Here is a 57671-nt window from a genome sequence, read left to right as displayed (position 1 = left end):
AGGAGTTAGCCGACCTCATCGGCATGCGACGCGAGACAATTCTGCACTTGGAAAATAACCGTTACAATCCTTCGCTGGAAATGGCTCTTAAAATTGCTCAAGTTTTTAATCTGAAAATAGAAGACCTCTTTGAACTCAGACAAAAAGAGGAAGCATAATTCTTTTCGAGACCTAGTATTAAGTTCATTGATTAATTAGGAATTGAAGCCAAAGGAAAAATCCTTTGAAATAGAAGAAAATGGAGGTTCACAATGATAAAAGACGCTATCCTATCTGAAGATAGAAAATACCGTTACATACTTTCTCGTACTTGGGATGAGACAAAACCTACTGTTCTATTTATTGGATTAAATCCGTCTACGGCTGACGAAAAAACTGATGATCCTACAATTCGAAAGTGTATCAATTATGCTAAATGTTGGGGTTATGGAAAAATCCTAATGGCAAATCTTTTTGCTTTCAGAAGTACTGATCCAAACAAGCTTAACCACGAAGAGGATCCAGTTGGACCAGAAAATGATTCTTATATCCTAAAATCTGCATCTGGAGTAGATTTAATTATTGCATGCTGGGGAAATCCAGGAAGACTTTTTAGTCGTGATAAAGAAGTTATCTCATTGATACCTAACTTACATTGCTTAAAGAGAAATAAAAATGGAACCCCTAGTCATCCACTCTACTTATCCAAAGATATCAAACCTTCCTCATACAAAGGATAGTCCTTTAACTTTTCGAAAAATAAGTATTTTCCAGAAAGTTGTGTAATGTAAAAAGATGTGTATGAAAACTTTAATTTAAGATAAAAAAACCCAATTTGTCAAATTAAGTTAGACAAAAAACCTCTAGCCATTAGCTAGAGGTTTCGATTCAGTCAGGTTTATTGATTTGAAAGTTTACGTTTCAATAAGATAGCGCCTGATAGAACCACTGCTCCTAGGACAATGAATCCAGTAGCTGCGACGTCACCTGTACTTGGGAGAACTTTCTTACGACCTTTACCTTTGCCATCGCCTGTACCTTCAGTTGTTGAAGATGACGGAGTTGGTGTTGGAGTAGGAGTTGTCGTTGAAGATGTAGTCGGTTCTTCGCTTGTAGTCGTAGTTGTTGTTGTTTCGCCTGTCGTAGTTGTCGTTGTTGAATCTTCTTTGGTTGTTGTAGTAGTTGAAGATGTAGTCGGTTCTTCAGTTGTAGTCGTAGTTGTTGTTGTTTCACCTGTAGTGGTTGAAGTAGTAGTCGGCTCTTCAGTCGTCGTAGTCGTTGTGGTGGTTGTAGTCGTTGTAGTCGTGGTTGTTTCTTCCTTCGGATTGACGATCGTCTTGGTTACTGAGTGATCGGCTCCGAAATCTTCAGCATTGACTTCTGTATCTGCAGATTTAATGCTGTAGCCTGCAGGTGCTTCTGTTTCAGTTAAGATATACTTATCTTTTAGCAAAGCACTGACAGTAATGTTCCCGTTTTCGTCGGTTACATACTCACCGATGACTTGGTTGTTCGCTTGACGTACGACCTTGAATTTGGCACCTTGAAGAGGTTGGTTGGCATCATCTACTTTGTGGATATTGATAGTAAATACATAGCCAACACCAGAGCCACCAGCGATTTGTACAGCGGCAGCATTGGTTACTTCTTTCACTACTGTATTTTTTCCTTTTAAGATGGCATCATTTTTTAGGAGTTCGCCATCTACAGGCTCGTAGTTGAGCTCAACGTCGTAAGCAATACGATACTGGTCTTTTTCAGTGATATCGCCTAAGTCAACTACAAAGGATTGACCGTCTTCACTAATGGTCACCTTGTGTTGGTCAGTGACATCTGTTCGATCGCTAAATTGCCATTCACCTGCTACAAAGGCAAAGTTCCCTTTTATGATTTTAATGCTACCAGGCACATAAGAAGCGTTGGTAAATTTCATGTGATCTTCAATGGTCACGCTATTGATATTTTCTCTGGTCCGGTTGACAGAAATGGTATAGGATACCTTCTTGTGATTGTCTGAATTTACCCAGCTCGTCTTTGTCAAAACTTTGGGATTCCCGTCTCCAACTCCCTTGAAGGTTACTTTTCCGCCGACCTTAAGCTCGTTGTTAATGGTGATTTCAATTGGGATTTCTCCTTTTTCAGGGTGCTTCTGGAAATCAATCCGTGCATAGAAGAAGAAGGAGCCGTTAGTGTCAGAGTGTTTCTCAACATAGTCTGTATAGGTGAGGGAAATCGATTTTTTTGCAGCATCTACGGTTGCATGAGCGATGACCTCGTTGGTGTTAATATCTCGAATCTCGAAGCTGTCTGAAGAAATGATAAGGGCATCTGGCACAGTCACGACGGTGGTGTCCCCTGCTTTGACATTTTTTCCAGCTAAATCGTAGGTGGCATTAATTCGGAAAGTAGCCCATTGCTCCAACTCCCAAGTGAGATCTCCACCTTCGTTATTGGTGACGTTGACACTGGTAATCGTGTCCGCAAATCTTCCTGTTACCGAAACAGTCGATGTTTCAGCAGATAATCTATTCAACCCTAAAGTGAATAGGGTGGCTAGTAAACAAAGAACAAATGGGAAAATCCAAAATTTCTTTTTATCCATAAATTTCTTCCTTTTTCATAAAATGGGTGTTTAATAAACAATCCTACTCTTAGTTCAACTAAGACGATCAGTAGGTTTCCAAAAGATGGAGTTGCTATTAAACGACACGGTATTGCGACAGGTTACTCGGTTGTTAGTTACGGTGTTGTTAAGAATGAAATCCTCCCTTTGTTCAAACAATCACAAGATCGTCTTCTTAGATAGATTGTAGCACAAAAAGCACCTTATTTCAACAGTATAACTTTGATTGTTAAAATAAAAATGAGTATAAAATAGATAGGTTAAATAGCTGAAAGGAGAGGGTCTTGAAATAGCTTTCAAAACCCCTTTTTGAAGCAGTAGGTATTGCTTTTTCTCTAAAAAAGCGTATAATCAAAATCATACTATTTAAAGGGAGTCTCTATGAAGAAGAGTTTTATTCATCAGCAAGAAGAAATTTCATTTGTAAAAACAACATTTACTCAATATTTGAAAGACAAACTAGAAGTCGTTGAGGTTCAAGGTCCAATCTTGAGCAAGGTAGGAGATGGGATGCAGGACAACCTATCCGGTGTGGAAAACCCTGTCTCTGTAAAGGTCTTGCAAATTCCTAACGAGACCTATGAAGTCGTTCATTCCCTTGCAAAATGGAAGCGTCATACCTTAGCGCGATTTGGCTTTGGAGAAGGGGAAGGTCTCTTCGTCCATATGAAGGCTCTTCGTCCAGATGAAGATTCGTTGGATGCGACCCACTCAGTTTATGTTGACCAATGGGACTGGGAAAAGGTCATTCCAAATGGGAGCCGTAACCTAGCTTACTTGAAGGAAACGGTTGAAAAAATCTACAAGGCCATTCGTTTGACGGAGTTGGCAGTTGAAGCTCGCTATGATATTGAATCAATCCTGCCGAAGCAAATCACCTTTATCCACACAGAAGAGTTGGTAGAGCGTTATCCTGACTTGACGCCGAAAGAACGGGAAAATGCTATCACTAAAGAATATGGAGCCGTCTTTTTGATTGGGATCGGTGGCGTCTTATCAGATGGCAAGCCGCATGATGGACGGGCACCAGACTATGACGACTGGACAACGGAAACTGAAAATGGCTACAAGGGCTTAAACGGAGATATCCTTGTTTGGAATGATAACTTAGGGGCGGCATTCGAATTATCTTCTATGGGGATTCGGGTTGATGAAGACACCCTCAAGCGCCAGGTTGCTATTACAGGAGATCAAGATCGTTTAGAATTGGAATGGCACCGCGCGCTCTTGAATGGACTCTTTCCACTGACTATCGGAGGTGGGATTGGTCAATCACGGATGGCCATGTTCTTGCTTCGTAAGAAACATATCGGAGAAGTTCAAACCAGCGTCTGGCCTCAAGAAGTTCGCGAACAATATGAAAATATCTTATAAGATAGTTGAAAGTAAAGAAACGAAAAAAATCGAGCCTTGCATGTGATGCGGGCTCGATTTTTATGGGGCTGGAGAAGTTCCCTTTTTCTATTCCTGATGGGCTTGTAGGCTGATTTTATCGCTTGAGCGCTGTCACGGACTAGAAATTATGATAAAATAAATAGTACAAAGCAAGCAAAGGAGTGGTGTCTATGAAATTACAAAAACCAAAAGGAACCCAAGATATCCTGCCACAGGAATCCGCTAAGTGGCAATATGTAGAAGGATTTGCTCGCGAAACCTTTAAAAAATACAATTACGCAGAGATCCGCACACCTATTTTTGAACATTACGAGGTCATTAGTCGTTCGGTAGGGGATACAACGGATATCGTGACCAAGGAGATGTACGACTTCTATGATAAGGGTGATCGTCATATCACGTTGCGTCCGGAAGGGACAGCACCAGTGGTCCGCTCCTATGTTGAAAATAAACTCTTTGCACCAGAGGTTCAAAAACCAAGCAAGGTCTATTATATCGGTCCTATGTTCCGCTATGAGCGTCCTCAGGCTGGCCGTTTGCGTCAATTCCACCAGATTGGTGTAGAGTGTTTTGGATCTAGCAATCCAGCCACAGACGTTGAGACGATTGCCATGGCTGACCAATTCTTCAAAGAAATTGGCATTGAAAATGTCGTCCTCCACTTGAATACCCTTGGTAGCACAGCTAGTCGGGCAGCTTACCGCCAAGCTTTGATCGACTACCTCCTTCCAATGAAGGACCAACTTTCAAAAGATAGTCAACGTCGTCTAGAAGAAAATCCGCTCCGCGTCTTGGACTCAAAAGAAAAAGAAGACAAGCAAGCGGTTGAGAATGCTCCATCTATCCTAGACTACTTGGACGAAGAAAGCCAGGCACACTTTGATGCCGTACGGGCTATGCTAGACGGTCTCGGAATTGACTATGTCATCGATACCAATATGGTACGTGGCCTAGACTACTACAACCACACTATTTTTGAGTTCGTGACAGAAGTAGACGGGAATGAGTTGACCGTTTGTGCGGGAGGTCGTTACGATGGCTTGGTAGAATATTTTGGTGGGCCAGCAACGCCAGGTTTCGGTTTTGGGATGGGACTTGAGCGTCTCTTGTTGATCCTCGATAAACAAGGAGTTGAGCTTCCTGTTGAGACGTCATTGGATGTCTACATTGCTGTGTTGGGTTCAGAAGCAGAAGTAGCTGCCTTGGAATTGGTTCAGGCCCTTCGTCGTCAAGGCTTCATCGCAGAACGTGATTACCTAGGCCGGAAGTTGAAGGCTCAGTTCAAGTCAGCTGACGTCTTTGGGGCCAAAACTATCATTGCCTTAGGTGGTAGCGAGGTTGAAAGTGGGCAAATCACCGTCAAAAACAACCAGACTCGCCAGGAAGTGACCACGTCCATCGAAGAAGTAAAAAATGATTTTCAGACTATTTTGAATCAACTATAAAAAGAAAAGACGGATGCCGAGAAGGTGTCGGTCTTTTTGCATGTCCTCTACTTTCTCCTTGTGGAGAAAGCTGACAGCTGGGCCCATTTTTGATATACTAGTAGGGTATGCATGTGCCCTTTAGCACTTGCAATTCTAGTAAAGGAAAAAACACGGTATGAGTGAAAAAGAAAAAGAATCGCATAAACTTGGCTTGAGTGTCGGGTCCAATTTTCAAGATACTCAAGAGCTACGAAAGGTATTGGAACAATCAATTAGCCGGGAAGAAGAAGTTTTGACGGCTAGTCAACCGGTGGAATCGGAGCAGAACCAGGAAGAGAGCCAGGTTGCTGGAGAAGCGGTGGAAACAGAAGCTTCGACCGGAACTCTAAGTCGCCTATCACAATCTGGTCATCGTCGCAAAGAAAAGGTTGAAGCGAGATCGAAAGACCAAGAGGATGTAGAAGAGACATTAGAAGAGCAAGAAGATGAAAAGTCGTTGGGGCGCTATGCCATTAAGCGACCAGTTCCCTTGTCACTACCAATTGCTCTTAGTGTCCTACTTGGGCTGGTCCATGTAGCCCTTCCTTTTATCAACTTACTGGCGACCAACCAACAAACCCAGGACTTATATGCCGGTTGGGCAATGTCTCAAGGTCAAGTTCCCTATGGTCATTTCTTTGGGGTCAATGGCTTGCTCTACTACGGGATCAGCGCTTTAGGAAGTTTGCTAGGAGGTCAAGTTCTCCTGGTGGTCTTCCAGATTTTAGCTTACTTTTTTGCTGGGACGAGCCTGTATCGGATGGTCAGAAGCTTGGTTGCAAGTGAAAAAATTGCAGGACAAGTTCAGCTACTCTTCTACCTACTTGCTGGAGTGCTTGGATTTGGCGGCAATTACGCTGTCTTTTATGCCCTGCCCTTCCTATTTGGCTCTATGAATTTCATTCTCGCTTATCTAGAGGGTGAGAAAACAGATGAATCCTTTGTCGCCTATGGCGCAGGAGCCTGTTTGGCCTTTATGATGGTGCCATGGCTGAGTGTGATTTTTTATCTGCTTGCTTTTCTTGGATTGACAGCCTATCATGTGAAGCAAAAGAAATTTGCCCACGGCTTCTATCAATTCCTTGCTGCCCTCTTGGGATTCTCTCTTCTTTTCTATCCCTTAGGCTACATCACCGTGTGGAACGGCTCCTTTGGGTATGCAATCCATCAGACCTTGTATAGTCTCCGCTCCCTCCAGTTTGATGCGGGGCACCTATTTGCCAACCTAGTTTATTACTGTTTATTGCTGTTAACGCTTGGTTTCGCTTCAGCTTTCGTCATGTCCTTCCGAAAAGTATCGACAAGCGGTCAATGTGTGATTCGGTTTATGAGTTGGTTTGGTCTTCTGCTGGTTGCCACTGTTGTGGTTGGGACACCAGAGCAAGGGGCCTATCAGTTCCTTAGCCTCTTGCCTTTTGGTCTCCCCTTGTTCGCTCTTTGGTTTGCGGGAGAAGAGTCCACTTATCAGCGCCGAAAGATGAAGAACAATTCAATCTGGGACCTTTATTTCTCCAGTCAAGCCTTCCTACCGATTTTGGCAATGGCTTATTTAGTAGGCTATCCAGTTGTGAATCAATTGGTTCTCCAAAACAATCTAGCAAGTGAACGAAGCACCATTGCCCAGTATATCAAGAGTCATAGCGATTCCAAAGATACTATCTATGCTTGGGATCAGACGGCCCATCTCTATCAAGAAAGTGGTCGCTTAGCGGCTTCAGCCCTCCTAACTCCGACGGCCTATCTAAGTCCGAGGGAAAATCGAACCAATCTGATCAATCAGATTAAGCAAGCCAGGCCGAAGTTTATTGTGGTCAATAAGGACCTAGATGTAACGTCTGCTCTGCAGAAAGTTCTAACCAAAAATTATGAAAAAGTGAACCAGAAGGGTTCGCAGTACACCTTGTACCAATATAAATAGACTATCAATATCTTGTGGTTTTGAAATGAAATAACATTTTTTGCCACAAGATATTGATTTTTTATTTTTGAGTGATATAATATGGGGTGAATTGTATTTGTATAAAAAAGAAAGTGGGCGAGCGTATGATAACGTTACGAGAAGAGCATATCCAAAGTCTCCCCCAACTCTTTGTGGAAAAGAGAGATGGGCGGAAGGTCAAGTTTGATGTCGATAAAATATACCGTGCTTTGGTTAAGGCAACAGAAGAAGTGACAGGCCTCACTCCAGCCTTGGAAGCGAAATTAGAAACCGTTACAGACCGGATCGTGGCTGAAATTTTGGAACGCTTCCCTCGTGGCGTAAAAATCTACGAGATTCAAAATGTCGTTGAGCACGAGTTATTACAAGCCAATGAATATGCGATTGCAGAGAGCTATATTACCTATCGGACTCAGCGGGATTTTGAGCGCTCAAAAGCGACGGATATTAACTTTACCATTGGCAAACTCCTCAATAAGGACCAAGCAGTGGTGAATGAAAACGCCAATAAGGACAGCGATGTTTTCAACACCCAGCGTGATCTGACTGCGGGGATTGTCGGAAAATCTATTGGTCTCAAAATGTTACCCAAGCACGTGGCCAATGCCCACCAAAAAGGGGATATCCACTACCATGATTTGGATTATAGCCCTTATACTCCAATGACTAACTGTTGCTTGATCGATTTTGAAGGTATGTTAAAGAATGGCTTTAAGATTGGGAATGCAGAAGTAGAAAGTCCTAAATCCATCCAAACTGCAACGGCTCAAATCTCGCAAATTATTGCCAATGTGGCCTCTAGCCAGTATGGTGGTTGCTCGGCAGACCGGATCGATGAAGTTTTGGCCCCTTATGCAGAAAAGAATTATAAGAAGCACTTGAAGGATGCTGAGGAGTGGGTTCTCCCTGAAAAACGCGAGGACTATGCTTGGCAAAAAACGAAAAAAGATATCTATGATGCCATGCAATCGCTGGAATACGAGATCAATACCCTCTTTACCTCCAATGGACAAACTCCCTTCACCTCGCTAGGCTTCGGTCTCGGAACCAATCGTTTCGAACGGGAAATTCAAAAGGCCATTCTGGAAATTCGAATTAAGGGACTCGGTTCAGAACACCGGACCGCTATTTTTCCGAAGTTGATTTTCACCTTGAAGAGAGGCCTCAACTTAGAGCCGGGGAGTCCCAATTATGACATCAAACAGTTGGCCTTGGAATGTGCAACCAAACGCATGTATCCGGATGTCCTCTCATATGATAAGATTGTCGAATTGACGGGCTCCTTCAAGGTACCCATGGGCTGTCGTTCTTTCCTTCAAGGGTGGAAGGATGAAAATGGTGTCGAAGTCAATTCTGGCCGGATGAATCTGGGAGTTGTGACGGTTAATTTGCCCCGGATTGCCTTGGAATCTGGCGGAGACAAGGAAAAGTTCTGGGAAATCTTTAATGAGCGGATGAACATCGCGGAAGATGCTTTGGTCTATCGGGTAGAGCGGACCAAGGAAGCAACCCCAGCTAATGCACCGATTCTTTATCAATATGGCGCTTTTGGGAAACGCTTGGGCAAATACGACCAGGTAGACCAACTTTTCCGCAACCGTAGAGCGACGATTTCACTCGGCTATATTGGATTGTATGAAGTGGCGACGGTCTTTTATGGGCCTAATTGGGAAGAAAATCCAGAAGCCAAACAATTTACAATCGAGATTATTAAGGATATGAAGAAACGGGTCGAAGAATGGTCCGATCAGTATGACTACCACTTCTCCATCTATTCGACACCGTCAGAAAGCTTGACAGACCGCTTCTGTCGCTTGGACACGGAGAAATTTGGGAAGGTTCCGGATATCACAGACAAGGAATATTACACCAATAGTTTCCACTACGATGTCCGCAAGAACCCAACCCCGTTTGAGAAATTGGACTTTGAAAAAGTCTATCCAGAAGCTGGAGCGACGGGTGGCTTTATCCACTATTGTGAGTACCCAGTTCTCCAACAAAATCCAAAAGCCCTTGAAGCGGTTTGGGATTATGCCTATGACAGGGTCGGTTATCTCGGAACCAATACGCCAATCGACCGTTGCTACAAGTGTGATTTCGAAGGGGACTTCGCGCCAACCGAACGTGGTTTTACTTGCCCAAACTGTGGCAATAGTGACCCCAAGACAGTGGATGTCGTCAAACGGACCTGTGGCTATCTAGGAAATCCTCAAGCTCGCCCCATGGTCAATGGCCGCCATAAGGAAATCGCTGCGCGGGTTAAACACATGAACGGGTCTACTATCAAATCAGCTGGACACCAAGTGAAAGATTAGAAAAGGAAGATTATGGGAAAATACCAATTAGACGATAAGGGCAAGGCTCAGGTACAACGATTCCACGAAAAACATTCGACAGGCGGAATCAATAAAAAAGACCGGGTAGCCAGCCTGAGAGAGCAATTTTTAAAGAAAGCTAAGAAAAAATAAAAGTGAGAGTTCGCTCTCGCTTTTCTCGTATGGGGAGGTAAAGATGGAATTACGCAGACCAACTCTAGCAGATAAAGAAACTGTATTAGACATGATGACAGAGTTTGAAGAGACCCAATCAGCCCATGACGGTGGATTTTGGGATGCTGAAGCTTTTGTTTATGAAGACTGGTTGAAAAGCAACCGTGATATGGAAATGGGGCTAGGGATCCCTGATGGTTGGGTGCCTGCTGTTCAGTTAGTCGCTTTTGCTAGAGACGGTCAAGCGGTTGGCTTTCTCAACCTCCGATTGCGTCTGAGTGACTATCTCCTAGAGGAGGGTGGGCATATTGGTTATTCCATCCGTCCCTCTGAACAGGGCAAGGGCTATGCCAAGGAAGCTCTCCGTCAAGGTCTTCAAGTAGCTAAGGAGAAGAACATCCATCTTGCTCTGGTGACCTGCAGTATTGACAATCCGGCTAGTCGAGCTGTTATCTTAGCTAACGGTGGCCAGTTGGAGGATGTTCGAAATGGAACGGAGCGTTATTGGATAGAGGTGGAGTAGAAGGATGACATGGAATACACCAAAACCAGGCGAATGGAAAAGCGAGGAACTGAGTCAAGGTCGGATTATCGATTACAAGGCCTTTAACTTTGTCGATGGCGAAGGCGTGCGCAACTCCATTTATGTGGCAGGATGCATGTTTCACTGCGAGGGCTGTTACAATGTAGCCACCTGGTCTTTCAATGCAGGAATTCCCTACACCAAAGAGTTGGAAGAGCAGATCATGGAGGATTTGGCCCAACCCTATGTTCAGGGCTTGACCCTGCTTGGGGGTGAACCTTTTCTCAACACTGGCATCCTGCTGCCCTTGGTCAAGCGGGTGAAAAGAGAACTCCCTGACAAAGATATCTGGTCTTGGACCGGTTACACCTGGGAAGAAATGATGCTGGAGACACCGGACAAACTGGAGCTACTTTCTCTGATTGATATTCTGGTGGATGGTCGCTATGATAAGAGCAAGCGCAACCTGATGTTGCAGTTCCGAGGCTCTTCTAACCAGCGGATCATCGATGTCCAACAGTCCCTCAAAGAAGGAAAAGTCGTCATCTGGGACAAGCTCAATGATGGCAAGGAATCCTATGAACAAGTGAAAAGAGAGTAGCGAGAGTCGGGGGGCAGATAAATCGATGAAGAGAGGTTTTCGTTGATTTTCAGTTTGCAAGAAGGGAGCTCTTTTTCAGACAATTTCATTCTCACTGATAAAATTCAGAAGAATTCATGGTATAATGGAATAGATTGTACAAAAGCTAGAACAGTCTAGCCCGTACAGTGAAGGAACAGAATGAGGAAATTTACATGACATTAGTTTATCAATCAACGCGTGATGCGAAAAATACTGTTACAGCCAGCCAGGCGATTTTGCAAGGTTTGGCTACTGATGGTGGCTTGTTCACTCCAGTGAGCTATCCAAAGGTGGACTTGGACTTTGACATATTAAAAGACGCTTCTTACCAAGAAGTTGCGAAACTGGTCTTGTCAGCCTTCTTGGATGACTTTACAGCAGAAGAGTTAGACTACTGTATCACCAATGCCTATGACAGCAAGTTTGATACACCAGCTATTGCCCCTCTTGTCAAACTTGATGGCCAGTACAACTTGGAATTGTTCCACGGTTCAACCATCGCCTTTAAAGATATGGCCTTGTCTATCTTGCCATACTTTATGACAACTGCTGCCAAGAAGCACGGCTTGGAAAACAAGATTGTCATCTTGACAGCGACATCTGGAGATACTGGAAAAGCTGCTATGGCAGGTTTTGCGGATGTTCCAGGTACTGAGATTATCGTCTTTTATCCAAAGGACGGTGTCAGCAAGGTACAAGAGTTGCAAATGACCACACAAACTGGGGACAATACCCATGTGATCGCTATTGATGGAAACTTTGACAATGCCCAGACCAATGTGAAACACATGTTCAATGATGTAGCCCTTCGTGAGAAATTGGCAGCTAACAAGCTTCAGTTCTCATCAGCTAACTCTATGAATATCGGTCGTTTGGTCCCACAGATTGTCTATTATGTTTATGCCTACGCTCAGCTTGTTAAAACTGGTGAGATTAAGGCTGGTGACAAGGTTAACTTCACCGTACCGACAGGAAACTTCGGTAATATCTTGGCTGCCTTTTATGCTAAACAAATCGGCCTACCAGTTGGCAAGTTGATCTGTGCTTCAAATGATAACAATGTCTTGACAGACTTCTTTAAAACTCGTGTCTATGACAAGAAGCGTGAGTTTAAGGTAACTACCAGCCCATCTATGGATATCTTAGTCTCTTCAAACTTGGAGCGCTTGATTTTCCATCTTTTGGGAAATGATGCGGTTAAGACAGCTGAACTTATGAATGCTTTGAATAGCCAAGGTCAGTATGAGTTGACTGATTTTGATGCGGAGATTCTTGACCTTTTTGCGGCTGAATATGCGACTGAAGCAGAAACAGCTGCAGAAATCAAACGTGTTTACGAATCAGATTCTTATATTGAGGATCCTCATACAGCAGTTGCCTCAGCCGTATATAAAAAATACCAAGTAGCGACAGGTGATGCGACCAAGACCGTGATTGCATCAACTGCTAGTCCATACAAGTTCCCAGTAGTTGCAGTAGAAGCTGTAACTGGAAAATTAGGACTTAGCGACTTTGAAGCCTTGGCACAGTTGCATGAGATTTCAGGCGTTGCCTTGCCACCAGCAGTGGATGGTCTTGAAACAGCTCCAGTTCGTCACAAGACAACTGTTGCAGCAGCAGAGATGCAGTCTGCAGTAGAAACTTATCTAGGACTTTAAAAGAGAGGAAGTAAACTCGGTTGGGAAACTAACTGAGTTTCTTTTCATCAGGAGGAAAGTGTGTCTCGTCAACAACAAGTAGATCGACAAATTTTAAGGATTGCCCTTCCAGCCATCGGAGAAAATTTTCTCCAAATGCTCATGGGGATGGTAGATAGCTACTTGGTCGCTCAGTTGGGTTTAGTAGCCGTATCGGGTGTATCCGTTGCAGGTAATATCATCACGATTTACCAAGCTATTTTTATCGCCCTTGGAGCAGCGGTCGTGAGTCTCTTGTCCAAAAGTATGGGACAAAAAAATCGGCAGGCCATAGCTCGTCAAGCCACTGAGTCTATCAAAGTAACGGTTTTAATAAGTCTTGTTTTAGGGACTTTATCCCTCTGCTTTGGCAAGGAATTGATTGCCCTCTTGGGGGTTGAAGCAGCCGTTGCAGAAGCAGGAGGGATTTACTTATCTCTTGTCGGAGGAAGTATTTTGCTTTTGGGGCTGATGACGACTTTTGGAGCCCTAGTCCGTGTGGCCCACAATCCGCGAGTACCTATGTATGTCAGTTTGTTGACCAATGTTTTAAATGCTCTGCTATCGAGCATCTTGATATTTGTTTTTGGGCTAGGCATCGCTGGGGCTGCCTTAGGAACGGTTCTCTCTCGCCTATTAGGGACTTACTTGCTCTGGCGTCAGGTTCAACTTCCCTTCGCTTCTTTTCGTTGGGGATTGGATCGAGATTTGCTCTCCCTGGCCTTGCCTGCTGCTGGTGAACGCCTCATGATGCGAGCAGGGGATATTGTTATCATTGCTATGGTCGCTGTTTTTGGTACTAGAGCAGTAGCTGGGAATGCCATTGGGGAAGTCTTGACCCAGTTCAACTATATGCCGGCTTTTGGGATTGCGACAGCGACAGTCATGTTGGTCGCCAAAAGTTTGGGACAGAATGATTGGCAAGGGATCAAGCAAATCACCAATCGGAGTTTCTGGCTCTCCTTTCTCGCCATGTTTCCCCTCGCCCTTACTATTTTCTTATTTGGAAGTCCTTTAACAGCCCTTTACACCAAGGATTCAGGAGCTCTTGCCGCTTCCTTATCCGTCATTTTGTTTTCCTTGCTTGGAACACCTCTGACAGCTGGAACGGTCATCTATACGGCTGTCTGGCAAGGTCTGGGTAACGCCCGCCTTCCTTTTTATGCGACCACGATCGGCATGTGGGTGATTCGGATTGGCTCAGGTTATCTGATGGGAGTTATCCTCGGTTGGGGCTTGCCAGGTATTTGGGCAGGTACCCTCTTGGATAATGGTTTTCGCTGGATTTTCTTAAAAACACTCTATCATCGGACATGGAAGGAATAAAATGTATGACACGAGCTTTTATTTGGGATTTGGATGGGACTCTTTTGGATTCTTATGAAGCGATTTTAGATGGGATTGCTGAGACTTATGCCCATTACTCTCTGGACTTTGATCGAGAAGCGGTCCATGCTTTTATCCTTCAACAATCCGTCCAGGCACTTCTTGAAGAAGTGGCTAGAGAACATGGTTTGGATGCGGAGGAGATGAATAGTTATCGCGCGTCTAGCCTGCGTGAGAAAAACGCCCAAGTGCATCTGATGCCAGGAGCTAGAGACACTCTAGCTTGGGCTAAAGAGGAAGGGATTGCCCAATTTGTCTATACCCACAAGGGGAAAAATGCTTATCCAATTCTGGAAGATCTAGGGATCTTATCCTATTTTCAAGAGATTGTCACAACGGACAATGGCTTTAGGAGAAAACCAGACCCAGAAGGAGTCGATTATCTAGTGGATAAGTATCAACTGGATCGGAGCGAGACCTATTATATTGGAGATCGAACCTTGGATGTTGATCTGGCAGACAATGCAGGAATCGGGAGTATTAATTTTTTGAATTACAAGCCGGATGTCAATCATGCGATTCGTCATTTGGATGACATTCGCCTCTATTTTGAAGAAGAAAAAAGTTAACTTATTTAACAAAGCTAGGCTTCTTTGTTGCTGGAAAGGCGCTATGAAAAGAATCCGTAAACAATTTGTTTTGGAAATGAAATAATTCCTTAAGAAATCTTTAAGATAAATCCGATATAATAAAACCATAAACAAAGACCTCCTAACTTTGTTTATGAAATCCTAAAACTTTTCTTTTTCATAATAATCTCCCTAAAAGGCCACCAAATCCGGTGGTCTTTTACCTTGCTTTTCTTAGGAGGAAATCATTTCGTTTGAGGTGAGCAAATTTATTGCTTCGACTTTTTTTAAATGATATACTTGATAAATCAATTATTGATAAGTCAATAAAAAGATCGGAGAGAAGGAATGTCAGAAATGCATGACTTGCTTTATCAGTTGAAGCTAGCTGATCAGTCTTCAACCCAATTATTTGAAAAACAATTGGGCATTAGTCTGACTCGTTATCAGATGCTTCAGTTGTTAGTAGCAGAAGCGCCTTGTAGCCAAGCGGCCCTTCAGGAGAAACTAGCAATTGACCCTGCAGCCTTAACCCGCCACTTCAAAGTCTTAGAAGCTAGTGGCTATGTTACTCGTACTCGCAATCCAGAAAATCAACGGGAGATTGTGGTGGAACTTACGGAGCTTGCCAGAGATCGGTTGTTGGTCCATCCTCCAGCACATCATCTACAGGTAAAAGGCCAGATGGATCAGATTCTTTCTGAAAAAGAGCGGAATCAGTTGAGTCACCTACTCGAAAAGTTGGTGTCTGGCCTTGAGCAAATTACATTTTAAAAGGAGAATAATATGTCTGTCTTAACCATTGTTTTAGCAAGCCTTGCTGCTTTTGAGCATTTCTATATTTTTTATCTTGAGAGTTTAGCAACTCACTCGGCATCGACTAGTCGTGTCTTTAATATGGATCAGGAAGAATTGCATCGTCCATCTGTGACGGCTCTCTTCAAAAACCAAGGCATTTATAATGCTCTGATTGGTGTCTTCCTCCTTTACGGCCTCTTTATAGCTAGAAATAGTGAAATTGTCACGATCTTTCTGCTCTTTATTATTGGTGCAGCAGCTTATGGGGCTGTAACTTCTAATAAAAAAATTATCTTGACCCAAGGTGGTCCTGCAATTTTGGCTTTGTTTAGTATCCTCTTTTTGGGATAAAAAGGACGTGCCGCTAAGGCTCTTTGAGCTGATTTTATTAAATTAGTGTATAAAAAAAGACTAAAAATTTTATTGGCTTTCTAAGAAAAAGGGTTATAATGCTAGCAACAGAAAAGTAATGAGTCAGCTATTTTCAGGGAGCTTGTGGGAATTATGAACAAGCAATAGCGACTGATGAAAATTGGACTGTTATGATCAATGAATTCTAACCCATGTGAATTCGGTTGGCACCCCTTATCGTGCAACTCCTTGAGAGAGGAGATAGAGATGTAGGGAAAGACCAGCTATTTTTCCCTATAAAAGAGGTGGCACCGCGGACAACACGCCCTCACACAGTTTTTTGTGTGAGGGCTTTTCTATGTGCCTTAGCAAGCGGAGCGAGCTTAGGCACATAGATCCCAAAGAGAAAATAGAGTGTGGGATAACCTTGATCGCCTTAGCAAGCGAAGCAGGGTGCGGTTGAATTCATTAGAATATAAGAGTTCTAGAAGAGAGGTTTCTGATATGAAAAAAGTTTTATCTGCTGATGTGTTGAGTCCAATTTTGGCTTATATGCGTTTGGATGCGCCCCATAAAATGATCTTGGAGTCGATCCCTCGTGAAAAAGAGAATGCACATTTTTCAATTGTAGACTATCGGCCGGTCAGTGAAGTCAAGTTTGAACATGGCGTCCTCTATTACAATGATCAAATTGTTGAAGAGGATCCTTTGGACCTTTTGAATCAAGGTGTTACAATAATAAGGTGTAGATAGCTATATCGATTTTGAGTTGAAGCATAATCGTAAAGTTTGTTCTGCATAATGAGGCAATATACTGTCCAAATGAGACAACGTATAGAGGCAATCGCTTGTGGCTTAGTTGAAGCTATTGGTGATTGCCTTTTTCGTTTCTCGTAGAAGTAAGCGATAGGGCAAGGATTGGTAGGGCTAGCTAATGCACTTGAACAAGATTTTTCTAACACAGGGATTACCTTATTTAGTGGGTGTCCCTTGGTGAGAACGATCTCAAACTCTCACTCAGTTGAGGCAATTCCTTGTCAGAAGGGGAACTAACACGCCTTTCTCTAAGCAAATAACAGAACGATAACAAAAAAAGACGAAAGTGCAAGAATGTTAAAAAGTGAGAAATCCCTACAATTTTTTTCAAAAAATTGCCTTTTGTTGACTAAAAAGCTACAAAAATAGAAATATAAACAAACATTTAGTGTTATAAAAACGGATTTGAAACCCCAAGAGGGGAAAATATAAAAAAATTACATTCTCGAGAAAAAGGAATAATAAAAATATTACAAATATTACAAATATTTATTTGATCAATTAAACAAAAGAAAAGAAATAGCGCTTTGGAAATGGAAACAGACAATTGTCAGACGATTTAATGTATGTTAAGTTTCAAAATATAAAAAACTAAAAAATTCAACAAACATAATAGTTTATTTTTGTTGAAAAAATAACCATATAGTGGTAGAATATCAAAAAGTGTAATTGTCTTGTAATCCATGTAATATATTTGACTAATTATATCAATTATTACGAAGAAAGTAAGACAAGATAGATAAAAAATGAAACTCCAAGGAGAAAGGTACCTATGAGTATACTGGAGAACATTTTTTGCGAGAATAAAAAGGAGATTTTATGAAAAGGGATAGATGGTGGCTCCCCTTCCTAGCAGTGGGAGTCATAGCAGTGTCAGCAATAGGTTTGTTGTATTACAACAGTCCTATTCGGAACAAGAGTTCAGGTATATCGGATAGTGCAAAGACAACAGCGAGTAGTAGAGAGAATACAGCTCTTGAACTAGTTGGTCAACAACTACCAGAATTTAAAATGACGGATCAGAAGGATCAAGAACTGAAAAGTTCCAACCAGTATGAGAAACCGATGCTCGTTGTAGAGTGGGCTAGTTGGTGTCCGCACTGCCAAAGGCAACTTCCAATTGTTCAGCAGATGTATGAGAAGTATGGGAAGAGGATCGATTTTGTGATGCTGAATATGATGGAAAAGGGCAAGGAGACTAAAGAGTCCGCCGATCAGTATATAAAGGATAAAGGTTTTACCTTCCCTTACTATTACGATCGCGACCAATCTGCTGCAGATGCTCTGCAAGTCCAAACGATTCCTAGCATCTACTTCGTGGACAAGGATCAACAAGTCACCCGAGTGGCTGTCGATCACTTAGACCAAGAGGAGTTTGAGGAAGCGTTAGAAACATTACTAAACAATTAATTTCTATAGAAGAGAAAAATAAAAAAAGGAGGACGGAGCTCCGAAAAGCTCCAAGGAGATTATGAAAAATTTTTGTAAAAAGATTTTCATGTTGTTTGCAATCTTGTTTATGTCTTTGCCTGCAAACTTAACAAGTGCTCTTGTAACTCATGCCCGAGCGGAAGAGAACATTGTTACCACGCAAGGAAACAAGAACACCAAGATCACACAAAACGGATGTTCGCGCAAGATTGAAAAGACAGAAGAAATTCACTGGCGACTTCCAAGAAAACCAATTGACTTGGTCATCTTGCAGGATGCGAGTGGATCATTCGCTAACACCATTCCAGGTGTTAAAAAGGCCTTGAAGACCTTAACGACATTTGTCAGTGAAGAAGACTACGATGAGAACAATCCTCGTTTGGTCAAGACTGATGATCCGGATACATCAGACCGTGTCATGGTTGCTAGCTTCCAAGGTGTAGATGGATACAATTATTACAACAACGATACCTTTACAGGTAAACCAGATGTATATGGTGGTTGGGGTGCGAAATACGATTATCAATACAAATCTTCTGGTTTGACGACAGATCAAAACGCTATCCACAGCTTTATCGACAACATCAGTGTAGCAGGGGGAACTCCAACAGTTCCTGCCATCGAAGATGCTATCAAGCAATACAATGCTAACAAAGGTAGCATGGCCAACGAGCGTAAGACAGTCTTCCTTGTGATTACCGACGGTGTTGCCAACGGGAAACGTGACGCTGATGGTAAGGTTCGAATTGACTATAGTGGCACTCGAAATCGAAAACTTCAAAAAGCATGGAGCTATAACCAACTTTCTGAAGCTTCCCAAGACATCATGGGTCGTGTAAACGAAGTAAAAGATGCTGGGAACACTCTTAAAGGAGTGGTTGGGCCAAACGGAACTGTAGTTGTAGGTTTCTGGGAAGACGTAGCACTGTTTAACAATGATAAGGCTCAGTACTACGATGTCTACTTGAATGGTTTCGGTAATTACTTTAATATCGGAGACAACCGTTCTGTTCAGGAAATCTTCCATGAAGCCCTTCAAGGGATGGCTTCTCCAGATAAAGAAGTAAATGGCAAAAACGTTTCCTTCTATGTTAATGAACAAGACAATATCGACAAATTCTCAGCTCGCGTTTTGGAATCTGTTGGTGCTGCCTTGGTCAAGGAAGATATCAAGGGTGAATTTGATGTCACTCCAGGCTACAAGGTAGATGCTGTTCGAATCAATGGGAAGAAGATTGTTTCTGAGGTCAAAGATTCTACCAAGGAAATCCGTGGTAAGATTGAACAGAATGGTGACAAGGTTACCATCTCTGTTCCAGAAAGTGTCTTCAACCCTGGTAAGAACAACTTCGACTACGACTTGAGTAAAGAAGCTCATGCCGAACAAGTGGACGAAGATGATGAACAAGATCCTCCAGCGGGTTACCAACCAACTAAAGAACAAGTTCAAGTTCCTGAGTTGACTGGTAAGTTTAAGGTTGGTGACTTCGAAACTCAAACAATTGGGGGTCACAACGAAACAGTAGAAGTTCAAAAACTTGAATACTGTTACCCAAGTGCGACCAAGAAGATCGAAGACCAAGATCTTAGCAACGATACAGGTACCATTGAAGACCCACTTCAATTGACTAAAAAACCAGCTTATGCAGCTAACTTGTCTGATAAAGCTGAAGAATTTACGTATACAGTAAACTACAACTTCAACAACGTTCCTTATGAATTCAAGAAGAACGTTATGTTAACAGACCCATTGGACTACCGCTTGGAAGTGGTAGGTCACTCTGCGACTGGTCCTAATGGTCCTCTAACAACTCGTGTCGTGAAAGGTCAAGACAGTGCTGGGAACGAACGCAACATTGTCGTGGCAGATGTGCCAAGCGACGGGACAGACTACAACTATTTGGTCTTGAAACAAGCCGAACTTAAGATTACGGTTAAATTGAAAGAAGAATTCCGTAAGGACCAAGCAAGTAAGAATTACTTAGCTCTTCTTCAAGACAGCAACGGCTTTGGTTTGGTCAACCAAGGGAATATCATGTGGAATGGTGAAGATGATTCTCCAAACCCAGACCCTCACGCTAAGACAGCAGACAAGCCAAGTACCATCCGTCGTTCAAACCCTGTTTATGTAAAACCTCCATTGTCAACTGACATCGAGAAGAAAGTAAACGAAAAAGAACATGCGGACCTTGCGACAGAAGATGAACTCTTCGAATACAAGGTATCTGTTCCATGGCCAGGTACAGCTGACAAGTTCACTGTAACCGATACAGTCGTTCCAGAATTGGAAGTTCAAGAAAGCACCATCAAAGCAACTATTGATGGAAAAACTTATGCGGCCCTCACTAAGGCAACGACCCTAAAAGATCAAACTGTTGAAATCAGCTTGGATAAAGCTGATATGGATCGTTTGACACATTTGATTAACCGTCGTGGTGGCGATGAAGTTAAAAAACTTGACTTAGTCTTCCAGGCTAAGATCCGTCCAAATGCTGACTTGAGCAAGTACAAGAAGAACGGAACCATCAAGGTGCCTAATAAGGCAGATGTTTCCTTGAACGACATCAAGAAAACTTCTAATGAAGTAACCGTTACTCCACCGAAACCAAAAGAACCAACGGTAGAGAAGAAAATCAATGAAACCTTAGAAGATTACCAAACCTTCGAAGGTCAACCATATACCTACAACATTTCAACAGCTATCCCAGCAGATGTTTCTTCTTATAAGAAATTTGTCATCAGCGATACGCTTGATAACGATTTGGAATTCGATGGAGAAGCAACTATTAAGGGAGATGCTGCGGATCTCTTCACAGTAGAAAAGAACGGTCAAACTGTTACAGCTACTGTGAAACCAGGCAAGTTTAAAGACCTTGCTAAATACTCAACGGTTGAGTTGATCATCCCTGCCAAAGTGAAACAAGGCGTGTCAGGTAAAGTCATCGACAACAAAGCCAAAGTTGAGTACACAAACAAGAGCAATGTGGACAAAGAAGTGGAATCAACTCCAGTTCATGTTACTCCTCCACCTGTAACCAAGAAGATCAATGAAAACCTTGATCACTTGGATATCCCAACAGGAGAACAATACAAATACAACATCAAGACAAAACTTCCAACAGATATTAAAGATTACAAGAAATTTGTGATCACAGATACCTTGGAAAATGAATTGTCTGTCATCAATGAAGGTGAAACAAAACCTGTCATTAAAGGTGCAGCAGCAGCATTCTTCGACGTCGAAGTTCAAGGTCAAACAGTAACGGCCACGATGAAGAACTTTGCAACTGCTGCGGATCTTGCAGGTCAAGAAGTTGAACTTGAAATTCCTGCTAAGATCAATGATGGTGTAACTCGTGTTAAGATCCCGAATACAGCTAAAATCAGCTACACTGATAAGAACGACCACAGTGGTGAGAAAGAGACTAAACCAGTAACGGTTACTCCTCCATCAGAACCAACTGTCAAGAAGAAAATCAATGAGAAGCTGGATACAGCCGTAATCGGAGCTGAAACAGACTACACATACAACATCAAGGCTAAATTGCCAAACGATATCACTTCTTACAAATCATTTGTGATCACGGATACCTTGGATGAAAATCTCCAAGCCGGTGAAGCAACAATCGCTGGTGAAGCTAACAAATTCTTCACGGTAACAGTAACTGGTCAAACAGTAACGGCTACGATGAAGGACTTTGAAAATGCTGGCGACTACGCTGATAAAGAAGTTGAACTCGTTATTAAGGCGAAAGTGAAGAAAGAATCAACTGCAGAAGCGATTGAAAACAAAGCTAAAATCACTTACACCAATAAGAACGATCAGCAAGGTGAGAAAGAAACAAAACCAGTAACGGTTACTCCTCCACCAATCACGAAGAAAGTAAACGATCAAGAACATGCTGACTTGAATAAATTTAGCGAAAGCTTTACTTATACAGTCGACACGAAAGTTCCTGAAGTTGCTGATAAGTTTGAAGTATCAGACCAACTGGTTAATGAATTAACCTTTGATGGAGATGCAACTATCGAAGTGGATGGCCAAAAAGCAACAGACCTTACTGTTCAAACCAACGGTCAAACACTCACTGTAACCTTTGATAAAGACCAAGTGAAGAAATATGCTGGTAAAGCTGTTCATATTACCTTCAAGGCTAAGATCAAAGACAATGTCTCATATGATGCCCTTCTAGCTGCTTATCCAAATCCAGCTGGAGATAAGCCTTTAGTGCCAAATACTGCAAGCTTCATCATTAATGACAACCCAGATTCTAAGAAAGAATCAACTCCTGTAACTGTAACTCCTCCTCCAACCACAACACCTGAGTTGAAGAAGAAAGTCAACGGTCAAGAACGTTACGAATTAGCGAAACGTGATGAAGAGTTTACCTATACTCTTACAACAGAAATGCCTGCTAATGCATCGATCTTTGAAATCACTGACGAATTGAAAGATGTCTTGCAATTTGTAGGTAAAGATGGATCTGCAACTGTGAAGATTGATGGGAAAGACGCTGGTAAGAAAGCGACTGTGACAGTCAAAGATCAAACCATCAAGATTGCCTTTGCAGAAGCCTCTGTGAAAGCAGATGCTGGCAAGTCTATCGAAGTAACCTTCAAGGCTAAGATCAAGGATGGCGCAAACCTTGCAGCTTACATCACCCCTGCAGGTACAACTGAAATTCCGAACAAAGCTTCTTATGATATTGATAACAATCCGAAATACCATAAGGACTCTAACGAAGTTCCGGTAACACCTCCAACACCAGGTGAGCCAGGCATCAAGAAAGATGTCAACGGAAAAGAAGCTGAAACATTGAAGACAGCTACTGAAGAATTTACCTACAATGTAAATACAGAAGTACCAGCAGATGCAACAGCCTTTGCGGTTAAAGATACCTTAGTAGATGTTCTTGAGTTCGCTGATGGTACAGGTCGTGCAACTGCAACTCTTGGCGAAGAAGCTCTTGCTCCTGAACAAATCAAGATTGAAGGTCAAACCATTACCTTGACCCTTACAGAAGACCAAGTCAAGGCTAACGGTGGTAAAGCTGTTAAATTGACCTTCTCTGCTAAGATTAAAGCAAATGCGGACCTTTCAGCTTACATCAAAGATGGTAAGACAGAAGTTCCAAACAAGGCAAGCTACACAGCTGGCTTCCCTAACAAACCTGAGGTGAACAAAGACTCCAACGAAGTTCCGGTAACACCTCCAACACCAAATGAGCCAGAAATCAAGAAAGATGTTAACGACAAAGAAGCTGCGACTCTTGACAAACGCGATGAAGTCTTTACATATAATGTAACGACAGAAGTGCCTCAAGCAGCAACAGCCTTTGCAGTAACCGATACCTTGGTAGATGTTCTCGAATTTGCTGGTTCTTCAAGTGCAAGCTTGAACGGCAAAGAATTGAAGGCTGAACAAATCAAGATTGACGGCCAAACCATTACCTTGACCCTTACAGAAGACCAAGTCAAAGCCAACGCTGGTAAAGCGGTGAAATTGAGCTTCACAGCCAAGATCAAGGATGGCGCAAACCTTTCAGCTTACGTCAAAGATGGTAAGACTGAGGTTCCAAACAAGGCAAGCTACGTTGCGGACTTCCCTAATAAACCAGGCTTTAGAAAAGATTCTAATGTAGTCCCAGTTACTCCTCCAACTCCGAAAGAACCAGAGATCAAGAAGGATGTCAACGAAAAACCAGCTGAAACCCTTGTAAACCGTAACGATACCTTCACTTACAATGTCAACACAACTGTACCGACAGACGCAACAGCCTTTGAAGTAACCGATACCTTGGTAGATGTTCTAGAATTCGCTGGTGCCTCAAGTGCAAGCTTGAACGGAGAAGCAATCGCTCCAGAACAAATCAAAGTGGAAGGTCAAACCATCACCCTTTCTCTTACAGAAGCACAAGTCAAAGCTAACGGCGGTAAAGCTGTTAAATTGAGCTTCACAGCTAAGATTAAGGATGGTGCAAATCTCTCAGCTTACATCACTAAAGATGGTAAGACGGAAGTTCCAAACAAGGCAAGCTACAAGGTAGACTTCCCTAACAAACCAGGTGTAACTAAGGACTCTAACACAGTTCCAGTAACACCTCCAACACCAGGTGAGCCAGAGATCAAGAAAGATGTCAACGGTAAGCCAGCTGAAACGCTTCAAGCTCGTAACGAAGAGTTCACTTACCATGTCAACACAGAAGTTCCAGCAGATGCGACAGCCTTTGAAGTACACGATACCTTGGTAGACGTACTTGAATTCGCAGATGGTACTGGACGTGCAACTGCAACTCTTGGTGAAGAAGCTCTTGCTCCTGAACAAATCAAGGTTGACGGTCAGAAGATTACAGTCACATTGACTGAGGACCAAGTCAAATCCAACGCTGGTAAAGCAGTAAACTTGACCTTCACAGCTAAGATCAAGGATGGTGCCAACCTTTCTGCTTACGTAACCAAAGAAGGTAAGACAGAAGTTCCAAACAAGGCAAGCTACAAAGCAAGCTTCCCTAACAAACCAGGCGTAACCAAAGACTCAAATGAAGTCCCAGTTACACCTCCATCACCAGAACTTCCTCCAATCGAGAAGAAAGTAAACAACGAAGACCAAGCAACTTTAGGAGCACGCGATGAAGTCTTCACTTACAAAGTGACTACTCAAGTTCCTCAAGATGTTACAGGATTCGCAGTATACGATACGATTGAAAAAGTTCTTGAATTTGCAGGCGAAAACGCTGAAGCTGTCGCAACTCTTGACGGCCAAGCCTTGGATGCCAGCCACATCAGCTTCAAGGGTCAAAAGATCACAGTGAAATTGACTGAAGAAGAAGCGAAAGCCAATGCTGGTAAGACAGTTGAATTGACCTTCAAAGCGAAGATCAAAGATGGCGCAAACTTGTCAGAATATGTGAACGAAGATGGCGTAACCCGTGTACCAAATACGGCTAAGTACAACTTCAACAACGATCCTGGCACAGAGCAAAAATCTAAACCAGTCCCAGTTATCCCACCAACACCAGGTGAACCAGAAATCAAGAAGGATGTTAACGACAAACCTGCTGAAACACTAGCTAAACGTGATGAGGTCTTCACTTACCACGTCAACACAACTGTTCCAACAGATGCGACAGCCTTTGAAGTCCACGATACCTTGGTAGATGTTCTTGAATTTGCTGGTAAATCAAGTGCAAGCTTGAACGGCAAAGAATTGAAGGCTGACCAAATCAAGGTTGACGGACAAACTATTACCTTGACGCTTACAGAAGATCAAGTGAAAGAAAACGGCGGTAAAGCAGTTAACTTGACCTTCACAGCTAAGATCAAGAAGGGTGCAAACCTCGGAGCTTATATCTCTGCTACAACCAATCAAGTAGAGATCCCTAACAAGGCAAGCTACAAGGTAGACTTCCCTAACAAACCAGGTGTAACTAAGGACTCTAACACAGTTCCAGTAACACCTCCAAACCCAGGTCAGCCTGAAATTGAAAAACAAGTCAATGGTGCAGCTGAAGCTCTTCTTGGAGACCGTGATGAAGTATTTACATATACAATCAACACAGTCATGCCAGAAGATGCGACAGCCTTCGCGGTAACCGATACTCTTGATCCTGTATTAGAGTTTGAAGGAACTGCAGACGTAACTCTTGATGGTAAAGCAACTGATGCTACTGTCACAACTGACGGACAAACTCTGACAGTTAACTTCCCAGAAGCAACAGTGAAATCAAGCGCTGGCAAGAAAGTACAAGTAACCTTCAAGGCCAAAGTCAAAGCCGACGCAGATCTTACTCCTTATCTGACAGATCGTGGCTACACAGTACCAAATACAGCATCTTACATTCTTAATAATAATCCAGGATTGAAGAAAGATTCTAACACCGTTCCGGTTGTTGTACCGAAAGTACCAGAACCAGAAATTTCTAAGAAGATCAATCGTACTTTGGATCACTTGGATGTAGACTACGATGCTGGCTACATGTACAATGTCAACACGAAATTGCCTGCAGATATCGACAAGTATAAAGAATTCACTGTAACAGATACCCTTGAACCAGTATTGGAAATCGCGGGTACACCAGTGGCTTACGTCGATGGTTACGATGCCAAAGAAGCTCTTGAAACGAAAGTGGAAGGTAACACTGTTACCGTGACAGTGAAAGACTTTGCTCGCCTCAAAGGCTTCAAAGAAATTCAATTGTACATTCCATCTAAACTCAAATCAGGTAGCGATTTGACACCTTATGCAGAACAACTTGTTCCAAACAAGGCGACTGTATCCTTCAAGGACCGTAATGGTCAATCAGGAAACAAGGAATCTAAGCCGGTAACGGTGAAACCACGTGATCCTGAAAAACCGCGCGATCCAGATCCAAACAGTCCACAAAAAACTGTTGGTCCAGAGGATGGTTCAGCACCAAGCTCTGTTTACCGCTTGAAGACAGCTGGCGAACTCTTCCGCTTCGACATCACTACTCCAGTTCCAACCGATCCAAAAGATGAGAACGGCAATCCAGTCAAAGATCAATACGGTCGCGACGTCAAGACGAACTTGACCAACTTGACCTTCTCAGATGAGATCGATAAGGCTCTGAAAGTGAAGAAAATTGCCCTCAAGGTTGAAGATGCTCAATTTGCTTCTATCCAAGCAGTGCTTCAAGCCAAGCTTGATCAGGCAAAACAAGAGTTGAAAGATCTTGCTGGTCAACCAACTACTGGTTCAATTGCAGAACAAGTAGCCGCAGCAGAAGCTAAAGTCGCTGACTTGACAGCACAAGTAGAAGCTGCCAAGACTGCAGCAGCAGAAGATGCAGAATCAGCAGAAAAAGCAGCAGCTGTGACAACACTTGAAGCAAGCTTGAAAGCGGCTCAAGATGAATTGACAGCTCTGAAAGAAAACGCTGATAAGTCAGGTGAACTTCCAACATCAGCTGATCAAAAACAAGCTCAAGAGAAACTTGAACAAGAAATCAAGAGCCTAGAAGAAGCGAAAGCGAAACTTGATAAGGCAGTTGAAAATCTAAGCAAAGTTTCTAATGAACGTGGTGAAATTACTGGTGATGCCTTGAGCGCCTTCGCAACTGTCACCTATGATGAAGCAACAAATCTAGTAACTGTTGAAATCACAGATGAAACTATTCTAGATGCCCTCAAAGGAAGCACCCTCCGTCTTGTCTTGTACACAAGCTTCAAAGATGGCGTTGATGTTAGCAAGTACGTCGACAATGGTGTGCCAAACGTTGCAAAAGTAAGCTTCAACCATAAACCAAAAGAAACTAACAAAGTGAAGGTATTCCCACCAACACCAACTACACCACCACCTGGTCCATACACACCTCCAACGCCAGTGATTCCACCGGCACCGAATGGTGACTTGCCACCAGCTCCAATCCCAGATAAACCAAAACCTAAGAAACCAACACCGAAGGTCCCAGAACAACCACAACCAATCTTACCGAAGACAGCAGCAGTTGATTCTCCAGTAATGAATCTTGTGGGTGGCCTCTTGTTTGGAATGGCTAGTCTTCTTATCTGGAAACGCAAGGAGGAGCAATAACACATATTGCTAGAAGAGGGTAAAATATTTTACTCCTCTTCTTGCGGTATCGTTAGTATAATTTTAAAGGAAATTATCATGAGTAGAAAAAAGTTAATTAAATTAGGGATTTCAGTTCTTGCCTTAAATGCTTTGGGAGTAGCGACGCATTATACAGTCCCAAACTTTATCCCAACCGTTTTGGCTGAAACACCAGGAGAAGACGAAGAAATTCCAGATGCAGAAGAACGGAAATTGGTTGTTAATTTCACTAATAAATTGAATGAATTTGAAAGTGACATTCAAGCCTATGAGAACGATCCTTCTGATGAGGATATGAAGGCTTTGCTAGAGGATAGCATCAATGAGCTAGCTACTGAACTTGCCGTTGTTAAAAACGGTGTCAAAAGTCCAGAAGGTCAAGCTTCCGCTACTAAATTAGAAGCTCGTTACAACGCCTTGGTTGCTCGAGCAAATGCTGCCTTAGGTAAGACTACCCCAACTCCTCCAACCCCAACTGAAACGACGAAAGAAGTGACAGAGACGGAAGAAATTCCGTTCACCAGCCGTGAGGAAAAGAATGCAGATCTTCCAGAAGGCACACGCAACATTAAGACTCCTGGTCAAAAAGGTGAAAAGACCATTGTCTATACCGTTACTTATGTCGACGGTAAAGAAACGAAACGCGAGAAGAAGAGCGAAACCGTTACGAAGCAACCAGTTGAAGAAGTGGTTGAAGTGGGCACCAAGAAGGCTGCTGTTGTGACCACTCAGGAAATCACAGTTACAGAACCAATCCCTTATGGAGAACAGATCGTAACCAATCCGGACCTTCCAGAAGGTACACGTAACGTGAAGACTCCAGGGGAAAATGGTGAGAAGACTGTTGTCTACACGATTACCTTGACCGATGGTGTCGAAACCAAACGCGAGAAGAAGAGCGAAACGGTTACTAAACAACCGGTTGATAAGGTCATCGAAGTCGGCACTAAGAAAGCTGCGGTGATCACAACTAAGGAAGTGACAGAGACGGAAGAAATTCCATTCACAAAACGTGAAGAAGAGAACCCTGCTCTCCCAGAAGGTACCCGCAATGTGAAAACTCCAGGTGAAAAAGGTGAAAAGACTATTGTCTATACCGTAACCTACACAGACGGAGTTGAAACAAAACGCGAGAAGAAGAGCGAAAATGTCACCAAACAACCAGTTGAAGAAGTGGTTGAAGTGGGTACTAAGAAAGCTCCAGTTGTAACGACTTCTGAAGTCACAGAGAAGGAAGAAATTCCATTCACAAAACGTGAAGAAGAGAACGCAAATCTCCCAGAAGGCACGCGTAATGTGAAAACTCCAGGTGAAAAAGGTGAAAAGACCATTGTCTATACCGTCACCTACACAGACGGGGTTGAAACAAGTCGTGTCGTGAAGAGCGAAAGTGTCACCAAACAACCAGTTGAAGAAGTGGTTGAAGTGGGTACTAAGAAAGCTCCAGTCGTAACGACTAAGGAAGTCACAGAGAAGCAAGAGGTGCCATTCACCAGCCGTACAGTTGAAAATGCTGAGCTAACAGAAGGCACACGCAATGTGAAAACTCCAGGTGAAAAGGGAGAAAAGACTATTGTCTATACCGTCACCTACACAGACGGAGTTGAAACAAACCGTGTCGTGAAGAGCGAAAATGTCACCAAACAACCAGTTGAAGAAGTGATCGAAGTCGGCACTAAGAAAGCACATGTACCAGTTGTTACAACCAAGAAAGTGGAACAAACTCTTGAATTACCATATAAAGTCATCCGTAAAGAATCCCCAGCACTTGCTAAGGGTGAAGAACGTCGCGTGACAATTGGTAAGAAGGGTCAAGCTCTGATCGTTGAAGAGATCACCTATACAGATGGTGTTGAAACTGGACGTAAAGAACTAGAGCGTAAGGTGCTTGTTGAGCCAATTGATGAGTTTATCTACTACGGTGTAGCAGAAAACCCAGTCAAGCCAGTAAATCCGGTGAACCCAGTTAACCCAGTGAATCCGGTAAACCCAGTCAAACCGGTTAACCCAGGTAAACAGGAAGACCCTGCTAAACCAGCTGACAAGGTAGTAGCATTGGATCGTCCATCCACTAGTCCAGTGGTTGAAAACAAGCAAGCTCTACCAAATACAGGTGAACAAGGTACAGGCATCTTAGCCCTCCTTGGTGCAACTGTCTTGAGCATGTTCGGATTCCTTAGCCGCAAGAAGAAAGGCTGAGAAAGAGAAACCATGACTATAGAAAGGTGAACCCGAAAATAGTCCTCCCTTCTTCTACCATTTGTCAAGTCTATCAAGACTTTAAGTATAAAATGAGATAAGACAGTAGCTATTCTAATGTTGCTGTCTTATTTTTATTACTTATTGAGCCATAAAAGAGCATGCTAAAAGAGCTTCATTGAAACAAGGTGTTATTATAATACGAACTCAGAGGATGACCAGTTGCTTCTCAGCTTCCAGAAGATTTTGTATAGCCATATTATTCAAAAAGGTCTGAAGGTGCCGAGAATAGTTGAAGATAATTGAACAGTTTTTGGAGTTGCCCGACAGACGATGGGGGTCAATGGCGTCATTGTGAATGGTGTAACGATTAATCTTCTTACTGTTGACTAAAATTACCACCTTAAAACTTGCCTTACTCATACCAATCCCAAATAATGCTCGTAGAACAATACCTCTTTTGTCTTGAATAATAGTAATTTTGTTTTCAATACCCAATGTCTAGTGCTCCACATACTTTGGTAAAATTCTACCTAAAACAGAGATCTTGCCAGCTTGTCAAGCAACGTCTAGCACCATTGAGACCTACGACTTTACAAGACACTGCTACTTTGATATAAAGAAAAAGTGGGGAGCACTCTATCCAATCGTAGATTTCCTCACTACTAATCTTAGGATGTTGTCTACTATTTTAAACATTCCCCTCGTTTGTCTTTACAAACGAGGCTTTCTCGTTACAATAGAGGTAGTAACAAGAAAAGAGGAGAAGAGAATGATAAGCCTTGAAGAGATTGATCAAGTTGTCCAGTCAGGTCCTTTTGAACCTACCTGGGACTCTCTTAGCCATCAAGTCTGTCCAGATTGGTATCGGGATGCCAAATTTGGAATGTTTATCCACTGGGGCGTCTACAGTGTACCTGCCTTTGGTTCGGAATGGTATTCGCGAAATATGTACATCCAAGGGAATCCTTGCTATGACTATCATCGAGAGCATTTTGGAGACCAGGCTATCTTTGGCTACAAGGATCTCATTCCTCTTTTTACAGCCGATCAATTTGATCCGGCATCTTGGCTAGATCTCTTTCAAAAAGCGGGAGCTCAGTATCTTTTCCCAGTTGCGGAGCACCACGATGGTTTTCAGATGTATGCCTCTACTCTCTCGCCTTATAATAGCTTAGAAATGGGGCCGAGACGAGATGTCTTAGGGGAGCTGAGGGAGGAAGCAGAAAAACGTGGCCTGCACTTCTGCACGTCCTCTCACCGGGCAGAACACCAGTTTTTCTTTTCACATAGCAAGGAATTCGTCAGTGACATTTCGCAAGAAGTCCCAAGAGACAGCCTTTATTGGCCAGCCGAGCCAGAGCCCAAGGATCATTTTGATCTGACTTCCAAGCCTTATCCAAGCAAAGAATTCTTGGAAGATTGGCTTTTGCGAACCTGTGAACTGGTGCGGGACTACCAACCAGAGCTCCTATATTTTGACTGGTGGATCCAGCATGAGAGTTTCCGTCCCTACTTGATGCGCTTTTTGGCTTATTATTACAATCTAGCAGCACAAGAGGATCGCAAGGTGGCTGTTTGTTACAAACAGGATGCCCTCCCTTTCGGTTCAGGAATCGTCGAGATGGAGCGGGGAGGATACGGAGAGACGCAAGCCTTTCCGTGGCAAATGGATACTGCGATAGCCCGTAATTCTTGGTGTTATACCCAGGATCTAGCCTACAAGACCAGTAAGGAATTGCTACAAAATTTAGTTGATGTTGTGGCAAAAAATGGCAATCTTCTGCTTAATATTGGACCCAAGGCAGATGGCACGATCCCTGAGCAAGACCAAGACATCCTCACGGAGATCGGGGACTGGCTAGCGGTAAATGGAGAAGCCACTTATCAGAGTCGGCCTTGGCGGGTGTCATCAGACGGACCGACCGAGGCCCAGGAAGGTTCCTTCTCAGACGGGCAAGCGCCACTCTATACCAGCCAAGATTTCCGCTATACTATGCGTGATGGCTTACTTTATGCTATCCAGCTGGAACCAAGTGGAAGGACGGAAGAGTTGACCTTGCCGTCTCTCGCCTATGATCTCAAGCAACCGAGAATTCTTCATGCGCGCATTCAAAAGCTAGAGCTCCTTGGAGAAAGCCAGCCCCTTTCTTGGAGCCAAGATGAGACAGGGCTCCATCTTCAGCTACCGGTCTGCAGGAAACACCAACCACGCCTTCCGCACTCAACTTTTAGTTTTCTTGAAGCTTTCTATAAGGAATCGTTTAGGTTTCTCTTGTATACTGTACTCATCCAATAAGAAATGAGGTACAGAAAATGAAAATCTCAGTTAATTATCCAAAACGCTTTAAGAAATTGCCACAACAAGGTTCTTGTTACGGCGAATAAACTTTTTCATAAGGAACTCCCAAAGAAGGCTCTACCCGCAAGGGTAGAGTTTTTATGTACCAGAGACCTTGTGATTCGTGGTATAATAAGCCTATGGAAAAAAAGAACAAATTACTACTCATCGACGGGTCTTCCGTCGCTTTTCGTGCCTTTTTCGCACTCTATAATCAAATCGATCGCTTCAAAAATGCCAATGGTCTGCATACCAATGCGGTCTATGGCTTTAATCTCATGTTGAGCCATCTCTTGGAGCGCATCCAGCCGACCCATGTCCTCGTTGCTTTTGATGCAGGCAAGACGACTTTTCGGACGGAGATGTATGCCGACTACAAAGGAGGCCGGGCAAAAACACCAGATGAGTTCCGTGAGCAGTTTCCTTTCATTCGTGAGCAACTGGATCATTTGGGAATCCGCCATTATGAGCTGGCCCAGTATGAGGCGGATGATATTATTGGAACGCTTGATAAGATGGCAGAAGCGACCTCAGTACCCTTTGAAGTCACCATTGTCTCTGGGGACAAGGATTTGATCCAGCTGACGGATGACAATACGGTGGTGGAAATCTCCAAAAAAGGGGTGGCAGAGTTTGAAGAATTCACTCCAGCCTATCTCAAAGAAAAGATGGGGCTGACACCAGAGCAGTTTATTGACCTCAAGGCCTTGATGGGAGATAAGTCGGATAATATCCCGGGTGTCACCAAGATCGGAGAAAAGACTGGGATCAAACTACTCCTAGAATACGGCTCTCTCGATGGCATTTACGAGCATATCGATGAGATGAAGGCTTCTAAGATGAAGGAAAACCTCATCAATGACAAGGAACAGGCCTATCTGTCCAAGACCCTTGCGACCATCGATACCAATGCGCCCATTGAAATTGGGCTGGACGATATCACCTATACGGGCCCCCATCTAGAAAATCTCGCCAAGTTTTATGAGGAGATGGGCTTCAAGCAACTCCGTCAGGCCTTGGATCTCAGTGGAGAAGAGGCGGCTCCTGTAGCCATTGACTATACAGAAGTCGAGCAAGTCACTCCAGATATGCTTACGGAAGATAGTTTCTTCCATTTCGAGATTTTTGGGGACAACTACCATACGGAACCCATTATCGGCTTTGCATGGGGGACAAAAGGTCAGCTCTACGCAAGTACAGATACTGCTCTTTTACAAACACCGATTTTCAAAGAATTTCTCGAAAAAACGCCCCTCAAGGTCTATGACTTTAAGCGGGCTAAGGTCTTGCTCAGCCACTTGGGTATTACCCTTCAAAAGCCGGCTTTTGATAGTCGATTGGCCAAGTATCTCTTGTCGACCGTAGAGGACAATGAAATTTCAACCATTGCGAGTCTCTATAGTCAGATTGCGCTACCGCTGGACGAAGTCGTTTATGGCAAGGGAGCCAAAAAAGCTATCCCAGAAAAGGCGGTCCTATTAGAGCATTTGGCACGAAAAGTCGCTGTTCTACTGGATACAGAAGAGCCTATGATGGAGCAGTTGCAAGCCCATGACCAGCTAGATTTGCTCTATGATATGGAGCAACCACTAGCAGCTGTATTGGCCAAGATGGAAATCGCGGGGATCAAGGTAGAGCGCCAGACCCTAGAAGATATGCAGGTGGAAAACGAGGTGGTCTTGGAACGCTTAACTCAAGAAATCTATGAGCTTGCAGGAGAAGAGTTTAACATCAATTCTCCAAAACAATTGGGGGTCATTCTCTTTGAAAAATTGGAACTCCCTCTTGAATATACGAAGAAGACCAAAACCGGCTATTCAACAGCCGTCGATGTCTTGGAACGCCTAGCTCCAATTGCACCGATTGTATCTAAGATTCTTGAATACCGCCAAATTGCCAAGATCCAATCGACCTATGTCATCGGTCTTCAAGACTGGATTTTGGAAGATGGGAAGATCCATACCCGCTATGTGCAGGATTTGACGCAGACAGGCCGTTTGTCCAGCGTGGATCCCAATCTGCAAAACATCCCTGTCCGTTTGGAACAAGGCCGTCTTATTCGCAAGGCCTTTGTCCCAGAAGAGGAAAACAGTGTCTTGCTCAGTTCGGACTATTCACAGATTGAATTGCGCGTCTTGGCCCATATTTCGGGAGATGAGCATTTGATTGATGCCTTTCAGCATGGGGCAGATATCCATACATCGACTGCTATGCGGGTCTTCAATATTGAAAAACCAGAAGATGTGACGCCGAATGACCGTCGCAATGCAAAAGCAGTAAACTTCGGTGTGGTTTATGGGATTTCCGACTTTGGACTGTCTAACAACCTAGGGATCAGCCGAAAAGAAGCCAAGGCCTACATTGAGACTTACTTCGAACGCTACCCTGGCATCAAGGACTATATGGAGAGAGTGGTGCGGGAAGCGCGTGACAAAGGCTATGTGGAGACTCTCTTCAAGCGTCGTCGGGAGATTCCAGATATCAATTCTCGTAACTTCAATGTTCGAGGCTTTGCGGAGCGGACGGCTATCAACTCACCGATCCAAGGATCGGCAGCAGACATCTTGAAAATTGCCATGATCCACTTGGACCAAGCGCTAGAAGCAGGAGCATACAAGACCAAGATGCTTCTTCAGGTCCACGATGAAATCGTTCTGCAGGTACCAAAAGAAGAGTTGGCCAAGATCAAGCAGTTGGTCAAAGAGACCATGGAATCTGCTATTGAGCTAGCGGTTCCACTGGAAGCTGATGAGAACGAAGGGCAAACCTGGTATGAAGCTAAATAAGATTGAGGGTCGGAAAAGCACGTCTAGTGCTATCCAAATTGTTATAGCAAGAAATAGATAAAAAGGAGATTCAAATGGCTTATTCATTTCGCAATCCTAGTGATGGCATTGTCAAACATTATCTAGAAACCAGCAAGATTATCGCTGTAGTCGGACTATCTGACCGTGAAGAGACGACCAGCCATCGTGTTAGTAAGGAGATGCAAGAGCGGGGCTATCGGATTATTCCCGTCAATCCTCGTGCAGCTGGAGGCCAGATCCTTGGGGAGACGGTGTATGCCAGCTTGCAGGAAATTCCTTTCCCAGTAGATATCGTGGATGTATACCGTCGCAGTGAGTTTTTGCCAGATGTAGCGCGTGATTTTATTGAGACGGATGCGAAGATCTTCTGGGCTCAATTGGAGCTGGAAAATCAAGAAGCAGAAGAAATCCTTCGTGGAGCTGGACGAGAAGATATTGTCATGAACCGCTGTATCAAACGTGAGCATACTCGTTTGGTCTTGGGAGAAGAATAGTCTTTGATCCATCTCAGAACCTCGTCTATTTCATCCAGTGATGAAGATGATACAAGGGGTAAAATAAATGAGGAGTGATTTCCTTATAGAGAATAAAGAACCCACCTAGTGCTTTGGAGAATAGCTCCAATCGAAGGTGGGTTCTCTTGTTTTCTTTGTTAATCGAGTGGGTTAGACTTAGGTAGATCCGGCGCCTTTTGCTGAAAGCGACTGCCCGCCTGCATCCGTTTTTGAAGGAGGGTATGGTAAAAGACGATTTGGCAACTGGTTGCATAAGGTTTGACATAGAAATTAGCAATTCCTAAAGTGAAAAATGATAGAAGTTGCCAACCGATCAGACTCAAATCAAGAACAAAGCGGTGGCTCTTAAAACCTTTCATCTCTTCCTTGCTTTGACGGAGGATAGACATGGGACCGTCATAGGTTCCTGTCATCAGTCGACTATACAGGATCAACTCGACCAAACTATACTGATAATAAAAAGGGAGGAAGAGCAGGAGGCCAACCAGAGCCATTAAGAGCCCAGTTGTCATTGTTGGCGCTAACTTGAGAATCGCTTGAACTTCTGGAGTATCCGCTCTAAGGGGAGAGGTAGAGGAGAGGGATTCATTGATAGTGAGAACTTGATAGCTGACCACTGTTAAGAGGAGCTGACTCCCATAGAGGAGACTCCCCCACAAAGATAGGATAACTTGCTTAATGAATAGCGTCAAAAATGCTGGTGTAAAATATTGGCTCTGAAAGATGGTGAAGAGAGCAAAGTTCTTTTCTCCCTTGCTAGAGGCAGACATTAAAAAGCGAAAGGTGGCTCCTAAATAGAGGAAAGAAAGGATAAATCCAATGATGGCAGGGAAAATCTGTCGGCTTAGAAGAAAGAGCATCCCTTCTCTGAGTTCCATGTGAGCAAGTGTTTCAGTGATGTCTGTCCCTGTCAAAATGTAACTTGCAAGAATTGTCAGGAAAGTTGGCAAGGCGAAGTAGGAGAAGACCATAGGGTGTTGCAATTGCAGTTGCCGGGCTTGAGCGCGAACCAATTTGATATTCATAATGTCCTCTTTCATGGTAGTAGTACCCTTTATTATAACACAAGTCCGTGACAGAGCTGGTAAAATTTGGTACAATCGTACAGGTGCTCACAGGAGAACCTGTGACAGGAATAAGAAGGCTGGGACTGTCTTTCCCAGTACGGAGGTAACCATGACAGATTCACCGATTCAATATCGCTTGATCAAAAAAGAAAAGCATACAGGTGCCCGCTTGGGAGAAATTATTACCCCTCACGGAACCTTTCCAACCCCAATGTTTATGCCTGTAGGGACTCAGGCAACCGTTAAGACCCAATCGCCAGAAGAGCTCAAGGAAATGGGTTCAGGAATTATCTTGGCCAACACCTACCATCTCTGGCTTCGTCCAGGGGATGACTTAGTCGCAAAAGCAGGAGGACTGCATCAATTCATGAACTGGGACCAGCCAATTTTGACAGACAGTGGAGGTTTTCAAGTCTATTCACTAGCGGATACCCGCAATATTACTGAAGAAGGGGTAACCTTTAAAAACCACCTCAACGGCTCGAAAATGTTCCTCTCTCCAGAAAAGGCCATCTCCATCCAAAATAATCTAGGAAGCGACATCATGATGTCCTTTGATGAATGTCCTCAGTTCTATCAACCCTATGATTATGTGAAAAAATCGATCGAACGGACCAGCCGTTGGGCAGAGCGTGGTCTTAAGGCTCACCGTCGTCCTCATGATCAAGGCCTTTTCGGGATTGTTCAAGGGGCTGGATTTGAAGATTTGCGCCGTCAGTCTGCCCGTGATCTGGTCAGCATGGACTTCCCAGGATATTCTATCGGTGGGTTAGCTGTTGGAGAAAGCCATGAAGAAATGAATGCGGTGCTTGATTTTACAACTCCTCTCTTGCCGGAGAACAAGCCTCGTTACCTCATGGGAGTGGGAGCTCCAGACAGTCTAATCGATGGGGTAATTCGTGGAGTGGATATGTTTGACTGTGTCTTGCCAACGCGGATTGCGCGAAATGGTACCTGCATGACCAGTCAAGGACGCCTGGTGGTGAAAAATGCGCAATTTGCAGAAGACTTTACGCCGCTAGACCACGAGTGTGATTGTTACACTTGTAAGAATTACACCCGGGCTTATCTTCGCCACCTCCTCAAGGCAGATGAGACCTTCGGCATTCGCTTGACTAGCTATCACAACCTCTATTTCTTGATTAACCTCATGAAGCAGGTCCGTCAAGCCATTATGGACGACAATCTTTTAGAATTCCGGGAACATTTCGTCGAAAAATACGGCTATAACAAGTCGGGCCGGAATTTCTAAGATGGATCACGAAAGATTATAGACCACCTTGGAAAAAAAGATGAAGCAGACAGTCTTTTCAAGACATCACAAGATCAGTTTCATATTGAAAAAGAATGAAAAGTTCTACAAAATGTAGAACTTTTTTCTATATAATGGCAACTTTTTTAGCACGCTTTTTCTTTCGAAAACACTTTCATTAAAAAAACGAAAAAAATCTGCTCAAATTCCTTGCATTGAGGCTTTCATTGTGTTAAACTACTATGGTGCTGTGAAAAACAGCTATTAGCTTTGATGCAAGAGGTTGCGACACGCTCGGTTGCATTGCCACGCAACGCGCGTCGGTTTTCTTGTGGAGCTAGCCTATTATCTTAAATAGACGAAAAGGAGAAAAAGATGGCAAACAAAAAAATCCGCATCCGTTTGAAAGCGTACGAACACCGTACACTTGACACAGCGGCTGCAAAAATCGTAGAATCAGCTACTCGTACAGGTGCACAAGTTGCGGGTCCAATCCCACTTCCAACTGAGCGTAGCCTCTACACAATTATTCGTGCGACTCACAAATACAAAGATTCTCGCGAACAATTCGAAATGCGTACACACAAACGTTTGATCGATATCATCAACCCAACTCAAAAAACAGTTGACGCTTTGATGAAATTGGATCTTCCAAGTGGTGTAAACGTAGAAATCAAACTTTAATCTAAAGCTTGATACATTGAGCATGAAAAACGCTCGTTAAAAACTTTTTGAATAAAAAATTATAGAAAAGGAACTATTTTCTCATGACAAAAGGAATCTTAGGGAAAAAAGTGGGAATGACTCAAATCTTCACTGAAGCTGGCGAATTGATCCCTGTAACAGTTATCGAAGCAACTCCAAACGTTGTTCTTCAAGTTAAAACTGTTGAAACAGATGGTTACAACGCTATCCAAGTTGGTTTCGATGACAAACGCGAAGTATTGAGCAACAAACCTGCTAAAGGACATGTAGCAAAAGCTAACACGGCTCCTAAGCGCTTCATTCGTGAATTCAAAAACGTTGAAGGCTTGGAAGTTGGTGCTGAAATCACAGTTGATACTTTCGAAGCTGGAGACATTGTTGATGTAACTGGTACTTCTAAAGGTAAAGGTTTCCAAGGTGTTATCAAACGCCACGGACAATCACGTGGACCTATGGCTCACGGTTCTCGTTACCACCGTCGTCCAGGTTCTATGGGACCTGTTGCACCTAACCGCGTATTCAAAGGTAAAAACCTTGCAGGACGTATGGGTGGCGACCGTGTAACTATTCAAAACCTTGAAGTTGTACAAGTTGTTCCAGAAAAGAACGTTATCCTTATCAAAGGTAACGTACCAGGTGCTAAGAAATCTCTTATCACTATCAAGTCAGCAGTTAAAGCTGGTAAATAATAAGGAAAGGGGAATACAGTCAAAATGGCAAATGTAACATTATTCGACCAAACTGGTAAACAAGCGGGCGAAGTTGTTCTTAACGATGCGATCTTTGGCATCGAACCAAACCAAGCAGTTGTATTTGATGTAATCATCAGCCAACGTGCTAGCCTTCGTCAAGGAACTCACGCAGTTAAAAACCGCTCTGCCGTTTCAGGTGGTGGACGCAAACCATGGCGTCAAAAAGGAACTGGACGTGCTCGTCAAGGTTCTATCCGGTCTCCACAATGGCGTGGTGGTGGAATCGTCTTCGGACCAACTCCACGTAGCTATGCGTACAAACTTCCTCAAAAAGTTCGTCGCCTTGCGCTTAAATCTGTTTACTCAGAAAAAGTTGCTGAAAACAAATTTGTAGCCGTTGATTCTCTTGAATTTACAGCTCCAAAAACTGCTGAATTTGCAAAAGTTCTTGCAGCTTTGAGCATCGATTCTAAAGTCCTTGTTATTCTTGAAGAAGGAAACGAATTCGCAGCTCTTTCAGCTCGTAACCTTCCAAACGTGAAAGTTGCGACTGCTACAACTGCAAGTGTTCTTGACATCGCAAATAGTGACAAACTTCTTGTTACTCAAGCAGCTATCTCTAAAATCGAGGAGGTTCTTGCATAATGAATTTGTATGATGTTATCAAAAAACCTGTTATCACTGAAAAGTCAATGGCTCAACTTGAAGCAGGCAAATATGTATTCGAAGTTGACACTCGCGCTCACAAACTTTTGATCAAACAAGCTGTTGAAGCTGCCTTTGAAGGTGTGAAAGTTGCGAATGTGAACACTGTAAATGTAAAACCAAAAGCAAAACGTGTTGGACGTTACACTGGTTTTACTTCAAAAACTAAAAAAGCTATCATCACGCTTACAGCTGATTCAAAAGCAATCGAGTTGTTCGCTACTGAAGCTGAATAATCTAAGGAGGAAATATCGTGGGAATTCGTGTTTATAAACCAACAACAAACGGTCGCCGTAATATGACTTCTTTGGATTTCGCTGAAATCACAACAAGCACACCAGAGAAATCTTTGCTTGTTTCATTGAAGAGCAAAGCAGGTCGTAACAACAACGGACGTATCACAGTTCGTCACCAAGGTGGTGGACACAAACGTCATTACCGTTTGATCGACTTCAAACGTAACAAAGACAACGTTGAAGCAGTTGTAAAAACAATTGAGTACGATCCAAACCGTTCTGCAAACATCGCTTTGGTACACTACACTGACGGTGTAAAAGCATATATCATCGCTCCAAAAGGTCTTGAAGTTGGTCAACGTATCGTTTCAGGTCCAGAAGCAGATATCAAAGTCGGAAACGCTCTTCCACTTGCTAACATCCCAGTTGGTACTTTGATCCACAACATCGAGTTGAAACCAGGTCGTGGTGGAGAATTGGTACGTGCTGCTGGAGCTTCTGCTCAAGTGTTAGGTTCTGAAGGTAAATATGTTCTTGTTCGTCTTCAATCAGGTGAAGTTCGTATGATCCTTGGTACTTGCCGTGCTACAGTTGGTGTTGTCGGAAATGAACAACATGGACTTGTTAACCTTGGTAAAGCAGGACGTAGCCGTTGGAAAGGTATCCGCCCAACAGTTCGTGGTTCTGTAATGAACCCTAACGATCACCCACACGGTGGTGGTGAAGGTAAAGCACCAGTTGGTCGTAAAGCACCATCAACTCCATGGGGCAAACCTGCTCTTGGTCTTAAAACTCGTAACAAGAAAGCGAAATCTGACAAACTTATCGTTCGTCGTCGCAACGAGAAATAATTTTAAACTAGTCGCTTAAGTGGCTAGAGAATCCGCCAGCTCGGTAGCGCTCCTTGGGAGCGCAAGCCGCTGTGGTACTATATTTAAAGGAGAAAATAATAAAATGGGACGCAGTCTTAAAAAAGGACCTTTCGTCGATGAGCATTTGATGAAAAAAGTTGAAGCTCAAGCTAATGACGAAAAGAAAAAAGTTATCAAAACTTGGTCACGTCGTTCAACGATCTTCCCAAGTTTCATTGGTTACACTATCGCAGTTTATGATGGACGTAAACACGTACCGGTTTACATCCAAGAAGACATGGTAGGTCACAAGCTTGGTGAATTTGCACCAACTCGTACTTACAAAGGTCACGCTGCAGATGACAAGAAGACACGTAGAAAATAAGGAGAACATAAATGGCAGAAATTACTTCAGCTAAAGCAATGGCTCGTACAGTGCGTGTTTCACCTCGTAAATCACGTCTTGTTCTTGACAACATCCGTGGTAAAAGCGTAGCCGATGCAGTAGCAATCTTGAAATTCACTCCAAACAAAGCAGCTGAAATCATCTTGAAAGTATTGAACTCAGCAGTAGCAAACGCTGAAAACAACTTTGGTTTGGAAAAAGCAAACTTGGTAGTATCTGAAGCATTCGCAAATGAAGGACCAACGATGAAACGTTTCCGTCCACGTGCGAAAGGTTCAGCTTCACCAATCAACAAACGCACAAGCCACATCACAGTGGTTGTGACAGAAAAATAAGGAGGTAACATCGTGGGTCAAAAAGTACATCCAATTGGAATGCGTGTCGGCATCATCCGTGATTGGGATGCCAAATGGTATGCTGAAAAAGAATACGCGGATTACCTTCATGAAGATCTTGCAATCCGCAAATTTATTCAAAAAGAATTAGCTGACGCAGCGGTTTCTACTATCGAAATCGAACGCGCAGTAAACAAAGTTAACGTTTCACTTCACACTGCTAAACCAGGTATGGTTATCGGTAAAGGTGGAGCAAACGTCGATGCACTTCGTGCAGCTCTTAACAAATTGACAGGTAAACAAGTTCACATCAACATCATCGAGATCAAACGTCCTGACTTGGATGCTCACCTTGTTGGTGAAGGAATTGCTCGTCAATTGGAGCAACGTGTGGCTTTCCGTCGTGCTCAAAAACAAGCGATCCAACGTACTATGCGCGCTGGAGCTAAAGGAATTAAAACTCAAGTATCAGGTCGTTTGAACGGTGCAGATATCGCCCGTGCTGAAGGATACTCTGAGGGTACAGTTCCACTCCACACACTTCGCGCAGACATCGATTACGCTTGGGAAGAAGCAGATACAACTTACGGTAAACTTGGTGTTAAAGTATGGATCTACCGTGGTGAAGTTCTTCCAGCTCGTAAAGACGCTAAAGGAGGTAAATAACCAATGTTAGTACCTAAACGTGTAAAACACCGTCGCGAATTCCGTGGTAAAATGCGCGGTGAAGCAAAAGGTGGAAAAGAAGTATCATTCGGTGAATACGGTCTTCAGGCTACAACTAGCCACTGGATCACTAACCGCCAAATCGAAGCTGCTCGTATTGCCATGACTCGTTACATGAAACGTGGTGGTAAGGTTTGGATCAAGATCTTCCCACACAAATCATACACCGCTAAAGCTATCGGGGTACGTATGGGATCTGGTAAAGGGGCACCTGAAGGTTGGGTAGCACCAGTTAAACGTGGTAAAGTAATGTTTGAAGTTGCTGGTGTATCTGAAGAGATCGCTCGCGAAGCGCTTCGTCTTGCAAGCCACAAATTGCCAGTTAAATGTAAATTCGTAAAACGTGAAGCAAAATAAGGAGAGGTCATGAAACTTACAGAAGTAAAAGAATTTGTTAAAGAACTTCGTGGTCTTTCTCAAGAAGAACTCGCGAAGCGTGAAAATGAATTGAAGAAAGAATTGTTTGAACTTCGTTTCCAAGCAGCTGCTGGTCAATTGGAACAAACTGGACGTTTGAAAGAAGTGAAAAAACAAATCGCTCGTATCAAAACTGTTCAATCAGAAGCTAAATAATAGACTAGGGAAGGAGAATTTCAATGGAACGCAATAATCGTAAAGTTCTTGTTGGACGCGTTGTGTCTGACAAAATGGACAAAACAATCACAGTTGTAGTTGAAACTAAACGTAACCACCCAGTCTATGGTAAACGTATCAACTATTCTAAAAAATACAAAGCACATGATGAAAACAACGTTGCCAAAGAAGGCGATATCGTTCGTATCATGGAAACTCGTCCGCTTTCAGCTACAAAACGCTTCCGTCTTGTAGAAGTTGTTGAAGAAGCGGTCATCATCTAATCTGACCTGAAAGGAGAAAACTTAAATGATTCAAACAGAAACTCGTTTGAAAGTTGCTGACAACAGTGGTGCACGCGAAATCTTGACCATCAAAGTTCTTGGTGGTTCAGGACGTAAATTCGCAGGTATCGGTGATGTTATCGTAGCATCTGTAAAACAAGCTACTCCTGGTGGTGCGGTTAAAAAAGGTGACGTTGTAAAAGCTGTTATCGTTCGTACTAAATCAGGTGCTCGTCGTAAAGATGGTTCATACATCAAGTTCGACGAAAATGCTGCAGTGATTATCCGTGAAGACAAAACTCCTCGCGGAACTCGTATCTTTGGCCCAGTCGCTCGTGAATTGCGTGACGGTGGTTTCATGAAGATCGTATCACTTGCTCCAGAAGTACTTTAATATAAAAATCACAAACACAGTCCCCTGGCTCATTGGCCAGGGTGCCCAACGGGCGTAAGAATAAAAGGAGAATAAAATGTTTGTAAAAACTGGCGACAAAGTTCGTGTAATTGCTGGTAAAGACAAAGGTGTTGAAGCTAAAGTCGTTGCTGCTCTTCCAAAAGTAAATAAAGTTGTTGTTGAAGGTGTAAACCTTGTTAAGAAACACCAACGTCCAAATAACGAAAACCCTCAAGGTGCTATCATCGAAAAAGAAGCTCCAATCCATGTATCAAACGTTCAAGTCTTGGACAAGAACGGTGTTGCTGGACGTGTTGGCTACAAATTCGTAGACGGCAAAAAAGTTCGTTATAACAAAAAATCAGGCGAAGTGCTTGACTAATCACGAAGGAAAGGAGAAGTATAATGGCTAATCGTTTAAAAGAAAAATACCTTAATGAAGTAGTTCCAGCTTTGACTGAACAATTTAACTACTCATCAGTTATGGCAGTGCCAAAAGTTGATAAGATCGTTTTGAACATGGGTGTTGGAGACGCTGTTTCTAACGCTAAAAACCTTGAGAAAGCTGCTGAAGAATTGGCATTGATCTCAGGTCAAAAACCACTTATCACAAAAGCTAAAAAATCAATCGCCGGCTTCCGTCTTCGTGAAGGTGTAGCGATCGGTGCGAAAGTAACTCTTCGTGGCGAACGTATGTACGAATTCTTGGACAAATTGGTTTCAGTTTCACTTCCACGTGTTCGTGACTTCCACGGTGTTCCAACAAAATCATTTGACGGACGCGGAAACTACACACTTGGTGTGAAAGAGCAATTGATCTTCCCAGAAATCAACTTTGATGATGTTGATAAAACTCGTGGTTTGGATATCGTAATCGTAACTACTGCGAACACAGACGAAGAATCACGTGCATTGCTTACTGGCCTTGGTATGCCGTTTGCAAAATAATATAGGAGGTAAAACTAATGGCTAAAAAATCTATGATTGCTAAGAACAAACGCCCAGCGAAGTTCTCTACTCAAGCATACACTCGCTGTGAACGTTGTGGACGTCCACACTCAGTTTACCGCAAGTTTAAACTTTGCCGTGTTTGCTTCCGTGAATTGGCATACAAAGGACAAATCCCTGGTGTCACTAAAGCATCTTGGTAATTTAAGATATCAAGGGCGTTAAAACTCCAAGTGAAAACAGGAAACTTGACGAAGAAACTTTAGTTTCTAGGAAAGTTTATCTTTTTCACACAGAGTTTAGCCCGGGTTCAGTTGGGCTTGCCAATTTGAACACGAGCTACAGCTTTGGCAAAAAAGACCAATTTATTTCGGAGCAGAGCTGCTACACTAAATTGCCTATTTTTGCTCGTGCTGTTACGCTCTTTGTATCATGTATTAACTAGCAAGTGAAACATTCAAACTACTAGTAAGAGGAGAAATATAAAATGGTTATGACTGACCCAATCGCAGACTTCCTAACTCGTATTCGTAACGCTAACCAAGCAAAACACGAAGTACTTGAAGTACCTGCATCAAACATCAAAAAAGGGATTGCTGAAATCCTTAAACGCGAAGGTTTTGTAAAAAACGTTGAAGTGATCGAAGATGACAAACAAGGTATCATCCGCGTGTTCTTGAAATACGGAGCAAACGGTGAAAAAGTTATCACAAACTTGAAACGTGTATCTAAACCAGGTTTGCGTGTTTACAAAAAACGTGAAGATCTTCCAAAAGTTCTTAACGGACTTGGAATTGCTATCCTTTCAACTTCTGAAGGTTTGCTTACTGATAAAGAAGCACGCCAAAAGAACGTTGGTGGAGAAGTTATCGCTTACGTTTGGTAAAATCAAGATACAAAGCTCGTAAAGAACAAAGCAAAATTAGGAAGTTGGGGCAGTTTGTTTACAAACGAGCCAACTTATCTATTTTGCACAGTTCTTAGAGCGTGTTCAGTTTAGCTATTGAACTAAATAAGTATCTTAAACCCCGTGAAAACTGGCCTTCAAAGGCCTGACAATTTAACAGGAGAATAAAAACATGTCACGTATTGGTAATAAAGTTATCGTGTTGCCTGCTGGTGTTGAACTCGCTAACAATGGCAACGTTGTAACTGTAAAAGGACCTAAAGGAGAACTTACTCGTGAGTTCTCAAAAGATATTGAAATCCGTGTGGAAGGTACTGAAGTAACTCTTCACCGTCCAAACGATTCAAAAGAAATGAAAACAATCCACGGAACTACTCGTGCCCTTTTGAACAACATGGTTGTTGGTGTATCAGAAGGATTCAAGAAAGAACTTGAAATGCGCGGGGTTGGTTACCGTGCACAACTTCAAGGATCAAAACTCGTTTTGGCTGTTGGTAAATCACATCCAGACGAAGTTGAAGCTCCAGAAGGAATTACTTTTGAACTTCCAAACCCAACAACAATCGTTGTTAGCGGAATTTCAAAAGAAGTAGTTGGTCAAACAGCTGCTTACGTACGTAGCCTTCGTTCACCAGAACCTTACAAAGGTAAAGGGATCCGTTATGTTGGTGAATTCGTTCGCCGTAAAGAAGGTAAAACAGGTAAATAATGTAGTTTGGTTGTTTTTCAACCAATCTTCATCTTACCAACTCAGTGCTTAGCACATGATTTTAAAATTAAGAGGTGAAAATTGTGATTTCGAAACCAGATAAAAATAAAATCCGTCAAAAACGCCACCGTCGCGTTCGCGGAAAACTCTCTGGAACTGCTGATCGCCCACGTTTGAACGTATTCCGTTCTAATACAGGCATCTACGCTCAAGTAATTGATGACGTAGCGGGTGTAACGCTCGCAAGCGCTTCAACTCTTGACAAAGAAGTTTCAAAAGGAACTAAAACTGAACAAGCCGTTGTTGTCGGCAAACTTGTTGCTGAACGTGCAGTTGCTAAAGGTATTTCTGAAGTGGTGTTCGACCGCGGTGGATATCTATATCACGGACGTGTTAAAGCTTTGGCTGATGCAGCTCGTGAAAACGGATTGAAATTCTAATAGGAGGACACTAGAAAATGGCATTTAAAGACAATGCAGTTGAACTTGAAGAACGTGTAGTTGCCATCAACCGTGTTACAAAAGTTGTTAAAGGTGGACGTCGTCTTCGCTTTGCAGCTCTTGTAGTTGTTGGTGACCGTAACGGACGTGTTGGTTTTGGTACAGGTAAAGCTCAAGAAGTACCAGAAGCAATCCGTAAAGCAGTAGAAGATGCTAAGAAAAACTTGATTGAAGTTCCTATGGTTGGAACAACAATTCCTCACGAAGTAACATCAGTATTTGGTGGAGCTCGTGTATTGTTGAAACCAGCTATCGAAGGGGCTGGGGTTGCTGCAGGTGGTGCAGTTCGTGCCGTTGTTGAATTGGCAGGTATTGCAGATGTAACATCTAAATCACTTGGATCAAACACTCCAATCAACATTGTTCGTGCAACAGTGGAAGGTTTAGCTCAATTGAAACGCGCTGAAGAAGTTGCTGCCCTTCGTGGTATTTCAGTTTCTGACTTGGCTTAAGAAAGGAGATTCAAATGGCTCAAATTAAAATTACTTTGACTAAGTCTCCAATCGGACGCATCCCGTCACAACGTAAAACTGTTGTAGCACTTGGACTTGGCAAATTGAACAGCTCTGTTATTAAAGAAGATAACCCAGCAGTACGTGGTATGATTACTGCAGTATCTCACTTGGTAACAGTTGAAGAAGTAAAATAATCTATTTTGAAATAGAACAAGGTTTTCAGGGGTATGAGAAATTTCTCATCCCCTAAAACTAAATATAAGTATAGGCGAGTTTGTAGTCGGGACACCTTTTCCTGATTACATGCGTTAGCAATTTACAAAAGAGGAGAAAATAATAATGAAACTTCATGAATTACAACCTGCTGCAGGTTCACGTAAAGTCCGCAACCGTGTTGGTCGTGGTACTTCATCTGGTAATGGTAAAACTTCTGGCCGTGGTCAAAAAGGTCAAAAAGCTCGTAGCGGTGGCGGTGTACGTCTTGGTTTTGAAGGTGGACAAACTCCATTGTTCCGTCGTCTTCCAAAACGTGGATTTACAAACATCAACGCTAAAGAATATGCGATTGTAAACCTTGATCAGTTGAACGTCTTCGAAGATGGTGCTGAAGTAACACCAGTAGTACTTGTGGAAGCAGGTATTGTAAAAGCTGAAAAATCAGGAATTAAAATTCTTGGTAACGGAGAATTGACTAAGAAATTGTCTGTTAAGGCAGCTAAATTCTCTAAATCAGCTGAAGAAGCTATCACTGCTAAAGGTGGTTCAGTAGAAGTCATCTAAGAGGGGTGACCTATGTTCTTTAAATTATTAAAAGATGCATTTAAGGTTAAACAAGTACGATCAAAAATTTTATTTACTATTTTTATCATACTTGTCTTCCGAATCGGGACCACGATTACGGTTCCTGGTGTGAATGCGAAAATCCTTAACAACTTACAAGATGTTTCCTTCTTGAATATGATGAGCTTGGTGTCAGGGAATGCTATGAGAAACTTCTCTGTCTTCGCCCTTGGGGTGAGTCCTTACATCACGGCTTCCATCGTAGTTCAGCTCCTTCAAATGGATTTGCTTCCGAAGTTTGTTGAGTGGGGGAAACAAGGAGAAGTTGGGCGGAGAAAGTTAAATCAGGCAACACGCTATATTGCCTTGGTTCTAGCTTTCGTTCAATCCATTGGAATTACAGCTACTTTCCACACCTTGTCACAAGCTAAATTAGTATCCACACCGAACGTTGAAACCTACATCTTAATTGGTGCAATTTTAACGACAGGTTCGATGATTGTGACCTGGTTGGGAGAACAGATTTCTGAAAAAGGATACGGAAACGGTGTTTCTATGATCATCTTTGCGGGGATTGTTTCTTCCATCCCAGAAATGATCAAAGGTGTCTATGAAGATTCATTTGTTAACGTCCGTCCTGGACAATTGAACAATTCACTAATTTTCGTAGGTGTATTAATCTTAGCGGTATTAGTGATTGTCTACTTCACAACCTTTGTGGAACAAGCACAGTATAAAATTCCAATTCAATACACAAAGATTGCACAAGGAGCACCATCTAGCTCATATCTTCCACTGAAGGTAAACCCAGCTGGAGTTATTCCTGTCATCTTTGCTAGTTCGATCACGGCTGCACCGGCAGCAATTTTCCAGGTCATTAGTGCCATGGGTTACAATGCTGGATGGGTTCGAACAGCACAATCTATGTTAGCAACCAATACACCTACTGGTGTAGCAATGTATGCTTTGCTAATCATTTTGTTTACTTTCTTCTACACATTTGTACAGATTAACCCAGAAAAAACTGCGGAAAATCTACAAAAGAGTGGTGCTTACATTCCAGGTGTGCGTCCTGGTAAGGGAACAGAAGACTACATGTCACGTCTTCTTAGACGTTTGGCTACGGTCGGTTCTCTATTCCTTGGATTTATCACCATTATTCCAATCCTTGCTCGGGATATCTTTGGTCTGACAGATACAGTTGCTCTCGGAGGAACTAGTCTCTTGATCATCATCTCGACTGGTATTGAGGGAATGAAACAATTAGAAGGTTACTTATTGAAACGCAAATACATTGGTTTCATGGATACAACAGAATAGAATTAGGTTGACATTGTCAACCTTCTATTTTGTTTTTGAATAAGTTTGTTAAATTGTAACAGGCTTATTTAAAAACAAAATAAGGAGCAAATGATTATGAATTTATTAATCATGGGATTGCCTGGAGCAGGTAAGGGGACGCAAGCAGCTAAAATTGTGGAACAATTTCAAGTTGCACATATCTCAACAGGGGATATGTTCCGTGCTGCAATGGCCAATCAAACCGAAATGGGTGTGTTGGCAAAATCATTCATCGATAAAGGTGAATTGGTGCCGGATGATGTAACCAACGGGATTGTAAAAGAACGTTTGGCTCAAGACGATATTAAGGAAAAAGGATTCCTTTTAGACGGTTTTCCTCGCACGATTGAACAAGCACATGCTTTGGATCAAATTTTGGTAGATCTTGGCCTTGAACTTGAGGGTGTAATCAACATCGAAGTGGATCCATCTTGCCTTCTTGAACGCTTGAGCGGTCGCATTATTCACCGTGAAACAGGTGAAACCTACCATAAAGTATTCAACCCACCAGCTGATTACAAGGAAGAAGACTATTACCAACGTGAGGACGATAAACCAGAAACGGTTAAACGCCGCTTGGATGTGAATATCGCTCAAGGTGAGCCGATTCTTGCTCATTATCGTGCAAAAGGTTTAGTCCATGATATCGAAGGAAACCAAGATATTAACGACGTCTTTAAGGATATCCAAAAAGTCTTAGAGAATTTGAAATAAAAACGTTTTAGTTGCTTGCAATAATTGATAACAAGTGATACAATGAATTAGTCTGACTTATAATTGTTACCTCTGTGCTCAGAGGAATGAATCGAAATTTATGGAGGTACTTTTGCGTGGCAAAAGACGATGTGATTGAAGTAGAAGGCAAGGTAGTTGATACAATGCCGAATGCTATGTTTACGGTTGAACTTGAAAATGGACATCAGATTTTAGCAACAGTTTCTGGTAAAATTCGTAAAAACTATATTCGTATTTTAGCGGGAGATCGTGTTACAGTGGAGATGAGTCCGTACGATTTGACACGTGGACGTATCACATACCGCTTTAAATAATCGAAAAACTTGGAGGGATAAAAATGAAAGTAAGACCATCGGTCAAACCAATTTGCGAATACTGTAAAGTAATTCGTCGTAATGGTCGTGTTATGGTAATTTGCCCAGCAAATCCAAAACACAAACAACGTCAAGGATAAGATAGAAAGGAGAAAACATGGCTCGTATTGCTGGAGTTGACATTCCAAATGACAAACGTGTAGTAATTTCATTGACTTATGTATACGGTATTGGACTTCCAACATCTAAGAAAATTCTTGCTGCTGCAGGCGTTTCTGAAGATATTCGTGTTCGTGACCTTACACCAGATCAAGAAGATGCTATCCGTCGTGAAGTTGACGCAATTAAAGTAGAAGGTGACCTTCGTCGTGAAGTGAACTTGAACATTAAACGTTTGATGGAAATCGGTTCATACCGTGGTATCCGTCACCGTCGTGGACTTCCTGTTCGTGGACAAAACACTAAAAACAATGCTCGCACTCGTAAAGGTAAAGCTGTTGCGATTGCTGGTAAGAAAAAATAAGAAAATAAAATAAGGAGGTAAAAATCTTGGCTAAACCAACACGTAAACGTCGTGTGAAAAAGAATATCGAATCAGGTATTGCTCATATTCACGCAACATTTAATAACACAATTGTTATGATTACTGATGTGCATGGTAACGCAATTGCATGGTCATCTGCAGGTGCTCTTGGTTTCAAAGGTTCTCGTAAATCTACACCATTTGCTGCACAAATGGCTTCAGAAGCTGCTGCAAAATCAGCTCAAGAACATGGTCTTAAATCAGTAGAAGTTACTGTTAAAGGTCCTGGTTCTGGTCGTGAGTCTGCTATTCGTGCTCTTGCTGCTGCTGGTCTTGAAGTTACTGCAATCCGCGATGTGACTCCTGTGCCACACAATGGTGCTCGTCCTCCAAAACGTCGCCGTGTATAATCATCAACAATTACACAGCTTTTCGTTTCAGAGGGAGTATAGCAAATGATTGAGTTTGAAAAACCAAATATAACAAAAATTGATGAAAATAAAGATTACGGTGTATTTGTAGTAGAACCACTTGAACGTGGTTATGGTACAACACTGGGGAACTCTCTTCGTCGCGTATTATTGGCTTCACTTCCAGGTGCTGCTGTTACTTCAATTAATATTGAAGGTGTATTGCACGAATTTGATACAGTTCCAGGTGTCCGCGAAGACGTTATGCAAATCATTCTTAACGTTAAAGGGATCGCTGTAAAATCTTACGTCCAAGACGAAAAGATTATTGAACTTGATGTAGAAGGTCCTGCAGAAGTAACTGCTGGAGATATTCTTACGGATAGTGACATTGAAATTGTAAACCCTGATCATTATCTTTTTACAATCGGTGAAGGATCAAGCTTTAAAGCAACTTTGACTGTGAATAGCGGTCGTGGTTATGTTCCAGCTGATCAGAATAAAAAAGATGATGCACCAGTTGGTACACTTGCAGTAGATTCAATCTATACGCCAGTGACAAAAGTTAATTACCAAGTTGAACCAGCTCGCGTTGGTAGCAACGATGGTTTTGACAAACTAACCCTTGAAATTTTAACAAATGGAACAATTATTCCAGAAGATGCCTTAGGTTTATCTGCTCGTATTTTGACAGAACACCTTAACCTCTTTACTAACTTAACAGAAATCGCAATTGCGACAGATGTAATGAAGGAAGTAGATACAGCATCAGATGATCGAGTATTAGAACGTACCATCGAAGAATTAGATCTTTCTGTCCGTTCATATAACTGTTTGAAACGTGCCGGTATCAACACTGTGTATGATTTAACAGAAAAATCTGAACCAGAAATGATGAAGGTTCGTAACCTTGGACGTAAGAGTCTCGAAGAAGTTAAAGTTAAGCTTGCCGATTTAGGCCTTGGGCTAAAAAACGATAAATAAAGGAGGAATACATGGCTTACCGTAAACTAGGACGCACTAGCTCACAACGTAAAGCAATGCTTCGTGATTTGACAACAGATCTTATCATCAATGAAGCAATCGTAACAACTGAAGCACGTGCAAAAGAAATCCGTAAATCAGTTGAAAAAATGATTACCTTAGGTAAACGTGGTGACTTGCATGCACGTCGTCAAGCAGCTGCTTATGTACGTAATGAAGTTGCATCACAAAACTTTGATGAAGAAACTGGTAAATATTCAGAAACAACAGCACTTCAAAAATTGTTCTCTGAACTTGCACCACGTTATGCTGAGCGCAATGGTGGATATACTCGTATCCTTAAAACTGAACCACGCCGTGGGGATGCTGCGCCAATGGCAATTATCGAATTAGTATAAAATCATCAATTTTGTTGAGTGTTATGATGTTGGGAGGACTATACAGTTCTTCTTAGTCTAGCTCTGGTCTGCCGCTAGGATTTATCCTAGCGGTAACACTCATCATATTGAGGTAAATGGTAGACGCTTGTTTACGAAATTGCTTTAATTTAAAACAATTTCGTAAGCAGGCGTTTTTTGATATAATGGAAGAGTTATGACAGTAAAAGAAAAATCACAAACACTGGCCCAGCAACTATTGGCGAAGCGTTACCTGGCTTCCCTGAAAGAAAATCCAGATCAGTACATTGGAGTTGAACTAGAATTTCCGATCGTAAATACCTTGGGAAATAAAACGGATGTATTGGTTGCAAAGGCTCTTTTTAAGTATCTACAAGAGGTTGAAGAATTTGTAGCGATTAAACTAGATGAAGACGGCAATCCAGTCCAGTTGCAACATGAAATAAATAAAGATCAAATTGTATTCGAGTTATCCTACAATACCATTGAATTTGCGTTTGAAAAAGCTAAAACAATTCAAGAAGTTGAAAGACGTTTTAATCACTATTTAAGCATCATTCAACCATTTTTAAGAGAGAAACAACATCAAATTGAAGGACGTGGCCTTCATCCTTATTGGAGAATAAACGATAATCAACCTGTAAAAATTGATCGTTATAAAATGCTGATCCAATTCTTACAACTAGCTGAACAAACTACCAACCGTCAATTTCATAACTATCCAGACTATGGAACCTTTATTTGCGGAAATCAAGTGCAACTGGATGTTTCAAGAAATAATTATTTAAAAGTGATTAACGCGATGAATAAGGTGGAACCTGCAAAAGCATATCTGTTTGCTAATTCCATTTTCGATGGAGAAAACTGGGATACAACGATATCAAGAGATATTTTCTGGGAAGAGTCTATGCATGGTTATTACCAGGAAAATGTTGGTGTGAACTCAAAAGCGTTTATAAATGAACAGGACTTTCTGGATTATTTAGCGAAGACAGCCTTGTTTTATGTTTATCGTGAGGAAGAAATACTATATTTTGAACCAATTAGAGTAGAGGATTACCTAGGGAGAGAAAAAATAGTAGCTTATCGATTAAATGGAACGAGACAAGATATAAAACCACAAGAAGAAGACCTAAAGAATCATAGAAGCTACCATTTTCAAGATTTAACAACAAGAGGAACCATCGAATACAGAAGTGTTTGTACTCAACCGTTACATAAAACATTTGCACCAATTGCCTTTCATGTAGGATTGCATCATAATATCAAAGAATTGGAAGAGTATTTAGCTCAAAACAACTATTTTGATTTTAGCAAAGAAAATCCAAAAGAATTAAGAAGGCAATACTCTAAAAAACATTTAACTAAAAATGAATTGGAGAAAATTAAACACTATTCATTGGATCTACTAACAATCTCTAAAAGAGGATTGATTGATCGTGGAAAGCAAGAAGAACTTTATCTCGAAGAAATAATGAATGAGTTAGGGAAATGCTAAATTAACAGCATTTCCTTTTTAAAATCAAAAAAATAACAAAAAAAATAAAAAAATAGAAAAAAGATATTGACAAGGAGAAGAGGTCGTGATATACTAATATAGTTGTCGCGCGAGAGCGACAAAGACCTTTGAAAACTGAACAAGACGAACCAATGTGCAGGGCGCTATAACTAAGGTTATAGTACTGAACAATGAAAAAACAATAAATCTGTCAGTGACAGAAATGAGTGAGAACTCAAACTTTTAATGAGAGTTTGATCCTGGCTCAGGATGAACGCTGGCGGCGTGCCTAATACATGCAAGTAGAACGCTGAAGCTTGGTGCTTGCACCGAGCGGATGAGTTGCGAACGGGTGAGTAACGCGTAGGTAACCTGCCTGGTAGCGGGGGATAACTATTGGAAACGATAGCTAATACCGCATAACAACAGTTGTTGCATGACAGCTGTTTGAAAGGGGCAATTGCTCCACTACCAGATGGACCTGCGTTGTATTAGCTAGTTGGTGAGGTAACGGCTCACCAAGGCGACGATACATAGCCGACCTGAGAGGGTGATCGGCCACACTGGGACTGAGACACGGCCCAGACTCCTACGGGAGGCAGCAGTAGGGAATCTTCGGCAATGGGGGGAACCCTGACCGAGCAACGCCGCGTGAGTGAAGAAGGTTTTCGGATCGTAAAGCTCTGTTGTAAGAGAAGAACGAGTGTGAGAGTGGAAAGTTCACACTGTGACGGTATCTTACCAGAAAGGGACGGCTAACTACGTGCCAGCAGCCGCGGTAATACGTAGGTCCCGAGCGTTATCCGGATTTATTGGGCGTAAAGCGAGCGCAGGCGGTTAGATAAGTCTGAAGTTAAAGGCTGTGGCTTAACCATAGTACGCTTTGGAAACTGTTTAACTTGAGTGCAAGAGGGGAGAGTGGAATTCCATGTGTAGCGGTGAAATGCGTAGATATATGGAGGAACACCGGTGGCGAAAGCGGCTCTCTGGTCTGTAACTGACGCTGAGGCTCGAAAGCGTGGGGAGCAAACAGGATTAGATACCCTGGTAGTCCACGCCGTAAACGATGAGTGCTAGGTGTTGGGTCCTTTCCGGGACTCAGTGCCGCAGCTAACGCATTAAGCACTCCGCCTGGGGAGTACGACCGCAAGGTTGAAACTCAAAGGAATTGACGGGGGCCCGCACAAGCGGTGGAGCATGTGGTTTAATTCGAAGCAACGCGAAGAACCTTACCAGGTCTTGACATCCCTCTGACCGCTCTAGAGATAGAGTTTTCCTTCGGGACAGAGGTGACAGGTGGTGCATGGTTGTCGTCAGCTCGTGTCGTGAGATGTTGGGTTAAGTCCCGCAACGAGCGCAACCCCTATTGTTAGTTGCCATCATTTAGTTGGGCACTCTAGCGAGACTGCCGGTAATAAACCGGAGGAAGGTGGGGATGACGTCAAATCATCATGCCCCTTATGACCTGGGCTACACACGTGCTACAATGGCTGGTACAACGAGTCGCAAGTCGGTGACGGCAAGCTAATCTCTTAAAGCCAGTCTCAGTTCGGATTGTAGGCTGCAACTCGCCTACATGAAGTCGGAATCGCTAGTAATCGCGGATCAGCACGCCGCGGTGAATACGTTCCCGGGCCTTGTACACACCGCCCGTCACACCACGAGAGTTTGTAACACCCGAAGTCGGTGAGGTAACCTTTTAGGAGCCAGCCGCCTAAGGTGGGATAGATGATTGGGGTGAAGTCGTAACAAGGTAGCCGTATCGGAAGGTGCGGCTGGATCACCTCCTTTCTAAGGATAAGGAAACCTGCACGTTCGTCTTGTTTAGTTTTGAGAGGTCTTGTGGGGCCTTAGCTCAGCTGGGAGAGCGCCTGCTTTGCACGCAGGAGGTCAGCGGTTCGATCCCGCTAGGCTCCATTGGTGAGAGATCACCAAGGATGAACATTGAAAATTGAATATCTATATCAAATAGTAACAAGAAAATAAACCGAAAACGCTGTGAATATTTAATGAGTTTTCTAATTTTTGAAAAAATTAGGTTAATAAGGTTAAGTTAATAAGGGCGCACGGTGGATGCCTTGGCACTAGGAGCCGAAGAAGGACGTGACAAACGACGAAATGCCTCGGGGAGCTGTAAGTAAGCGCTGATCCGGGGATGTCCGAATGGGGGAACCCAGCAGGTGATACCTGTTACCCATATCTGTTAAGGATATGAGGAGGAAGACGCAGTGAACTGAAACATCTAAGTAGCTGCAGGAAGAGAAAGCAAAAGCGATTGCCTTAGTAGCGGCGAGCGAAACGGCAGGAGGGCAAACCGAAGAGTTTACTCTTCGGGGTTGTAGGACTGCAATGTGGACATAAAGATTATAGAAGAACTACCTGGGAAGGTAGGCCAAAGAGAGTAACAGCCTCGTATTTTAAATAGTCTTTATACCTAGCAGTATCCTGAGTACGGCGAGACACGTGGAATCTCGTCGGAATCTGGGAGGACCATCTCCCAACCCTAAATACTCCCTAGTGACCGATAGTGAACCAGTACCGTGAGGGAAAGGTGAAAAGCACCCCGGGAGGGGAGTGAAATAGAACCTGAAACCGTGTGCCTACAACAAGTTCGAGCCCGTTAATGGGTGAGAGCGTGCCTTTTGTAGAATGAACCGGCGAGTTACGATATGATGCGAGGTTAAGTTGAAGAGACGGAGCCGTAGGGAAACCGAGTCTGAATAGGGCGCTTTAGTATTATGTCGTAGACCCGAAACCATGTGACCTACCCATGAGCAGGTTGAAGGTGCGGTAAAACGCACTGGAGGACCGAACCAGGGCACGTTGAAAAGTGCTTGGATGACTTGTGGGTAGCGGAGAAATTCCAAACGAACTTGGAGATAGCTGGTTCTCTCCGAAATAGCTTTAGGGCTAGCGTCGACATAAAGATTCTTGGAGGTAGAGCACTGTTTGGGTGAGGGGTCCATCCCGGATTACCAATCTCAGATAAACTCCGAATGCCAATGAATTATGGTCGGCAGTCAGACTGCGAGTGCTAAGATCCGTAGTCGAAAGGGAAACAGCCCAGACCACCAGCTAAGGTCCCAAAATAATTGTTAAGTGGAAAAGGATGTGGGGTTGCACAGACAACTAGGATGTTAGCTTAGAAGCAGCTATTCATTCAAAGAGTGCGTAATAGCTCACTAGTCGAGTGACCCTGCGCCGAAAATGTACCGGGGCTAAAACAATTTACCGAAGCTGTGGATACCTTTAATGGTATGGTAGGAGAGCGTTCTATGTGTGAAGAAGGTATACCGTGAGGAGTGCTGGAACGCATAGAAGTGAGAATGCCGGTATGAGTAGCGAAAGACAGGTGAGAATCCTGTCCACCGTAAGACTAAGGTTTCCAGGGGAAGGCTCGTCCGCCCTGGGTTAGTCGGGACCTAAGGAGAGACCGAAAGGTGT

General features: G+C 42.9%; 52 protein-coding genes, 1 tRNA gene, 2 rRNA genes and 3 pseudogenes (2 of these 58 running past the window's edge). 55 read left to right on the top strand and 3 right to left on the bottom strand.

Annotated elements, in window-relative coordinates; translation table 11 throughout:
• Positions 1 to 158 carry the 3' portion of a helix-turn-helix transcriptional regulator gene (locus ACOXXR_RS09145; protein ID WP_009732004.1) on the top strand. 67 nt of this gene lie to the left of the window's left edge, so 158 of the gene's 225 nt are visible here — the last part of the coding sequence; its start codon lies off the left edge, out of view; it ends in the stop codon at positions 156 to 158.
• Positions 159 to 251: 93 nt separating this feature from the next.
• On the top strand, positions 252 to 719 hold the full coding sequence (locus tag ACOXXR_RS09140; RefSeq protein WP_154854747.1) for a DUF1643 domain-containing protein: 468 nt from the start codon (positions 252 to 254) through the stop codon (positions 717 to 719).
• 158 nt (positions 720 to 877) lie between these two features.
• Here ACOXXR_RS09140 and ACOXXR_RS09135 read toward each other — a convergent pair whose 3' ends face one another.
• On the bottom strand, positions 878 to 2581 hold the full coding sequence (locus tag ACOXXR_RS09135) for an LPXTG cell wall anchor domain-containing protein (RefSeq protein WP_154854751.1): 1704 nt from the start codon (positions 2579 to 2581) through the stop codon (positions 878 to 880).
• Positions 2582 to 2983: 402 nt separating this feature from the next.
• On the opposite strand from ACOXXR_RS09135, the gene asnA reads away from it, so the two are divergent.
• The 13 genes and pseudogenes from asnA to ACOXXR_RS09070 all read left to right on the top strand — a co-directional run.
• Positions 2984 to 3976 (top strand): aspartate--ammonia ligase, encoded by a 993-nt coding sequence (asnA, locus tag ACOXXR_RS09130; RefSeq protein WP_048692049.1) that lies wholly within the window; start codon positions 2984 to 2986, stop codon positions 3974 to 3976.
• A 191-nt stretch (positions 3977 to 4167) separates the two neighbouring features.
• On the top strand, positions 4168 to 5442 hold the full coding sequence (gene hisS / locus ACOXXR_RS09125) for a histidine--tRNA ligase (RefSeq protein WP_140814774.1): 1275 nt from the start codon (positions 4168 to 4170) through the stop codon (positions 5440 to 5442).
• A gap of 157 nt (positions 5443 to 5599) precedes the next feature.
• Entirely contained in the window at positions 5600 to 7381 is a 1782-nt protein-coding gene (locus ACOXXR_RS09120) for an MFS transporter (RefSeq protein WP_154854754.1), read from the top strand.
• Positions 7382 to 7506: 125 nt separating this feature from the next.
• Entirely contained in the window at positions 7507 to 9717 is a 2211-nt protein-coding gene (nrdD, locus tag ACOXXR_RS09115; RefSeq protein WP_445278462.1) for an anaerobic ribonucleoside-triphosphate reductase, read from the top strand.
• A gap of 12 nt (positions 9718 to 9729) precedes the next feature.
• Entirely contained in the window at positions 9730 to 9870 is a 141-nt protein-coding gene (locus ACOXXR_RS09110; protein WP_006595204.1) for a hypothetical protein, read from the top strand.
• A gap of 43 nt (positions 9871 to 9913) precedes the next feature.
• Positions 9914 to 10414 (top strand): GNAT family N-acetyltransferase, encoded by a 501-nt coding sequence (locus ACOXXR_RS09105; protein WP_023024972.1) that lies wholly within the window; start codon positions 9914 to 9916, stop codon positions 10412 to 10414.
• 4 nt (positions 10415 to 10418) lie between these two features.
• Positions 10419 to 11015 (top strand): anaerobic ribonucleoside-triphosphate reductase activating protein, encoded by a 597-nt coding sequence (nrdG, locus tag ACOXXR_RS09100; protein ID WP_023024974.1) that lies wholly within the window; start codon positions 10419 to 10421, stop codon positions 11013 to 11015.
• Between the two features lie 194 nt (positions 11016 to 11209).
• Positions 11210 to 12694, top strand: coding sequence for a threonine synthase (thrC, locus tag ACOXXR_RS09095; RefSeq protein ID WP_445278461.1), 1485 nt, complete (start codon positions 11210 to 11212; stop codon positions 12692 to 12694).
• 60 nt (positions 12695 to 12754) lie between these two features.
• Positions 12755 to 14038, top strand: coding sequence for an MATE family efflux transporter (locus ACOXXR_RS09090; protein WP_445278460.1), 1284 nt, complete (start codon positions 12755 to 12757; stop codon positions 14036 to 14038).
• A gap of 5 nt (positions 14039 to 14043) precedes the next feature.
• Positions 14044 to 14667: an HAD-IA family hydrolase gene (locus ACOXXR_RS09085; protein WP_445278459.1), complete on the top strand. Its 624-nt coding sequence runs from the start codon at positions 14044 to 14046 to the stop codon at positions 14665 to 14667.
• A gap of 348 nt (positions 14668 to 15015) precedes the next feature.
• Positions 15016 to 15441, top strand: a complete 426-nt coding sequence (locus tag ACOXXR_RS09080) for a MarR family winged helix-turn-helix transcriptional regulator (RefSeq protein ID WP_061564614.1) — start codon at positions 15016 to 15018, stop codon at positions 15439 to 15441.
• Positions 15442 to 15453: 12 nt separating this feature from the next.
• On the top strand, positions 15454 to 15816 hold the full coding sequence (locus ACOXXR_RS09075; protein ID WP_445278458.1) for a DUF1304 domain-containing protein: 363 nt from the start codon (positions 15454 to 15456) through the stop codon (positions 15814 to 15816).
• A gap of 504 nt (positions 15817 to 16320) precedes the next feature.
• Positions 16321 to 16542 (top strand): annotated as a pseudogene (locus tag ACOXXR_RS09070) (anthranilate synthase component I); the annotation flags it as partial.
• Here ACOXXR_RS09070 and ACOXXR_RS09065 read toward each other — a convergent pair.
• Positions 16539 to 16788 (bottom strand): annotated as a pseudogene (locus tag ACOXXR_RS09065) (hypothetical protein); the annotation flags it as partial. The pseudogenes ACOXXR_RS09070 and ACOXXR_RS09065 overlap by 4 nt on opposite strands.
• A gap of 663 nt (positions 16789 to 17451) precedes the next feature.
• Between ACOXXR_RS09065 and ACOXXR_RS09060 the strand changes: the two are divergent.
• The 6 genes and pseudogenes from ACOXXR_RS09060 (at position 17452) to ACOXXR_RS09035 (ending at position 35478) form a co-directional block, all read left to right on the top strand.
• A complete protein-coding gene (locus tag ACOXXR_RS09060) occupies positions 17452 to 18042 on the top strand; it encodes a TlpA family protein disulfide reductase (protein WP_445278457.1) in 591 nt (196 codons plus the stop codon).
• An 88-nt stretch (positions 18043 to 18130) separates the two neighbouring features.
• The gene (locus tag ACOXXR_RS09055; RefSeq protein ID WP_445278456.1) at positions 18131 to 27616 is read left to right on the top strand and encodes an isopeptide-forming domain-containing fimbrial protein; all 9486 of its coding nucleotides are present in this window, start codon (positions 18131 to 18133) and stop codon (positions 27614 to 27616) included.
• Positions 27617 to 27694: 78 nt separating this feature from the next.
• Positions 27695 to 29836: a G5 domain-containing protein gene (locus tag ACOXXR_RS09050; protein ID WP_445278455.1), complete on the top strand. Its 2142-nt coding sequence runs from the start codon at positions 27695 to 27697 to the stop codon at positions 29834 to 29836.
• A 772-nt stretch (positions 29837 to 30608) separates the two neighbouring features.
• Positions 30609 to 32069, top strand: a pseudogene (locus ACOXXR_RS09045) (alpha-L-fucosidase); the annotation flags it as partial.
• Between the two features lie 248 nt (positions 32070 to 32317).
• Positions 32318 to 34963, top strand: coding sequence for a DNA polymerase I (gene polA / locus ACOXXR_RS09040; protein WP_445278454.1), 2646 nt, complete (start codon positions 32318 to 32320; stop codon positions 34961 to 34963).
• Between the two features lie 74 nt (positions 34964 to 35037).
• Positions 35038 to 35478, top strand: coding sequence for a CoA-binding protein (locus ACOXXR_RS09035; RefSeq protein ID WP_023027522.1), 441 nt, complete (start codon positions 35038 to 35040; stop codon positions 35476 to 35478).
• Positions 35479 to 35636: 158 nt separating this feature from the next.
• On the opposite strand, the gene ACOXXR_RS09030 is transcribed toward ACOXXR_RS09035, so the two are convergent.
• Positions 35637 to 36524, bottom strand: a complete 888-nt coding sequence (locus ACOXXR_RS09030; RefSeq protein WP_445278453.1) for a DUF975 family protein — start codon at positions 36522 to 36524, stop codon at positions 35637 to 35639.
• A 151-nt stretch (positions 36525 to 36675) separates the two neighbouring features.
• Between ACOXXR_RS09030 and tgt the strand changes: the two genes are divergently transcribed.
• The 34 genes from tgt to ACOXXR_RS08860 form a co-directional block, all read left to right on the top strand.
• Positions 36676 to 37818, top strand: a complete 1143-nt coding sequence (tgt, locus tag ACOXXR_RS09025) for a tRNA guanosine(34) transglycosylase Tgt (protein ID WP_023024993.1) — start codon at positions 36676 to 36678, stop codon at positions 37816 to 37818.
• A 375-nt stretch (positions 37819 to 38193) separates the two neighbouring features.
• Positions 38194 to 38502 carry a 30S ribosomal protein S10 gene (gene rpsJ, locus ACOXXR_RS09020; protein WP_003009585.1) on the top strand — a complete coding sequence of 103 codons (309 nt, stop codon included), beginning with the start codon at positions 38194 to 38196 and terminating at the stop codon, positions 38500 to 38502.
• A gap of 83 nt (positions 38503 to 38585) precedes the next feature.
• Positions 38586 to 39212 (top strand): 50S ribosomal protein L3, encoded by a 627-nt coding sequence (gene rplC / locus ACOXXR_RS09015; RefSeq protein ID WP_003010846.1) that lies wholly within the window; start codon positions 38586 to 38588, stop codon positions 39210 to 39212.
• A 24-nt stretch (positions 39213 to 39236) separates the two neighbouring features.
• Entirely contained in the window at positions 39237 to 39860 is a 624-nt protein-coding gene (gene rplD, locus ACOXXR_RS09010) for a 50S ribosomal protein L4 (protein WP_003009591.1), read from the top strand.
• On the top strand, positions 39860 to 40156 hold the full coding sequence (locus ACOXXR_RS09005) for a 50S ribosomal protein L23 (protein ID WP_006595190.1): 297 nt from the start codon (positions 39860 to 39862) through the stop codon (positions 40154 to 40156). Before rplD ends, ACOXXR_RS09005 begins: the two co-directional genes overlap by 1 nt.
• Before the next feature lie 17 nt (positions 40157 to 40173).
• The gene (gene rplB / locus ACOXXR_RS09000) at positions 40174 to 41007 is read left to right on the top strand and encodes a 50S ribosomal protein L2 (RefSeq protein WP_006595189.1); all 834 of its coding nucleotides are present in this window, start codon (positions 40174 to 40176) and stop codon (positions 41005 to 41007) included.
• Positions 41008 to 41110: 103 nt separating this feature from the next.
• The gene (rpsS, locus tag ACOXXR_RS08995) at positions 41111 to 41392 is read left to right on the top strand and encodes a 30S ribosomal protein S19 (protein WP_000533766.1); all 282 of its coding nucleotides are present in this window, start codon (positions 41111 to 41113) and stop codon (positions 41390 to 41392) included.
• An 11-nt stretch (positions 41393 to 41403) separates the two neighbouring features.
• Positions 41404 to 41748 (top strand): 50S ribosomal protein L22, encoded by a 345-nt coding sequence (rplV, locus tag ACOXXR_RS08990; protein WP_006595188.1) that lies wholly within the window; start codon positions 41404 to 41406, stop codon positions 41746 to 41748.
• Between the two features lie 12 nt (positions 41749 to 41760).
• Positions 41761 to 42414 (top strand): 30S ribosomal protein S3, encoded by a 654-nt coding sequence (gene rpsC / locus ACOXXR_RS08985; protein WP_006595187.1) that lies wholly within the window; start codon positions 41761 to 41763, stop codon positions 42412 to 42414.
• A 3-nt stretch (positions 42415 to 42417) separates the two neighbouring features.
• Complete coding sequence (gene rplP / locus ACOXXR_RS08980) at positions 42418 to 42831, top strand: 50S ribosomal protein L16 (protein ID WP_023024998.1); 414 nt, start codon at positions 42418 to 42420, stop codon at positions 42829 to 42831.
• 9 nt (positions 42832 to 42840) lie between these two features.
• Positions 42841 to 43047, top strand: a complete 207-nt coding sequence (gene rpmC, locus ACOXXR_RS08975) for a 50S ribosomal protein L29 (RefSeq protein ID WP_003002350.1) — start codon at positions 42841 to 42843, stop codon at positions 43045 to 43047.
• 23 nt (positions 43048 to 43070) lie between these two features.
• On the top strand, positions 43071 to 43331 hold the full coding sequence (gene rpsQ, locus ACOXXR_RS08970) for a 30S ribosomal protein S17 (protein WP_000440801.1): 261 nt from the start codon (positions 43071 to 43073) through the stop codon (positions 43329 to 43331).
• Between the two features lie 25 nt (positions 43332 to 43356).
• Positions 43357 to 43725 (top strand): 50S ribosomal protein L14, encoded by a 369-nt coding sequence (rplN, locus tag ACOXXR_RS08965; protein ID WP_023025002.1) that lies wholly within the window; start codon positions 43357 to 43359, stop codon positions 43723 to 43725.
• A gap of 76 nt (positions 43726 to 43801) precedes the next feature.
• Positions 43802 to 44107, top strand: coding sequence for a 50S ribosomal protein L24 (gene rplX / locus ACOXXR_RS08960; protein WP_006595185.1), 306 nt, complete (start codon positions 43802 to 43804; stop codon positions 44105 to 44107).
• A gap of 23 nt (positions 44108 to 44130) precedes the next feature.
• Positions 44131 to 44673 carry a 50S ribosomal protein L5 gene (gene rplE, locus ACOXXR_RS08955; RefSeq protein ID WP_006595184.1) on the top strand — a complete coding sequence of 181 codons (543 nt, stop codon included), beginning with the start codon at positions 44131 to 44133 and terminating at the stop codon, positions 44671 to 44673.
• A 17-nt stretch (positions 44674 to 44690) separates the two neighbouring features.
• A complete protein-coding gene (locus ACOXXR_RS08950) occupies positions 44691 to 44876 on the top strand; it encodes a type Z 30S ribosomal protein S14 (protein ID WP_001085699.1) in 186 nt (61 codons plus the stop codon).
• 284 nt (positions 44877 to 45160) lie between these two features.
• On the top strand, positions 45161 to 45559 hold the full coding sequence (gene rpsH / locus ACOXXR_RS08945) for a 30S ribosomal protein S8 (RefSeq protein WP_006595183.1): 399 nt from the start codon (positions 45161 to 45163) through the stop codon (positions 45557 to 45559).
• Between the two features lie 193 nt (positions 45560 to 45752).
• Positions 45753 to 46289 carry a 50S ribosomal protein L6 gene (gene rplF / locus ACOXXR_RS08940; protein WP_445278452.1) on the top strand — a complete coding sequence of 179 codons (537 nt, stop codon included), beginning with the start codon at positions 45753 to 45755 and terminating at the stop codon, positions 46287 to 46289.
• Between the two features lie 83 nt (positions 46290 to 46372).
• Positions 46373 to 46729 carry a 50S ribosomal protein L18 gene (rplR, locus tag ACOXXR_RS08935; protein ID WP_003010871.1) on the top strand — a complete coding sequence of 119 codons (357 nt, stop codon included), beginning with the start codon at positions 46373 to 46375 and terminating at the stop codon, positions 46727 to 46729.
• A gap of 17 nt (positions 46730 to 46746) precedes the next feature.
• Positions 46747 to 47241 carry a 30S ribosomal protein S5 gene (gene rpsE / locus ACOXXR_RS08930; RefSeq protein ID WP_006595182.1) on the top strand — a complete coding sequence of 165 codons (495 nt, stop codon included), beginning with the start codon at positions 46747 to 46749 and terminating at the stop codon, positions 47239 to 47241.
• Positions 47242 to 47255: 14 nt separating this feature from the next.
• The gene (gene rpmD / locus ACOXXR_RS08925) at positions 47256 to 47438 is read left to right on the top strand and encodes a 50S ribosomal protein L30 (RefSeq protein WP_002894509.1); all 183 of its coding nucleotides are present in this window, start codon (positions 47256 to 47258) and stop codon (positions 47436 to 47438) included.
• Between the two features lie 145 nt (positions 47439 to 47583).
• Positions 47584 to 48024, top strand: coding sequence for a 50S ribosomal protein L15 (gene rplO / locus ACOXXR_RS08920; protein WP_006595181.1), 441 nt, complete (start codon positions 47584 to 47586; stop codon positions 48022 to 48024).
• Positions 48025 to 48036: 12 nt separating this feature from the next.
• A complete protein-coding gene (secY, locus tag ACOXXR_RS08915; protein ID WP_445278451.1) occupies positions 48037 to 49344 on the top strand; it encodes a preprotein translocase subunit SecY in 1308 nt (435 codons plus the stop codon).
• 96 nt (positions 49345 to 49440) lie between these two features.
• Positions 49441 to 50079: an adenylate kinase gene (locus ACOXXR_RS08910; protein WP_006597039.1), complete on the top strand. Its 639-nt coding sequence runs from the start codon at positions 49441 to 49443 to the stop codon at positions 50077 to 50079.
• Between the two features lie 116 nt (positions 50080 to 50195).
• Entirely contained in the window at positions 50196 to 50414 is a 219-nt protein-coding gene (infA, locus tag ACOXXR_RS08905; RefSeq protein WP_001029883.1) for a translation initiation factor IF-1, read from the top strand.
• Positions 50415 to 50437: 23 nt separating this feature from the next.
• Positions 50438 to 50554, top strand: coding sequence for a 50S ribosomal protein L36 (rpmJ, locus tag ACOXXR_RS08900; RefSeq protein ID WP_001808836.1), 117 nt, complete (start codon positions 50438 to 50440; stop codon positions 50552 to 50554).
• A gap of 17 nt (positions 50555 to 50571) precedes the next feature.
• Entirely contained in the window at positions 50572 to 50937 is a 366-nt protein-coding gene (rpsM, locus tag ACOXXR_RS08895; RefSeq protein ID WP_003009631.1) for a 30S ribosomal protein S13, read from the top strand.
• Between the two features lie 26 nt (positions 50938 to 50963).
• Positions 50964 to 51347, top strand: coding sequence for a 30S ribosomal protein S11 (rpsK, locus tag ACOXXR_RS08890; protein WP_001118385.1), 384 nt, complete (start codon positions 50964 to 50966; stop codon positions 51345 to 51347).
• 45 nt (positions 51348 to 51392) lie between these two features.
• Complete coding sequence (locus ACOXXR_RS08885) at positions 51393 to 52331, top strand: DNA-directed RNA polymerase subunit alpha (protein ID WP_006595177.1); 939 nt, start codon at positions 51393 to 51395, stop codon at positions 52329 to 52331.
• 11 nt (positions 52332 to 52342) lie between these two features.
• Positions 52343 to 52729, top strand: a complete 387-nt coding sequence (rplQ, locus tag ACOXXR_RS08880) for a 50S ribosomal protein L17 (protein WP_006595176.1) — start codon at positions 52343 to 52345, stop codon at positions 52727 to 52729.
• 196 nt (positions 52730 to 52925) lie between these two features.
• Positions 52926 to 54227: a glutamate-cysteine ligase family protein gene (locus ACOXXR_RS08875; protein ID WP_270293047.1), complete on the top strand. Its 1302-nt coding sequence runs from the start codon at positions 52926 to 52928 to the stop codon at positions 54225 to 54227.
• 242 nt (positions 54228 to 54469) lie between these two features.
• Positions 54470 to 56018, top strand: a 16S ribosomal RNA gene (locus tag ACOXXR_RS08870).
• A gap of 53 nt (positions 56019 to 56071) precedes the next feature.
• Positions 56072 to 56144: transfer RNA gene (locus ACOXXR_RS08865), tRNA-Ala, on the top strand.
• 129 nt (positions 56145 to 56273) lie between these two features.
• Positions 56274 to 57671, top strand: a 23S ribosomal RNA gene (locus ACOXXR_RS08860); it runs 1504 nt beyond the window's last position.
• The 16S and 23S rRNA genes sit together here with 1 tRNA gene alongside, the layout of an rRNA operon.

It is taken from the genome of Streptococcus sp. KHUD_013 (assembly GCF_052588545.1).
The sequence above is the reverse complement of the archived record's forward strand: the minus strand, read 5'-3'. Positions and strand labels throughout refer to the sequence as shown.

What these genes read in the sequence shown, in the direction of transcription:
- ACOXXR_RS09140 (WP_154854747.1), top strand. Translation starts at nt 252, where the DNA reads ATGATAAAAGACGCTATCCTATCTGAAGATAGAAAATACCGTTACATA.
- ACOXXR_RS09135 (WP_154854751.1), bottom strand. Translation starts at nt 2,581, where the DNA reads ATGGATAAAAAGAAATTTTGGATTTTCCCATTTGTTCTTTGTTTACTA.
- asnA (WP_048692049.1), top strand. Translation starts at nt 2,984, where the DNA reads ATGAAGAAGAGTTTTATTCATCAGCAAGAAGAAATTTCATTTGTAAAA.
- hisS (WP_140814774.1), top strand. Translation starts at nt 4,168, where the DNA reads ATGAAATTACAAAAACCAAAAGGAACCCAAGATATCCTGCCACAGGAA.
- ACOXXR_RS09120 (WP_154854754.1), top strand. Translation starts at nt 5,600, where the DNA reads ATGAGTGAAAAAGAAAAAGAATCGCATAAACTTGGCTTGAGTGTCGGG.
- nrdD (WP_445278462.1), top strand. Translation starts at nt 7,507, where the DNA reads ATGATAACGTTACGAGAAGAGCATATCCAAAGTCTCCCCCAACTCTTT.
- ACOXXR_RS09110 (WP_006595204.1), top strand. Translation starts at nt 9,730, where the DNA reads ATGGGAAAATACCAATTAGACGATAAGGGCAAGGCTCAGGTACAACGA.
- ACOXXR_RS09105 (WP_023024972.1), top strand. Translation starts at nt 9,914, where the DNA reads ATGGAATTACGCAGACCAACTCTAGCAGATAAAGAAACTGTATTAGAC.
- nrdG (WP_023024974.1), top strand. Translation starts at nt 10,419, where the DNA reads ATGACATGGAATACACCAAAACCAGGCGAATGGAAAAGCGAGGAACTG.
- thrC (WP_445278461.1), top strand. Translation starts at nt 11,210, where the DNA reads ATGACATTAGTTTATCAATCAACGCGTGATGCGAAAAATACTGTTACA.
- ACOXXR_RS09085 (WP_445278459.1), top strand. Translation starts at nt 14,044, where the DNA reads ATGACACGAGCTTTTATTTGGGATTTGGATGGGACTCTTTTGGATTCT.
- ACOXXR_RS09080 (WP_061564614.1), top strand. Translation starts at nt 15,016, where the DNA reads ATGTCAGAAATGCATGACTTGCTTTATCAGTTGAAGCTAGCTGATCAG.
- ACOXXR_RS09075 (WP_445278458.1), top strand. Translation starts at nt 15,454, where the DNA reads ATGTCTGTCTTAACCATTGTTTTAGCAAGCCTTGCTGCTTTTGAGCAT.
- ACOXXR_RS09060 (WP_445278457.1), top strand. Translation starts at nt 17,452, where the DNA reads ATGAAAAGGGATAGATGGTGGCTCCCCTTCCTAGCAGTGGGAGTCATA.
- ACOXXR_RS09055 (WP_445278456.1), top strand. Translation starts at nt 18,131, where the DNA reads ATGTTGTTTGCAATCTTGTTTATGTCTTTGCCTGCAAACTTAACAAGT.
- ACOXXR_RS09050 (WP_445278455.1), top strand. Translation starts at nt 27,695, where the DNA reads ATGAGTAGAAAAAAGTTAATTAAATTAGGGATTTCAGTTCTTGCCTTA.
- polA (WP_445278454.1), top strand. Translation starts at nt 32,318, where the DNA reads ATGGAAAAAAAGAACAAATTACTACTCATCGACGGGTCTTCCGTCGCT.
- ACOXXR_RS09035 (WP_023027522.1), top strand. Translation starts at nt 35,038, where the DNA reads ATGGCTTATTCATTTCGCAATCCTAGTGATGGCATTGTCAAACATTAT.
- ACOXXR_RS09030 (WP_445278453.1), bottom strand. Translation starts at nt 36,524, where the DNA reads ATGAATATCAAATTGGTTCGCGCTCAAGCCCGGCAACTGCAATTGCAA.
- tgt (WP_023024993.1), top strand. Translation starts at nt 36,676, where the DNA reads ATGACAGATTCACCGATTCAATATCGCTTGATCAAAAAAGAAAAGCAT.
- rpsJ (WP_003009585.1), top strand. Translation starts at nt 38,194, where the DNA reads ATGGCAAACAAAAAAATCCGCATCCGTTTGAAAGCGTACGAACACCGT.
- rplC (WP_003010846.1), top strand. Translation starts at nt 38,586, where the DNA reads ATGACAAAAGGAATCTTAGGGAAAAAAGTGGGAATGACTCAAATCTTC.
- rplD (WP_003009591.1), top strand. Translation starts at nt 39,237, where the DNA reads ATGGCAAATGTAACATTATTCGACCAAACTGGTAAACAAGCGGGCGAA.
- ACOXXR_RS09005 (WP_006595190.1), top strand. Translation starts at nt 39,860, where the DNA reads ATGAATTTGTATGATGTTATCAAAAAACCTGTTATCACTGAAAAGTCA.
- rpsS (WP_000533766.1), top strand. Translation starts at nt 41,111, where the DNA reads ATGGGACGCAGTCTTAAAAAAGGACCTTTCGTCGATGAGCATTTGATG.
- rplV (WP_006595188.1), top strand. Translation starts at nt 41,404, where the DNA reads ATGGCAGAAATTACTTCAGCTAAAGCAATGGCTCGTACAGTGCGTGTT.
- rplP (WP_023024998.1), top strand. Translation starts at nt 42,418, where the DNA reads ATGTTAGTACCTAAACGTGTAAAACACCGTCGCGAATTCCGTGGTAAA.
- rpmC (WP_003002350.1), top strand. Translation starts at nt 42,841, where the DNA reads ATGAAACTTACAGAAGTAAAAGAATTTGTTAAAGAACTTCGTGGTCTT.
- rpsQ (WP_000440801.1), top strand. Translation starts at nt 43,071, where the DNA reads ATGGAACGCAATAATCGTAAAGTTCTTGTTGGACGCGTTGTGTCTGAC.
- rplN (WP_023025002.1), top strand. Translation starts at nt 43,357, where the DNA reads ATGATTCAAACAGAAACTCGTTTGAAAGTTGCTGACAACAGTGGTGCA.
- rplX (WP_006595185.1), top strand. Translation starts at nt 43,802, where the DNA reads ATGTTTGTAAAAACTGGCGACAAAGTTCGTGTAATTGCTGGTAAAGAC.
- rplE (WP_006595184.1), top strand. Translation starts at nt 44,131, where the DNA reads ATGGCTAATCGTTTAAAAGAAAAATACCTTAATGAAGTAGTTCCAGCT.
- ACOXXR_RS08950 (WP_001085699.1), top strand. Translation starts at nt 44,691, where the DNA reads ATGGCTAAAAAATCTATGATTGCTAAGAACAAACGCCCAGCGAAGTTC.
- rpsH (WP_006595183.1), top strand. Translation starts at nt 45,161, where the DNA reads ATGGTTATGACTGACCCAATCGCAGACTTCCTAACTCGTATTCGTAAC.
- rplF (WP_445278452.1), top strand. Translation starts at nt 45,753, where the DNA reads ATGTCACGTATTGGTAATAAAGTTATCGTGTTGCCTGCTGGTGTTGAA.
- rpsE (WP_006595182.1), top strand. Translation starts at nt 46,747, where the DNA reads ATGGCATTTAAAGACAATGCAGTTGAACTTGAAGAACGTGTAGTTGCC.
- rpmD (WP_002894509.1), top strand. Translation starts at nt 47,256, where the DNA reads ATGGCTCAAATTAAAATTACTTTGACTAAGTCTCCAATCGGACGCATC.
- rplO (WP_006595181.1), top strand. Translation starts at nt 47,584, where the DNA reads ATGAAACTTCATGAATTACAACCTGCTGCAGGTTCACGTAAAGTCCGC.
- secY (WP_445278451.1), top strand. Translation starts at nt 48,037, where the DNA reads ATGTTCTTTAAATTATTAAAAGATGCATTTAAGGTTAAACAAGTACGA.
- ACOXXR_RS08910 (WP_006597039.1), top strand. Translation starts at nt 49,441, where the DNA reads ATGAATTTATTAATCATGGGATTGCCTGGAGCAGGTAAGGGGACGCAA.
- rpmJ (WP_001808836.1), top strand. Translation starts at nt 50,438, where the DNA reads ATGAAAGTAAGACCATCGGTCAAACCAATTTGCGAATACTGTAAAGTA.
- rpsM (WP_003009631.1), top strand. Translation starts at nt 50,572, where the DNA reads ATGGCTCGTATTGCTGGAGTTGACATTCCAAATGACAAACGTGTAGTA.
- ACOXXR_RS08885 (WP_006595177.1), top strand. Translation starts at nt 51,393, where the DNA reads ATGATTGAGTTTGAAAAACCAAATATAACAAAAATTGATGAAAATAAA.
- rplQ (WP_006595176.1), top strand. Translation starts at nt 52,343, where the DNA reads ATGGCTTACCGTAAACTAGGACGCACTAGCTCACAACGTAAAGCAATG.
- ACOXXR_RS08875 (WP_270293047.1), top strand. Translation starts at nt 52,926, where the DNA reads ATGACAGTAAAAGAAAAATCACAAACACTGGCCCAGCAACTATTGGCG.